This window comes from uncultured Clostridium sp., from assembly GCF_947072515.1.
Lineage (GTDB): Bacteria > Bacillota > Clostridia > Clostridiales > Clostridiaceae > Clostridium.
The window spans coordinates 57,672-115,342 of sequence record NZ_CAMTIG010000002.1 but is presented as its reverse complement, the minus strand read 5'-3'; the positions used below and the strand labels follow the sequence as shown (position 1 = coordinate 115,342).

The window sequence follows — 57,671 nt, the reverse complement described above, 5'->3', positions numbered from 1 at the left end:
TCAAATATTACAGATAATCCAATAATTAAAATCATACTTATACACAATATACCTACACAATAGTTTTTAAGCATTATTGATGTTTCCGTACATATCATCTTTCTACTAGTTTTCTCTAAAACAAACCCAATTATAGATGAAAAAGCAGTTCTTATTGTAGCTAAATTTCCATTTGCATCTAAATCTGATTTAAAAACTGATATTCCTATCATAATAAAAGCAATCCCACCTATTAAAAGTAAAAATCTTGATGTTATATAGGATTCAGAAATTAATTTTTTCAAATGTCTAATAAAATCTTTCAACCCACTTTTCATTTAGCTCACATCACTTTTATTAAGTTACTATATTCTATGTAAATTCATTTACTACTGCTACACTTAATTATTTTTTAACAATCTGTATACTTTCAAAATTTCCCCTACTATATTTCAATAACCTTTATATAATATAACTGTATCTTTACAAAATTCATATTAATACTAAGGAGATTTTTTAATGAAAACAGGTATTTTTTCGAAAAAAGAATTTATTTTAATTATTGTCCTCGGACTTATTTTAGGAATGAGACAAATTGCTGTAGGAATAGTTACTCCATTCATTGCTAGTTATACTGCAAGTTTAACTTATGGAACTTTAGCCCTCGGTGGTATTTGTCTTGGTTTAACTAGTTTAAGTAAGGGCCTTTTCCAAATTCCTTTTGGTAATTTAGGTGATAAACTAGGTAATAAGCGTGTTATTCTCATAGGTTTATCCTTATTACTTGTTGGACTATTAATTATATTATTTTCTAATAATGCTTATATGTTTATGCTTGGTCGTGCACTGCAAGGTTCTGGTGCTATTGTTGGGGCTGGTTATGCTCTTTTATCTAACTTAATTAAAGGTGAAAAACGAATAGAAGCAATAAGCTTAGTTAGCGTTATTGTTGGTATTTTTTCTGCCATCTCTTTAGGTTTTGGTCCAGTGCTAAGAGATTTTATGTCAATTAAAGAAATGTACTTACTATCAATTATTTTAGTTATCGTTGGTATAAGTTTAATAATTTTTTTAAAAGATGATAAAGAACACCTTTCTACAAAATCTAAAAAAATAGTTTTAGATAAAAATGAAAAAAAAGAATATGTACATAATTTAGTTCCTCATAAAGCTTTTATTGGTTTTTTGATTATAGCCTTCATGACACAGTTTGTTGGTGTTGCTGGATTCTTTATAGTTCCTCAATATTTAGACAAATTAATTGGTCAAGATAAAATGTGGATTGTCTTCACTCCTGCTATATTACTGTCATTAGTTATAATGAAAAAATCAAGTCGCTTTTTAAATAGTGGTCATACAAAAAGAATTACTCTTCTATCAGGTATTTGTATGCTTATTTCAATTATTATTTTATTAGATGGGAAATCATTAATAACAGTTGGTTTAGGTACTTTTTTTCTTTTCACTGCATTTAATATATTAACTACAGTTATTCCGGTAATTGCAAATAAAATTGCCAAAGATAATTTTCGTGGTCTTGTTAATGGAATTGTCAATACCTCTCTCTTTATTGGAAACTTTATCGGTGCTTCTATTTTAGGGATTTTATGGACAAACTTTAAGTCGTTAGCTTTTATTTTACTTATTATTGGATCTATTTCAATAATTATAATAGCTGCTTTATATATTGAATAATAAAAAGATGTATTCTTTTATTTAGAATACATCTTTTTATTATCTTTTTTTTACAGCTTTAGTATTATCCATTCCCATAACTATACTAATTACAAACATAATTACAAATGATGATAACGCTAAATCTCCTATTAAATTTATAATTGCTGCTATAATACTAACAAACTCATTAGTAGTATGCTGAAGTAATTTACATATAATCAATGCAACAATAAAAACAATAATTGATATAAACCACGTGATTGTAGCTCTTTTAGGACTATGCTTTTGTACTTTTGGATTACTCATATTTTTTCTCCCATCCTACATCTTATGTAAATTTATTATAGCACTATACTTCTCATACTAATTTAAATTTATTTTTAATAATCTCTAAAATTAATTTATTTTCTCATTAAAACAAACTTTCTTGATGTACCATTCACAACATCCGCATATATCTTTTTTCATTTCTTCATTTATATTTATTCTTATTTCCTTATTTAATTTTGAATAAACATATATTTTTTCTTCTATATGAAAATATTTAATAACTTTCTTATCTATCTCTTTAACTTTATCTGTTGTAATACATTCATCCTTTTCTTTTTTATTAGGACATTTATGACATATGTCATCTTCTTTAAATATAATTTTAACTTTATCTTCTACTTTTAACTTTTCTATAACTTTTTCCATATTGTAAGTAAATTCATCACTATATCCCTTACCTTTATAATTCTGTATACAAAGAATATGATGTGGTCTAAGCTCTATCATAATTTAATATCCTCTTTATTCCTTTATGCTCTTTTAATGTTTCTCCTAATACACTTACTAAAGTGCCTTTTATCAAATCAGTTACTATAAATGGTGCTACACATAATAAAATTCCTTTATAAATACTCTCCCCTGTTACTATTGAAAACTGTATTGTTCCTATAGTATAAGTAACTAAAGTACCAATAAAAAACCCTATAAAAATTAAATATCTTTTATTAGTCTTTTCAGAAACTAATCCTATTATAAATGCCATTATAGGAAAAGCTATTATAAATCCTCCTGTTGGCCCTAATACTATACCTATTCCTCCAGTAAAATTTGCAAATACAGGTATTCCTATAGTTCCCATAAGAATATATATTAAAACTGAAATGAATCCCTTTTTACTCTTTAGTATAACTCCTGCAAGTCCAACTGCTAATGTTTGCATTGTCAGTGGAACTCCTCCTGGAAGGGGTATTGATATTTGTGCTAAAACTGCTATTATTGCAGCAAAAACTGCACAAAGAATTAAATCTCTAGTTTTCATCATTTTACTCCTTTTAACTTAATTATATATTCATATTATCTTCTCCCTCTTTTATTGTCAACCTATTTTTATATAAAGGGTGACAATAAAGAATTTTATAAATAAAGACAAGACATCTTAATAAAATGTCCTGTCTTCAATCTTCTATATTATTTTTAATAATATTATTATAGATTTTATTTAAAGTATTTCTTTATATGAAACTATTCCTATATCTCTTGTCATAACTGCTGCTAATCCTATTAAATGTATTGGTTCACTTACAGATGTGCAACAATCTGCTAATATTGAAACTTTGTACTTTTCAGCTGCTTTAGAAATAGCTGTATGTGTAACACAATTTTGTGTCATCATTCCACAAACTAAAATTTCTTCTGCTCCTATTTCTGATAAAACTTTTTCTAAATCAGTTTTAAAGAAACCATCTGCAAAAGTTTTTACAACTACTTTTCCTTCAGATGCCTTTTCTAATATTCTTTGATGAATCTTAACGCCTTCAGTTCCTTCATTAAAAAATGGTGATAATCCAAGACTTGGATCTGCTACATGTTGGATATGTACAATTGTTACATCATTTTTATGTGCTAAATCTATAGCTTCTTCTATATTTTCTAAAGTTTTTTCTGTATTCCATAAAGGAAATTTTCCACCTTCAAAATAATCATTTTGTAAATCAATAATTAATAATGCTTTTTTCATCTTTATTTCCTCCGACTATCTTTTATATTTATTTTTTTCTATAATTAAATTATACTATTTTCATATTTATATTCACTTCTCTAGTGAAAAACTAAAAGATAAAATCTTTTCATATTGAAAAACTTAAAGGAGATTAAAAATGAATATTGATAAAATTGATTTAGATATAATAAAAATCTTAGAGACTAATTCTAAATTAAGCTTTAAAGAAATTGGTGAAAAAGTACATATGACAGGTCAGGCTGTTGGATTTAGAGTTAATAAATTAATTGAAGAAGGTATTATTCAAAATTTCACCATTAAAACTGATAAATCTAAACTTGGATTCTCTACAACCGCCTTTATTAAGCTTTACATGAATACTGCTGACCATTCTAATGTTTTAAGCATAATCGAGAAACATGATGAAATTGTAGAAGCTTTTAGAATTAGTTCTGATTGTTGCTACATATTAAAAATAGAATCTTTAAATACTGATTTTATAAATTCTTTAATTGAGGAAGTATCATCCTTTGCAAATTATCAAATCTCTCTTTCTTTGTCAAAAGTAAAATAGAGAAAGCAACTAAAAATTGCTTTCTCTATCTTTTTATATCATTCAAAATTTATTTTTCACCATATAATTTTGCTATATTAACTACAGTTTCTACTGCTTTTTCCATTGATTCTATTACAACATATTCAAATCTTCCGTGGAAGTTTTCTCCTCCAGTAAATATGTTAGGGCAAGGTAATCCCATAAATGAAAGTCTAGCTCCATCAGTTCCACCTCTGATTGGTCTAATTTCTGGAACTATATCTGCCATTTTCATAGCTTCTTCTGCTGTTTCAACTATATGGAATTCTGGCTCAACCATTTCCTTCATGTTTTTATATTGATCTGTTATAGTAACATCTACTCTATTACCATACTTTTCATTTAAAGCTTTTTCTGCTTTTCTGAAATCTTCTTTTCTTTTTTCATAAGATTCATCAAAGAAATCTCTTACGATAAATACCATATTAGTTTCTTCGACTTCACCATTTATACTAATTAAATGTGAGAATCCTTCATAATTATCAGTTTTTTCTGGTACTTCATTTAATGGAAGCATTGAAAGAAATTCATATGCTAACATTTGTGAGTTAACCATCTTATCTTTTGCATATCCTGGATGAACATTCTTTCCCTTTATTTTCACCTTAACACCTGCTGCATTAAAGTTTTCATATTCAAGTTCTCCAATACGTCCACCATCTATTGTATAAGCAAAATCAGCATTAAATTTTTCAACATTGAAGTAGTCTGCTCCTCTTCCTACTTCTTCATCTGGAGTAAATCCAACTTTAATATCTCCATGTTTTATTTCTGGGTGTGCTACTAAATATTCCATAGCTGTCATTATTTCAGATATTCCAGCCTTATCATCTGCTCCTAAAAGTGTCTTTCCATCAGTTGTTATTAAAGTTTTTCCTACATAACTTTTCATTTCTGGTGATTCTTTTGGGTCTAATGAAAATTTATCATTTAATTTTATTACTCCACCATCATAATTCTTTATTATCTGAGGATTTACACACTTTCCATCCATATCTGGTGCTGTATCCATATGTGATATAAATCCAACAGTTTTAACTCCCTCTTTATTTCCTTTTAATGTAGCATATATATATCCCTTTTCATCTTGTTCTACATCTACTAATCCAATTTCTTTTAATTCTTTAACTAAAACTTTCCCAAGCTCTAATTGGCCTTTTGTTGTTGGTACAGTTGAACTTTCTTCATTTGATTTAGTGTCCATTTTTATATATTCTAAAAATCTTTCATCTACTCTTTTCACTCTTATCACTCCATTTTTATTTAAATTTTCTTATATCTCTATTTTACATAATTCTTATAAATTACTAAAGAATTATTTATATTTTTCTATTTTTTCCACAATTGTCATTGCATCTTTAGTAGGTAATCCTCTAATTTTTCCTGGCATATCTTGCATATCTCTAAGATTTTCTAGAATTACCTCTAATCCATTTTCACTATTACTCATTTTATTCATATGTTCTCTAAGCTTATTTACTTCTTTTTCCTCTTCTTCACCTTTGCTTTTTAGCACATCCATTAATATCCCCATTAATGCCATATGTAAATCCCCATGTTTTTCTCTATCTTTAATATTTTCACTATAAAGTTCTTTATGATTTTCTATTCTTTTAGCTTTTATACTTCCTGTAATCTTAAGCCAATCGATTTCATTTTCATGTTTTATATTATCAAGACTTTCTAAGCATTCATTTATAATACTTAGTTTTCTTATTTCATGTTCTAAAATTCTTTTTTTCTCTTTTAATCTACCTATATTTTTATCAGAATCAGAATGGAGAATTTTTTTTATTTCCTCTATGGAAAATCCTAAAAACTTAAGCGATATAATTTTTCTTAGCTCTTTTATATCATCATTTGTATAAAATCTATAGCCTTTATCATTTTTATAGCTAGGTTTTAAAACATCTACTTTATCATAATATTGAAGAGTTCTCACAGTAATTCCTAGCATTTCTGCAATTTCTTTTGGTTTATAATATTTTTCTTCCATCACTATTCCTCCTTTGTTTATTACTCTATAGTATAACATTATACTCCTATATTCATTTATATATTTTCACAAAGAAATAAAGTTCCAATTTTATTGAAACTTTTAAATAGCTATTTTTAACTTTATTCAAGAAACTCTTCCTATATTCTGCAAAAAAATATAGCTGACCATAAATATGGCCAGCTATAAATCCTTTTATTTTTTTACATCTTCTGTTATTTTTCCATCACTTACTGTAATAACTCTATCTGCTTTTGCTGCAATTCTATTGTCATGAGTTATTATTACAAAAGTTGTTTTAAATTCTTTGTTTATTTCTCTTAAAAGATTGTAAACTTCTTCTGTTGTATTTGAATCTAAGTTACCTGTTGGTTCATCTCCTAATATTATCTTAGGATTATTTATTAAAGCTCTTGCAATAGCTCCTCTTTGCTGTTGTCCACCTGATAAATCAGTAGCTTTATTATTTTTTACACTTGTTAAATTAACTATTTCAAGAAGCTTTTCCGCTCTATCTAATACTTCTTGAGTTACTTTCTTTCCTGATATTCTATAAGGCATTAAAACATTTTCTAATACTGTGAATTCAGGTAAAAGATAGTGGAACTGAAATATAAATCCTATATCTTCATTTCTAACTCTTGCAAGTTCATTTTTACTCATTTGATCAGTTCTTTGTCCATTTATATAAACTTCACCTGATGTTGGAGTATCTAACGTTCCCATAATATTCATCATAGTAGATTTACCACTACCACTTTGTCCTATTATTGAAACAAACTCACCTTCTTCTATACTAACATTTATATCAAATAAAACTTGTGTCTTAACTTTATCACCGTAAACTCTATTTATATTTTTTAAATTTAAAACTTCCATTTTTATACCTCCTTAGTTATTTCTAATAACTTCCATTGGATCTAATTTTAATGACTTAGAAGCTGCAAATACTGCTGCTAAAATCGCTACTATTATTGCTATTATCATACTTACAAATAAGTATCCTACATATATGTGTCCTGTTACAATAGCTGCTCCTGATGGAGTTCTTATAAGATTTGAGAATGCTTCGAATAAGCCTATTCCCAATATTCCACCTACTATTGCTCCAATAACTCCTAGTATTCCACCTTGATATATGAATATTGCCGCTGCACCACTATTTCTGATACCCATTGCTTTTAATATACCAATTTGTTTTGATTTTTGCATTACTGATACCGCAAGTACTCCTGCTATACTCATTGCTACTGAAATTATTATAAATACTTGAATTGTCATACTTGATGAACTTTGTCCGCTTAAAGCTGCTAATAATTGAGGATTTGTTGATTTCCAGTTAGTAACTGTTAAATCATTATTTACATTTTTACTAATACCAGTTGCTATTGTATCAGCTTGGAATATATCTTTATTGTAAAGCTTCATTTCGATTGAATTTACTTCACCTTTTTCATTAAATAATTCTTGTGCATAATTTAAATTAGTTACAAGCCATGAATTATTTAATTGTGATACTCCAAAGTTTGCTATTCCACTAACTTCAACAGTTTTAGTTTGCATATTTGGTTCTGAGAAAGTTACTTTATCTCCAACTTTATAGTCAAATTTCTTAGCAATTCCTTCACCAATAACTACTTGACCTTCTTTAGTTGGCATATTTCCTTTAACTAAATCTTTTTGTACATCATATATGTTTTGTCCTTGTCCATAATCCATCCCTCTTACAAGAATTGAATTACTAGTTCCACCTTTTGTTATCATACCAGGTGTATCTAAAACTCCTGTTATTTCTGAAACTTGTGGATAATCAGTTTTTACATTATGTATTATAGCGTCATAATTATCAAAAATCTTACTGCTATTCTCCTTATTGTTAATTGTTATTTGAGAAGTATTCCCCACTATTTGATTTATTTGATCATTATTAAGATTTTTTATAAGTAGTCCTAAAAATATTTGTACTGTTACACCAAGTGCAATTCCTAGTGCAATTAAAATTGTCTGTGCCTTATTAGATTTTAAAAATCTACCAGCTATTTTTAAATTAATTCCCATATCTTTATCTCCTTTTCTTTCGTTCTTCTATGTTTTGAATTATAAAGTATGCCCTAAGGTTATACTCAATAGCTTTTTTCATAATTTATAATTTGTTAATAATTATTACTTATCGATTTATTTTATTTTTTAATAATTATTATCTAATTTTACTCAAAAAAGAATTTAATTTATTTTTTCTATATGTTTGTTTTCTTTTCTTTCTATTTTTTTATTATAGTAAGACTATATAAAATTCAAATAATCTAATTATAAAAAAACTATAAAATTATATAAAAAATTTAGTACAAAAATCTTTTTTGTACTAAATTTCTCATTTAATGGCTCTAATATTTCATCTGTTATTCTGCTCTTAACTCGTATACTTTCTTTATTTTTAGTAATTATATATAATATATTATATATTATTTTATAGATATTTTTAAATATCAGGAGGTGCATATTTTGCATGATGAATTAAATTACAGTTCTTTACTTGTAATTTCAATAATAGCCTTCTTTACTCCTTTTTTAGTTTCTAGACTAAAAAGATTAAAGATTCCTTATCAAGTTGGTGAAATAATTATAGGTATAGTTGTTGGAAAAACATTTTTAAATATTGTTAGACCCGATATATCAATACTTTTTTTATCTAACTTAGGTCTTGCTTATTTAATGTTTTTAAGTGGACTTGAAATTAATTTTAATGATTTAAAAGCAAATAAAGATGGTAATAGCGTAATAAAGCTCCCTATTTTAATGATGATAGTTTCATTTATAGTTGCAGTTATATTATCTTATTTTGGGCTTAAATTAATAGGTATAAATAAAGGATATTTATTATTTGCCTTTATTTTTGCAGCTTCTTCACCAGGGCTTGTAGTTCCTATTTTAAAAGGTAAAAATATAATAACTGAAGAAATAGGACAGATTATTTTAACTTTTAGTATTATTTGCGAATTTGTTGCTATCATTGGTACTACAGTTATTTTTTCAATTTCAGCAAATGGATTTACTTTAAAAAGCTTTGAGTTTGTTTTAATATTTATTTTTGCTGCAATAGTGTATCTTATTTCTAAAATCTTTATAAAACGTCATGATTTCACTATTCCATCGTTTAAAAATATTCATCTTATAGTAAGAGCTGCTTTTGCATTAATTCTTATATTAGTTGCTGTTGCTGAAAAACTTAATACCGAAATTGTTCTTGGTGCTTTTTTAGCTGGTATGATTTTTTCTATTCTTACCGGAAAAGCAAAAGAAGAAATTTCTCATCAATTAGATATAATTGGTTATGGATTTTTAATTCCAATTTTCTTTATTATGGTTGGAGTTAATGTTAATTTAAAAATTGTTTTAGAAGATCCTAGCGTACTGTTAAAAGTTCTTGTACTTTTAATAATTTTCTTCTTAGTGAAATTCATTCCTTCAATGTTACTAAAAAGGAAATTTGGTTTAAATAAAGCAATCTCGACTTCTATGCTATTAACTGCACAGTTAAGTTTAGTTATAGTTTCAGCTCAACTTGCTTTTCAATTTGGTTTTATAGGAAATACGGATTATTCTGCTTTTATAATAACAACAATAGTTTCATGTATTCTATTCCCTGTTATTTTTGAAAAGTTAACTCCTTCTTTAGAGAAATCTAAAGAATCTGTAAGTAAGGATATTATTATTCGTGAAGTTCTTTTAACTAATATTGCATTTGAAGATAAGCCTTTAAAAGATTGTAATTTTCCAAGTAGTTGTAGAATTTTTTCTTTTATTCGAAATGATGAAGAAATTGTTCCTAATGGAAATACTATTTTAAAAGATGGTGATTTATTAATTTTAGTTGGAACTCATGATCATGTAGAAGAAACAATGGAACTTTTATCTACTCACGATTCCTAACAAAAAAAAAGCAAGCTGAAACTCAGCTTGCTTTTTTATACTAATTCGCAGTTTGTGCGTTTAATTTTTCACTATTTTCCTTTGCTAATTTAGCATTTTGTTCTTTCTCCATTTTTAGCCAGTTGTAATATCCATAGAATGAACTAACTAAGAATTGTGCCCACATTACAGCTCCTGAAAGATATATTATTGAAAAATGTGGTGCATTTATTAACGCTTTTACAAATAATATAAAACCTACATTTGCAAAAATCCAGAATATCCATTGCTCTACATATCTCTTTGAAGTTAAATAGAATGCAAATGTTGTTAAAATTCCTGATATTGAATCCATAAATAATTGTGGATCCTGCTTAATTTCTGTTCCAAATATATAATGTACTCCATATGGTAAGTACTTAATAAATAACATATATAAATACCAACAAATTACTAATGCTATAATAACTTTTGGCCATTGTCCCTTTTTAAATCTTTTTACTATTACAACATCACTCTTACTTTTAGCAAGGCTTTTCTTCCATGCAATAAGTCCAAATATTTGTAATGGTAAAGTTAATAATATAGTCTTTATCGCTTGTCCATAAAGACAGCCCATTATTGAGATTATTAACATTGCTACTGTATTTACTATCCACCAAAAATATAATATTAAATTTCCTCTTACTTGATAAATAGATGTTACTACTCCTGATAGCGTTGCTACTAATCCGATTATTCCTCCTATAGTTAACACATCTGATAATCTTCCTCCACCTATAAATGCAGGTATGAAGAATGTTACGATACTTGCTATCATAAAAAATACAAAAAACACCTTTTGAAATGGTGTATATGCTTTAAAAAATTTCATTTTATTTCCTTTTCCCTTGTATTTATTTCGGAAAAATATTTTCCTGACTTATATTAGTGTTTTTAATATTTTTTTTCAATAGATTAAGTCTTTAATTGTCTTTCTAATATTTTAACGGTATTTATTTTAATACTTTTATATCTTTTGTATCTCATTTTCTTTTTTTAATAAATTCTTTTTCTCTATAACGAATTTTAATACCTTGAAAAGTAATGAATATTCGTTAACTATTTCTTTTTTATTTTTCATTTATTCATATCTGTTACTTTGCATTAAATTTCTACTTTATTATTATCTAAATTTCGCTTATTTTCTATATTATACATATATTAGTTTTATTCACATATTTGGAACATTTTGAAGCAATATATATAACTCTGCATAAATGTCTTCTATTTCATTTTTTTCTCCTATTATAGTATTTGGCTGACTTTTAATTTTCTCTTTATTTTTTTCATTTAGCTCGTATTCTGTGTATATTCCTTTTCCTAATACTATGATTATTTCATTCCACTCCAATAATCCAGTAATATCCTTTATTTTTATACACATTTTGCTGTTTGAGAAAAAAGTGTCTTTTTTATCTATTGTTAGCATATCTCCTTCAACTTTTACTACTGTACTATTTTCTAATGTTTTCTTCAAATTAATCACCTTCTATAAATCATTCTTATTACTTTTTATTCAATTTTTTTTAATTTGATACCTTTAAATTAATCTTTCCCTAAGATAATATAAAATATAACAAATAAACTTTAAGGAGAATTTTTATGATATTAAAAAAAATAGTTCTTGTAGCTCTATCTAACCCTATAACAAGTATGGCAAATGTTTCTAAGCTTTTAAATTTATTAGATTCTCTTAATCTTACTGTTATTAAGTCTAATTATTTAATTCATAATACTGACATCTTAAATAGAGATAATCAAAAAATGGCTAAAGAATTAATCCATTTTCTAAACGATACATCTATTGATGGAGTATTTGATATTTCCGGTGGAGATCTATCTAACTCTCTTTTACCTTTTATAGATTTTAGCCTTATAACTAATTCCTCTGCTAAATTCTTTGGATACAGCGATTTAACAGTTATTTTAAACGCTTTTATTAAACATACAAATATTAATATTTTTAATTATCAAATTTTAAATATAGTTAAAATGCCTATTGCTCTGGCACTTTTCAAAGATGCGTTTTTAGAGAACGGAACTTCTCTATTTAATTTAAATTGTATATCCCTTAGAAATAATTCAATTTCACCTATAACAGGTATCGCTATTGGTGGAAATATTCGTTGCTTTTTAAAATTAGCTGGAACTCCTCATATGCCCGACTTAAAAAATAAAATTCTTTTATTAGAAAGTTATAGTGGAAATCAATATAAAATGTTAACCTTTATTAATCAGCTACTTTTATTAAAAGATTTTTCTAAAATTAAGGCTATAGTTTTAGGAAACTTTACAGAAATGGATAATGAAAATTTATCTCCATCTATCGAAGAGCTTTTCTTAAAGTTAACCGATAAACCACTTTTTAGAACAGTAAATTTGGGACATAACCCAGATTCACACTGTATCAATTTAGGTGAATATTTAAATTTGTAAATGTAAATATGTGTTAACAATAAATCTTTTTTATTCCACAAAAATTTTTGTATTTTTAATTTTCTTTTTGCTTTTTTGTAACTTATTTATAATACTTTTAAGGGATAATAAAGTTAGCTTTTAAGAAGGCTATTTACGGAATTTTATAAAAATATTTTAATTTAAAGAGGTATTATACTAATGAAGAAAAAAGCAATTATAACTATTATCGTTGCCGCAGTAATTGTTATTGGTGGAGGCTTTGCTTTCAAAGCTCACGCTACTGATTCAAAAGAGCATAAAGCTGCTACTGAACAAGCTCAAAAAGTTGCACAAGCAAAAGCTGAGCAAGACCAAACTAGTGCTGCAATGAAGACATTTGAAGAAAACAAAGGTCATACAGCAAGTAATCAATATTTAGGTTACATTAATCCATACGAAAATTGGTTTAAACCACAAGAAATCGTTCCTGGACAAAATATTATAAAATCAGCTGAAAGCTATGCTGTTCCAGCAAATGAAGTAGCTCAAATGATTGCTGGTGATTATAAAGGAACTCAAAAACAAGTATTCTTAACATTTGATGATGGTCCAAGTACAGACAATACTCCTAAGATTTTAAATATCTTAAAAGAAAACGGCGTTCACGCTTCATTCTTTGTAATTGGAGATCATTTAAAGAGTTATCCAGCTATGCAACAAATTGTTAGACAAGAAATAATGGACGGTAATGCTGTAGGTGACCATACATTTACGCACGTTTATAGTGAATTATATCCTAACAATAAAATTGATGTACCTTACTTCATGAATCAAGTTTCTGAAACTCAGCAACTTTTAGGTGATTTAATGGGACCAAACTTTGCTACTCATATCGTAAGATTACCAGGTGGATACATGTCAAGAGCATTCTATCACGATCCTAACTTAGTAAGCTTTAATGCTGCTCTAGATAAAGATCATGATACAGCTTTAGATTGGACTGCTGAAACAGGTGATTCAGGTACTACTGCTGTACTTAATGTAAATCAGCTAATCAGTATTATGGATAAAGATATCCAAAGTCAATCAAATCCTAACCAAGTTATTTTATTAATGCATGATGCTGGAGCTAAGAAAGATACTGTAACTGCTCTTCCATCTGTAATTAAATACTTCAAAGATCATGGCTATGCATTTAAAGTAATTGAAAATGCACCTGCTAGTTCATTTGATGGAATTCCAACAGTAACTGATACTTATTCAAACCAAGGTGAATCATTAACAACTAAAACAGTAACTGAAAATGGTAAACAAGTAACTGAAAAAGTTTCTGATTACAAAGGTAAGGGATATCAATATAACTAATTAGGTAAAAACCAAGAAGTAATAGGGAAGAGATATTAAAAAATTTAATAGTTTTTAAAGACTAATTAGTTTTTATCCTCTTTTTTATGGATATAAATGCAGCCAATAGAATTTTCTATTGGCTGTTTTTTAATATATAAAAAAACCCTTTGTTTCAATAACAAAAGGTTTTTCTATATTACCTATTCTCTCCTCTCTATTTTAAATCCTATTCCTCATTAATTATTTCAATTACATCTAATTTTGCTGCTTTTCTTGCTGGTAATATTCCTGATATTGCTGAAACTACTACTGTAACTATAAATCCTAATGCTACATTTCCACTAGTAAGCATTATTGTTATATCTTTGCCTGTATTAGTTAAATATATATTTACAATAAATATTGCAATTATTGCTAATATACACCCTGCTATAGCTCCTAGTATTCCTATAAATATTGCTTGTGCTAAGAATATTATTTTAATATTTCCTCTTTTAGCTCCAATACTTCTCATTATTCCTATCCATTTTTTCTTTTCTCCAATGGTCATTGTCATAGTATTTATAAGCCCTACACTTGCAACTATTATTACTATAATTGCTCCTATATCTAATATTCCTCGTACAAATCCTGTAAATACACTTACTAATCCCACAACTTCACCTAAATTAAATGTTGAATATCCTAAGTTAGTATTTATGTTTTTCATTATACTATCTATATATTTATCTGAAGTCGTATTTATAGTCACCATTGAATAGTTGGGTTTTACTTTTGAGATAGTTGTTCCTGTATAATACGCTTGCATTTCATTTGTTATATTTTCAAACGTCATTATACTACCTGGATAATAAGAGTTTTTATTTTCATATACTCCTTTAATAGTTAAGTTTACTTTTTTCTCTGGCATTACCATTCCATTAATACTTGGCATTGATAATATTAAAGTTATTTTTTTCCCTATTACAGAGTTAAAATCTTTTATCCCCATATTTTCTAAATATGACTTTCTTACAAGGATTCCATTTGCATCATTACTATTTAAATCACTTCCTGCAATTATATCCCCTTGTCCTGTATATAAATATTTAGGATTGTATCCTAATACCACTGCTGAGCTTCCTTGTTTATCTGTTCCTGCTACTTCTATATTTGACGCTCTACTTGCTTCATATACGCTTAAATTCTTAACTCCCGTTATTTTGCTCATACTCTCTAATGAACTTGCTGTTATAGCTTTCTCATTATCTTGTTCTTTAGGATTAAGTTGTGTATTTTGAGTATATGGAAGAAGTTGCATTCCACTATTTGATTGTTCTTGAAATTGCATTGCAAAGTTATTATTTGCATCGTATTTTTGTGGCATCACCATAACTTGACTCATATCTCCAAAGCTTGAGATAAAGCTTGTAGCTGTTTTATTTATAGTATCTCCAATTCCTTGCATTGCTACTAAAAGCATACATCCTACCGCTATTGCTATCCCTGTTAAAATACTTCTAACTTTCCTTTTATAAAGATCTTTTATTCCTATACTTATTCCATCTGATATTTTCATCTTTCTTCCTCCTTACTCATTTAATGCTTCTATTGGATCTAATTTCGAAGCTTGACTAGAAGGATATATTCCTGCTATAACCGAAATTACTATTGAAAATATTATTGTTCCTACTATAAGCCACCAAGGTGCAAATTTCATTAACGCTACACTGTTTCCTTTTTTAGATAAAGATTCAATTATAACGCCACTAATTATTCTAAATAAGACACTACTTATTATAGCTCCTATTACTCCACCTACAAGACCTATCGCTCCTGATTGGAATATAAACATAGTTTTAATTTCACTACTACTTGCACCAACTGCTTTCATAATTCCAATGCTCTTTTTCTTTTCATGTACAGCCATAACCATAGTATTAACTATTCCTATACCTGCAACTATTATTACAATTATTCCAAGTATAGCTAAAACCATTGTTATTGTATTAAAACTGCTATTTATCTGTGCTGTTTTATCACCAGTTGATTGAGCAAAATATCCTATATTTTTAATTCCATCAACTATTCCATTTACATTGTTTAAATTTTGTCCTTCAACAACTACACCGTTATAACCATATTGTTTAAAGAAATTATTTGTATATTGCATAAACCCTGCAATCTTTTCAACATCTTTACTGTTCATTACAATTTTATTTCCATCAGGCATGTATTTACTCATAACCCCCACAACTTTAAATTGCATTTTAAATGGTGATACCGGTGTTCCATTTATATTTGTTATATCAATCGTTACATTTTGTCCTACAATATCATTCGGATTATTTATTCCTAATGATTCTAATAAACTTTGTCCTATTACTACATCATTATTTTCACCATTTTTCAAATTTTCTCCTGCAATTATAGCATTAAAGTTATTATCTTTTGAGTTAGATTTTGCATTTTCAACATCGCTATTAAAATACATATCATAATTTAAGTTATATCCTTTAATAGCAAAGTTTCCATAATAAGTTTTCCCATCTCTTATAATCTCCGCAACTTGTGCCCCTATGTACGCTTCTATTCCATCAACACCATTCAATTTTGACATTTGTTCTAAAGATTCATTATTTATTAATTTAAAATTCTTCTTCATCCAATCTGGCATATCTTGAATTGCTTCTTTTGGATTTGTTGGCATTGTTGCATCAGCTTTAACAGGATTTACTGTTATAGTTTTAGTGTTACTTCCACTATTTACAGTACTAACCATAAACTGATTTAATAAAAGCCCTAATGAAACCATTAATATTATAAGTATTGCTCCGAGAGTTATTCCAAAGGAAGTTAAAAATGTTCTCTTTTTTCTTCTTCCTAAGTCTTTAAAAGCTAATGAAATATTATCGCTAAGCTTCATTTTTAAATCCCTCATTTCTCTCATCACTTATAAGGTTTCCATCTTTTATTTGTATGACTCTCTTAGCTTTTTTAGCCTCTTCCATATTATGTGTTACCATAATTATTGTATATCCTTTATCATTTAGCTTATAAAAAAGTTCCATAATATTATTTCCTGTTTTAGAATCTAAATTTCCTGTAGGTTCATCAGCAAATATAATTTTAGGATCATTTACTAATGCCCTAGCTATAGATACTCTCTGCCTTTGTCCACCTGACATTTCACTTGGTTTATGATTAGCTAAGTGTGCAAGTTCAACTTGTTCTAAAGCTTTCATTGCTTTTTCTTTTCTTTCAGCTTTCCCCATTCCTGCAAAAATAAGTGGCATCATAACATTTTCAAGTGCTGTTTGTGTATTTTCAAGATTAAATGCTTGAAATACAAATCCAATATATGAATTCCTAAATTTAGACATTTCTTTATCTTTATATTTTGAAATATCTTTTCCATCAAATAATACTTCTCCACTCGTAGGTGTATCAAGTCCCCCTACAATATGCATTAATGTTGTTTTTCCTGAACCCGATGGTCCTACTATAGCTAAAAACTCTCCATCTTCAATATTTAAAGATACATTATCTAAAGCTATAATAATTTCTTTTCCCATTTTATATTTTCTTACTATATTTTTTATTTCTATCATAAAACAACCTCCTTTTTATTATTTAATTATATTACAAAATCAATTTTAAAAATATTATTTTATTAAATTAGATGACTATTTATTTTTTCACTTTGTATAGTTTTTATTCATCTCTCTATTCTACATTTAATCAAATTTATATTATAAAAAAAGCCAGCTTAGAAAAGCCAGCTTTTTTCTGCGATTTTTAATTTAATAATGTTAGTTTAAATTAGTATTATAATATCACAAATCAAAACTTATCCAAAATAACCCTTTTAATAATCACTCATTTTTTTCACTATTTTTTAAATACTTTTTCTATTAATTATACTATTTACCCACAATTTACAAGTAATTTTCGTCTTTTAATATTAGATTCATATCTTTATCGTTAAACTTTTAACTATTAAATAAACTAAAATACTCCCTTATATAATAGATATTTTTTTTAATATATCTACTGTATAAGGGAGTATTTAAATTCTAATTTTTTTGATATTTTACTTAAATAACTATTTTATATTCTTGCAACTCCTGTTTCTTTTGCTGCTTTTGCTACTGCATCTGCAACTTTAAGAGCTAAGCTCTTATCTAAAGAAGATGGTATAATATTTTCATCATTTAAGTCTTTTTCATCTATTGCAGTTGCTATTGCCATTGCTGCTGCTATTTTCATTTCTTCATTTATTTCTTTTGCTCTTACTGATAATGCACCTTTAAATAATCCTGGGAATACTGATACATTATTTATTTGATTAGGTAAATCTGATCTTCCTGTACCCATAACTCTTGCACCTGCTGCTTTTGCTATATCAGGCATAATTTCTGGAACTGGATTTGCCATTGCAAAAAGTATTGAATCTTTATTCATAGATTTAACCATTTCAGCAGTTACTATATTTGGAGCTGAAACTCCTATAAATATATCAGCACCTTTTAATGCATCTTTTAAAGAACCAGTAATTTTCTTTGGATTAGCTATTTTAGCAAAATCTCTTTTAGCATAATCAATTTCTTCCATATCTTCATTTATAATTCCAACTTTATCACATGGAATTATAGTTTTAACACCTGCTGACATTAAAAGTTTAGCTATAGCTGTTCCTGCAGCTCCCATTCCATTAACTACAACTCTAACGTCTTCAATTTTTTTACCAACTAATTTTAAAGCGTTCATAACACCTGCTAAAACTACAATTGCTGTTCCATGTTGATCATCGTGGAATACTGGAATATCTAACTCTTTTTTTAATTTTTCTTCTATTTCGAAACATCTTGGTGCTGAAATATCTTCTAAATTTATTCCCCCAAATCCTGGTGATATAAGTTTTACAGTGTTAACTATTGTATCTACATCATTTGAATCTATACATATTGGAAATGCATCTACTCCTCCAAATTCTTTAAATAAAATAGCCTTACCTTCCATAACTGGAAGTCCTGCTTCTGGTCCTATATTTCCAAGACCTAATACTGCTGAACCATCTGTTACTACTGCAACCATATTTCCTTTTGAAGTATATTTATATACATCTTCTTTATTTTCTTTTATCATTCTACAAGGTTCTGCAACTCCTGGTGAATAAGCAATACTTAAATCATCTCTTGTTTCTACTTTTAATTTAGAAACCACTTCAATTTTCCCTTTTTTAGCTTCATGTACTTTTAAGCTTTCTTCAAAAAAATTCATTTGAACTACCACCTTTTTTTTATAATTTATATTTAAATAATTGTTTTCTTGTTTTCTTGTTTATGATTTTATTATATTCCATTTTTTTATGTAACATAAATATAAATTTCTTATTTACTCATAAATTTTTCTTATTTATATAAAATTTAATGTAGTATAAGTCCTAATATCGCACAAATTATAACTATAAAAATCAGATTTAATTTTTTTGAGAATAGTAAAATGCCAGCTATAACAGTTATTACAATTTCTTTCCAATCTCTATATGCAGATCTTCCTAATGAAATGAATGCACTAATAATCAATGCTATTAACGCTGGTTTCATACCAACTAAAGCCGCATTCCATATTCTAGAATTTTTAACTTTTTCAAATGCAAAGTATGAAATTGTTACTATAATAATTGGTGCTGTTGCAAGTCCTATTATTCCAACAAGTCCACCTAAAAATCCTGCTAATTTAAATCCAATAAATGCTGTTAAATTACAAGATACTGCTCCTGGTGATATTTGAACAAGTCCTATATATGACGTAAATTGCCTTGCTGTTAACCAATGATGGTCATTTACTACTATCTTTTGTATATATGGAAGCATTGCATATCCACCACCAAAGGCAAGCGCTCCTATTTTTAAAAAGGCAAAATATATTTTTGCAAGTAACATCTATTTTGGCACCTCCCTTTTAAAAATTCCAAATACAACAATTCCATAAATAGCTGAAACTATTATTACAAAAGCAGGGTTTATATGAAATACTGTCAATGCTACTAGTGCTATAATTGCTACTATAATATTGTGTAAATTTTTAGGCATTTTTTTACTAAAATTAACCACAGCCATTAAGACTATCATTGGCACCAGTGCATCTATTCCATCTAATATATATTGAACATATATATTATGGTTAAAATTCATAAAAAAGCTAGCTAATATATATATCATTACAAACGGAGGAAGTAAAGCCCCTAAAAGGCATGCTGCCGCTCCAAGTGGTCCTCCTAATCTAAATCCTACAAATAATGATGAACCTATAGCTAATGGTCCTGGAAAGGTTTGACACAGCCCAATTATCTCCATATATTCTTCATCATCCATAAGTTTCTTATTATTAACTACTTCATCTTGTATAACTCCTATCATTGCATAACCCCCACCATGAGTTATCATAGATACTTTAAAGAAGATTAAAAAAAGCTGAAATATTTTTTTCATTTTATCACTTCCTAAATTTAATATGTTATTTTTTTATACTTTCGTATTCTCTACTTAGCTATTATACCCTCTATCATTACATATTAAAAATATAGTTTACTTATTCACTCATAAGTAAAATTTATGAGCATAACTAATACTATTAAGGAATATAGATATTCTTAGCTATGAAAACATAAACATTTCTTATTAACCTTCATTTATTTCTTTATTTTTTTCTTTTATAGTTTCCACTATCTTTTTTTCTATATCTATTAAATAATGTTCTTTTTTAGTTGCTATTGATATATAAAAATCTATAGGACTTCTTAAAGGAATTCTTTTTATTTCTTTCATCTCTCTTACAACCATATCTACCATAACTCCAACACCTAAATTTGCTGCTATTAATGATTTTGCTGTTTGCACTTCATTTGTATAGTATATTTCTGCTGGTTTTATTTTATCTTTGTTTAATAATGTATCAAATACAGAAGAATGTACATATCCATCTCCTAATACTATAAATTTTTCTTTTGTTAATGCTGAAAAATCTAGAATTTCATCTTCTAATAGCTTATTTTTTTCACTAATACACATAACAAACTTTTCTTTTGTTAATAAACTACTATCTATGTTTTCATCATTTAGTTCTTTTAACGAACCAACTAAAGCTATATCAATTTTCCCTTCTAATAAAAGTTCTTTTATCTTTATGGATCCTGCTTGAACAAATTCAATATGCTCAATAAGTTTTTTCTCCATAAGCTCTGGTATAAACTTTGGGAAAAAATATGCTCCTATTGTAGGTGATATTCCCAATTTAATTTTTTTACTTTCTATTTTTTCTATCTCTATCTTTACCTCACTAATTTCATGCAAAATATTATCTATTCTCTTTTTTAAAATTTCCCCACTTTGTGTAAACTTTACTTCTTTATTTGAATGATTTCTAATTACCAATTTTGTCCCTAACTCTTTTTCTAATCTATTTACAGCTAAAGTTACAGATGGTTGAGAAATAAATAATTTTTCAGCAGTTTTTGTGAAACTTTTTATTTCATAAAGACATTTAAAATACTCTAAATCTCTTATATTCATATTACTTCACCTCATATTATATTTATAAAAATTATAATGCTTCGCTACAGTTATAGTAAACATTATTTTTAGATTTTAATGCATATTAACCTTTTAATTTGTAAAAACTACTTTTAACAAAGCTTTAGGAGGTCTTTATATGAATGAAGAATTTAATGATATAAACGAAAATATTAAAAATTCAACTACAGATGCTTTTATTAAAAGTGATTCTGAACTTGCTGGAGAAGCTTCAATTTCAAATCATGATTTATACACTTATATAGGTCCAAAAAACTTAGACTATTATGCTAGAATCTTTAAAATACATCAAGGTTCTGATAATTTTGTTTCTTGGAATTGGTGTAGTTTTTTCTTTACACCATTTTGGTTACTTTATAGAAAAATGTATCTTTGGTTTTTAGTTTTCATGATAGCTGAATCTATAATTGATACGTTCTCTTTCATGTTTCCTTTTTTAGGATTTCTTTTAAAAATTGCTTTAATGGTTATTTTCGGACTTTTTGGAAATTCAATATATTTAAACAGTGCTAAATATCGTATCCGTAAAATTAATAATACATTTCAAAGTTATAAACATAAAAATCTTGTTTTAGAAAGTACAGGTGGCACTAACTTTATTGCTCCATTAATTCTTTTTGCCATCTTAGCTGTTTTCACATTAACTATCGGTGTTACTGCTGGAGCTCTTCTTTCTAATCCTTTAAACAACTTATTATCCGGATACAATATCACTATCGGTCAATAGTCTTATTTAAAAGGTAGATATCTTATCTGCCTTTTTGTTTTGCATTCTTTTTATATTTTATATACAATATTTCTGTACTCATTTATTTAGGAGGATTATTTATGATTAAAATATTAGAATGGAGTCTTTTTATGACTTTTAGTCTCGTTTGCTCTCTTATAGCATTTGGATTCTTAATTAGATTTATAGAAAATAAAAGTAATACTTATATTTATAACACTTTTGGTAAAACAGGATTGATTGGATACGGAATTTTAGGTACAACCATTCATGAATTCAGTCATTTTCTTATGGCTAAATTGTTTTTCCATAAAATTATAGACATAAAATGGTTTTCTCTCTCTATAAATAATAACGGAGAACTCGGACATGTGACTCATAGTTATAATAAAAAAAATCTTTATCAACGAATTGGCAATTTCTTTATAGGAACAGCTCCTTTACTTATAGGATCTTTAATTCTTATATTTTTTTATTGGCTTCTTTTAAGAAATAGTTTTTATACCATATTAAATCATATAAATTTAGATAATTTTCTAAATTTAGGAAGCACATTTACTTTTACTAGTTTTTTTAAGCTTCTATTAAGTAAATTTAGTTTTATTCTTCAAAACACTTTTACTTTATCAAATTTCGAAAGTTTATCTTTTTGGATTTTTTTATTTATTTCTATTTCTATCAGTACTCATATGAGTCTAAGTCGTGCTGATTTAAAAAATGCTATTGATGGAATCTTATTTATTTTTATTTTTTCTTTAATAGTCAATGGAATATTTCTTTTGCTTAGTATCTCTTTCTCTACCTTAGGCTTTTATCTAATTTCTTTTAATATATTTTTAATTTCTTTTTTATCTATCGGATTATTTTTTTCTCTTTTATCTTTAATTATTTCATTTCTTTTCTTTAGTGTTAAAAAACTTTTTTAAAATAAAGCTAGCATCAGCTAGTTTTATTTTAATTTATTTTTCTTTTCACTATACATTTTCTTTATCATTTTCATTACATATAAAAAAAAGCACTTAGATTAAATCTAAGTGCTTTGGCAGGGGCAGTAGGACTTGAACCCACAACCAATGGTTTTGGAGACCACTACTCTACCAATTGAGCCATACCCCTTCAGAACAAATATTATTATAATATGTTTTGTAAGGATAGTCAACATTTATTTGTATGCATTCTCTAAATTATTTATATTATTTTGTAATAATTCTAAATATCCCATATTTTCATTTTCTAGTTGTAATTTTATAACGGGAATTCCTTTTACCGCTTCTTTATCAGTTGAATTTTGAATTACAAAAATATTCTTTTCCTTTAAATTATTCTGTTCCATATAATCATTAAAACTAATATTTTCTGGAACTACTATATAATTTATACCTAAATCTGATAATAAATATTCAAAGTCATTATTTCTAGTTAAAAATACCGGCTTATTTTTACATTTAGATTGCACTTTATTAAACCCAGACAATGTTTCATTCATACTTTTTATCATATCATTATAATTTTCTTCATAAAAAGACCTATTTGCTGGATCTTTTTCTTGAAGTGCTGATTTAGCATTATAAAGAATAATCTGATATTCATTTGGTCCAGTCCAATAATATGGATTCCCCTTTTTATTTCCATCTATAGTATATTGTTTAGATCCAATTCCTCTTGAAAGATCTATAACTCCTACTTCATTTCTATTTAGGTTTGAAATAAATTCATTTGCCCATGGTTCATAGTTATTTCCGGCATAAAAGAAAAGATTCATATTTGAAACATTTTCTTCTGCTTCCTCTGTTGGTTTATATTCCTCATTATTCTTTTCATTACTAAACATATACTCAATATTATGCTCACCTTTTGTCAATGCATTTAACATATAGTATTCCGATTTATTCGATGCCATTATGTTTAAATATACTCCTCTTTCTGCATGATTAACATCTGTTGTATCTGCTAAAAGTGGTTTTGCTATTCCTCCAAGCCCTAGAAAAAATACTCCTGTAACTATAAGCATAATAAATGTTAATTTCTTCACCTTTTCACCTCCAAGGAGATTTTCTTATATGTATTTTCCTTTTTTTTCAATTTGTAAAAATATAGTTTATTCTCATTTTACACGGTTTATATATTTTTTTCAATATAAAACAATACATCACTTTTCAAATTTAACTTTTTTGGATAAAATAAAAGATAAAGACTAAGTTTTGAAAGGAGTAATTTAATGATTTATGAAGTTAATTCAATTGAAGAAACAAAATCAATTGGCTTTAATATAGGTGAAAATTTAAAATCTGGAAATATAATTTGTTTAACTGGTGATTTAGGAACTGGTAAAACTCATATTACAAAAGGAATTGCAGAGGGTTTAGATATTCATGAACCTATTACTAGTCCTACTTTTAATATTGTAAATGAGTATCATAGTGGTAGACTTACACTTTATCATTTTGATGTTTATCGAGTTAACGATCCTGATGAAATATATGCTATCGGTTTTGATGATTATATTTTCTCTGATGGAGTTTCAATAATCGAATGGGCAAACTATATTGAGGAAATTTTACCTAAAGACTACATACATATCTTCATAGAAAAAGATTTATCTAAAGGTGAAAACTTCCGTAAAATTCATATTAATACTTATGGAGAAGAATATAATTATATAAAGGAGATTTTTTAAATGTTAATTTTAAGTGTTGACTCATCTTCTAAATGTGCTACATGTGCTTTAGTTGATGATAATGGAATAGTATCTGAGTATACTTTAAATAATATGCGTGAGCATTCAGTTTTAATGATGCCAATGATAGAAAGAATTTTAGAAGATTCTAATAAAACTATAGATGATATAGATGGTTTTGTTGTTTCTAAAGGTCCTGGATCTTTTACTGGTCTTAGAATAGGTATGGCAACTATAAAAGGTCTAAGTTTTGGTTCAAATAAGCCTTATATAAGCATCTCATCATTAGATGGATTAGCTCTTTCAGTTGGTTCTTTTGATGGAATTATTTGTCCTATTATGGATGCTTTAAGAGACACTGTATATACAAGTTTTTATAAGTTTAATAATGGTAAACTCCAAAAACTTCTAGATTACACATCTCTTTCTTTAGAAGAACTTAAGGAAGAACTTAATTCTAGAAATGAAAAGGTAATTTTCATTGGAGATGGTGTTTTTAAACATAAGACATTCTTAGAAGAGAATATTTCAAATGCAGTATTTGCTTCTAATAGTGTAAATGTTGTTCGTGCATCAACTATTGGAGAGCTTGGTTTAGAATTATTAAAGAAAGATATTCATGATGATGAAAATTCAGCACCTCTATATCTTAAACAACCACAAGCAGTTCGTGAATTAAATCAGAGGTTACAAATGAATGGACAATAGGATTTACTTTATGGATGAAAGTCATATAGAAGGTGTTCAAAAAATAAGTGAACTTAGCATAAAAGATTATTGGAGCATTACAGAACTTAGAAAAGAGCTTACTAATAATGTAGCTAAATATCTTGTTTATATTGAAGATAATAAAGTTGTTGGGTTTATTGGTCTATGGATAGTTTGTGATGAAGGCCAAATTACAAATATAGGAGTTCATCCTGATTATAGAAAACGTGGGATTGCTACTAGCCTTCTAAATGCTACAATAGAATATTTAAAAACATTAGATTGTAATATAATAACCTTAGAAGTTAGAAAATCTAATTCAAATGCATATGACCTATATTCACAAATAGGATTTTCTGATGAAGGTGTTAGACGAAAATTCTATAAAGATGGTGAAGATGCTATCATAATGTGGTATCGCTATGAAGATTTTGAAGATTAATAAAAGCATGGACAAACGTCCATGCTATTTTTGTGTAATGAATATATTTAGAGACATTTTAAATATCTAACTAGCAAGTCTTTTCTCTTCTTTTTTTCTAGCTGCAAGCTCAACATCAGCTTTAAATATAGAAGTAGATAATTTTTTATATAGTACATAAGTTAATCCACTTACCAGACTTCCTTTTATAAGATTAAATGGAAGTAATCCAAAAATTATATATTCTCTAAGTTGTGCTCCTGACATTTGCATTTTGAATAATGGTAAAAGAATATATATATTTGCAAGTATTCCTACTATTATCATACAAACTATTCCTACTATCATTCCAATAAGTGCATTTGTTTTTGTTTTATTTCTGTGATATATAAAACTTGCTGGTAAAATTAATGATACTCCAACTATAAAATCAGCTAACTCTCCAACTCCACCTGTTGCACTTCCTGTAAAAAATCCTAATAAACATTTTACAAACTCTAATATGATTCCTGTTAATGGTCCAAATACAAAAGCACCTATTAGTATTGGTAAGTCACTTAAATCAATCTTAAGCCATGGTGCTATAGGTATAATAGGTATACTTATAAACCCTAATAAAAATGCTAGTCCTACCAAAACTGCTCCTTTTACCATTTTTTGTGTCTTGTTTTGTTTGTTTGTATTTGTCATGTCTTTTCCTCCCCAAATTTATCTTCTTTGGGTAAATTAGAATTTTTAAATGATTATTATAAAAAAAGCCCTGAAACATATAGTTTCAGGGCGCAAACATTCAATAAGAAAATTCTAATCTTACCTTCTTTCATCCAGACTATACTGTCGGCTTCGGAGTTACACCGAATCATGCTAAAAATTAGCTCGTGGGCTATACCACCGGTGGGGAATTACGCCCCGCCCTGAAGATATTAATATTTTATTTACGTTATAATTATATCAATCTTATCATTTTCTTGTCAACTGTTTTCCAAAATATCTTTTCTAATTTTTTCCAACATTTTTCATTGTAAGACTTATTCTATTTCTTTTACTATCTATTTCCATTACACTAACTTTAACTATATCTCCAACTTTAACTACATCTAATGGATGTTTTACAAATCTATTTGCAAGCTGACTTTTATGAACTAATCCATCCTGATGTACTCCTATATCAACAAATGCTCCAAAGTCTGAAACATTTCTTACCGTTCCCATAAGTTCCATTCCTGGTTTTAAATCTGATAACTCTATAACTCCAGTTTTTAATATAGGTTTTGGCATCTCATCTCTTGGATCTCTTCCTGGTTTTTGAAGTTCTTTAACTATATCTTCTAAAGTCATTTCTCCAACTTCTAAATCCTTAGATAATTTAGATAGACCTAACTCCTTAACTCTTTCATCAATATCATCTAGTTCCTTATTTTTTAAATCATCCATTTTATATCCTAGTGTTTTTATAAGTTCTTCTGCTATTTTATATGATTCTGGATGAACTGATGTATTGTCTAATGGATTTTTGCTTTCCATAACTCTTAAAAATCCTGCACATTGTTCGTATGCTTTTTGTCCTAATCTCTTTACTTTCAAAAGTTCTTTTCTAGTCTTAAATTCTCCATTTTCTTCTCTATAAGCTACTATATTTTCAGCAATACTTCCATTTACTCCTGAAATATATGTTAAAAGACTTGGTGTTGCAGTATTTAAATCTACTCCAACTTTATTAACTGCATCTTCAACTACTCCTGTTAATGATTCAGATAATTTCTTTTGAGTTACATCATGTTGATATTGACCTACTCCTATAGCTTTAGGATCAATTTTAACTAGTTCTGCTAATGGATCTTGAAGTCTTCTACCTATGGATATAGCGCCTCTTACAGTAACGTCTAAATCTGGATATTCTTTAGTTGCAAGTTTTGATGCAGAATAAACTGATGCTCCTGCTTCTGAAACTATAACATATGATATTTCTCTTCCCTCTTCATTTTTTATCTCTTTAAGCATTTCACTTATAACTTCTTCTGATTCTCTTGATGCAGTTCCATTACCCAATGAAATAACTTCTACTCCATATTTTTTAATTAAAGATTTTAAAGTTTTCTTAGCTCCCTCAATATCTTTTTTAGGTACTGTTGGATATACTGCTGTATTATCTAAAAACTTACCATTCTTATCTAAAATAGCAATTTTACATCCTGTTCTAAAACCAGGATCATATCCCATTACCACTTTACCTTTAATAGGTGCTTGAAGTAATAAAGCTTTTAAGTTTTCTTTAAATATTTTTATAGCTCCCTCTTCACCCTTTTCTGTAAGTTCACTTCTTATTTCTCTTTCAATTGATGGATATATTAATCTTTTTAGAGAATCTTTTATAGCTTCTTTTAAATATTCATCAGTACTATCATTTCCCTTTAATATATTATTTTCTAAATAAGTTATTAACTTATCTTCACCTATAATTATTTTTACTGAAAGTATCTTTTCCTTTTCTCCTCTATTAATAGCTAATATTCTATGAGGTGGAATTTTAAATACTTCCTCACTATATTCATAATACATTTCATATGGAGTTCTCTCTTCACTAGAACCTTTAGTTTCTATTTTACCGTCTCTAAAAGTAATATTTCTTATCCATTTTCTATATTTTGCTTCATCAGATATTTTTTCTGCAATTATATCTAAAGCACCTTTTATAGCATCCTCTACAGAATCTACTCCTTTTTCTTCACTTATATATATTTCAGCTTCTTTTTTTATGTCTCCCTTAAAGCTTCCATCCATTATAACTATGGCAAGTGGTTCTAATCCCTTTTCTTTTGCTATTATTGCTCTTGTTCTTTTCTTAGCTTTATATGGTCTATAAAGGTCTTCCACTTCTGTTAATGTTTCTGCTTTCTCTATATTTAATTTTAAAGCATCATCAAGCTTTCCTTGTTCATCTATAAGTCTTATAACAGCTGACTTTCTTTCCTCTAAATTTCTTAAGTAAATAAGTCTTTCTTCTAAATCTCTTAAAATCTCATCAGAAAGTCCTCCTGTTTTTTCTTTTCTATATCTTGAGATAAAAGGAACTGTATTTCCTTCATCTAACATTTCTATAACATTATTTATTACATTTAGCTTTAAATTAAGTTCTTTAGCTAGTTTTTCATTTATATTCATAACAAAACCTCCAACCTTTATTCTACTTAATTATTATACCCTTTATTCCTTCCTTATCAATATTTTTTGTATTTTTTTCATTTTTTTGTATTTTTTATATTCTATTTATTGTATAATTTAAATTGTAAATATTTGTAAATAAGGAGGCAGCTATGATTAAAATAATTCAAAAAACTTTATCACTTATACTAATAATACTTCTACTATTACTATTTTTCGATTATTTTAAAGTAATTGAATTTGACAAGATCTTAAAAAATTCATTTGCTTTCATAATAATAATTTGCTCTGTAATATCTTCAATGTTAGTTATTTTAAGTAATTCACCTGGTTTTATGAAGTTTATAAACTATGTGATAATCGGCTCCCTTGTTCTAGGTGGCATGCTTATTATAGTAAATAATAAACTTAATATTTTTGTAGCTTTATTTTTAATTTTTACTACAGCCTATTCATTAATAGATATGTTATATAAAAGCAATTAAATCTTTATACTAAAAAGAAGTCTTAGTTACTTATCATTTATTAATTCATATTAAGGAAGTTACTTTAATAAATATTAAAGTAATAATTTTTTAAGGATGATTAAAATGTAAAAAAAACTTTATAGACTTCTTTTTATTTTATCTGCAGTTATTTTTATTCTATTATCTTTCATCTACATACCTTATCGTGATTTTGATAGTTTAGAATTAAAAGAAAATATTTCATTTTTAACTTCAGATAATATAGCTGGTCGCTTACCTGGTTCAAAAGAAAATGATATTATTGCTGAGGAAATTGCAAAGAAACTAAAAGAATTAAAGCTTCTACCTCTTTCTAAAAATTATAAAGAGGGCTTTCAACTAATAGTACCTGATCAAATATCCTCTACAGCTACTTTATCCATACAAAATGGAGCAAGCTCTGTAAGAGATTTTAATTATGGTGTTGATTTTAAAGAAGATTTTTTAAACTTTAAAGCTAGCGAAATAACTTTAAACAAATCTGATAATTTTAAAGTTCATAAAAATGCACTTACATTTAAAAGAGATGATGATATATTTTTATTTTATATCTCTGATGATGAAAGCTTTCAATTTAGAAGTTCTTTTATGCATAATTCCAAAATTGCTTTCTCTGTAGCTTTAACTAAAAAAACCTATGAATCTATATTAGAAAGTATTCAAACTGGTAAAACTCTTTATTGTAAACTACCCTATTCCACTAAATTAACAGAAGTATTTAATGTAGTTGGAAAGATTAAAGGAACTGATTCCTCAAAATCACCTTTAATCCTCTCTGCACATTTTGATCATTTAGGTACAGATTGCCTAAATAATATTTATTGTGGCGCACTTGATAATGCATCTGGAGCCTGCTTTTTATTGGAACTCGCAAAAGTATTCTCCTCTATTAATCTAAAACCTGAACGTGATATTATTTTTGTCTTCTTAAATGCAGAAGAGTTTGGTCTTCTTGGTTCAGAGGAATTTTCTAAAAAATATTCAGATATAGTAGAGGGTAGTCAAATAATTAATATCGATATGATTGGGTCTCCATCAGAAACTTTATCTCTAGTTAGAAGTGAACATTTAAAAGAAGTTCCTTCTGATAATCTCAATTCTCTAATAAAACTTAATAAATCAACTCTTTCTATTAAGTATGAAAATTCAAGTGATCATACAAGCTTTAACAAGTATGGTGGTGACTCATTAACTGTAACCAATGATGATTCTAGTAGAATTCATACACCTAATGATAGAGAAGAATTTATCTCAACTAAATCCCTCGATGATGGTTTTAATCTTCTAAATAAGAAGATTATCCAATATTGTTATTCTCCTTTCAAAAGAGCAATCCTAAATAATATTTTTTATTTATTATCTTTTTCTATTTGTTTAAGTTATATTTTCTACAAGAATATTATATTTATCAAGAAAAAGAAATCTAATTTCTAAGTAATCAAAAAAGCCTATCTAAAAAGATAGGCTTTTTAAAAGAGCACTAAACTATATAAGGGGGATTAGATAGTTTTAGTTTTTATAATATATACTATTCTTTTCTATTTAATTCTGCTACTATAAATTTATCTATCTCTCCATCCATTACACTTTGAACATTTGATGTTTCTTCCCCTGTTCTATGATCTTTAACTAAACTATATGGATGGAACACATATGATCTTATTTGACTTCCCCATCCCATATCCTTGAGTTCTCCTGTTAAATCTTCAATTCTTTCTTTATGAGCTCTTTCTTTAAGTTCTATAAGCTTTGATTTAAGCATTTCCATAGCTGTATCTCTATTAGAAAATTGGCTTCTCTCATTTTGACACTGAACTACTATTCCAGTTGGCTTATGTGTTATTCTTACTGCTGATTCTGTTTTATTGACATGTTGTCCTCCAGCCCCACTGGCTCTATAAGTATCTACTTTTAAATCATCTGGTTTAATTTCAATATCTTGTTCTTTTGTAAGCTGTGGTAATACCTCTACTGATGCAAAGGATGTTTGCCTTTTACCATTTGCATTAAAAGGTGATATTCTAACTAATCTATGTATACCCTTTTCTGCTTTTAAATAACCATATGCAAATTCTCCTGAAATTTTTAATGTTACACTTTTAATTCCTGCCTCATCACCTTGAATTAAATCCACAGTTTCCACAGAAAAGCCATGTTTTTCACACCATCTTGTGTACATTCTCAGAAGCATTTCTGTCCAGTCATTTGCATCAGAACCTCCAACACCTACATGTAGCGTAAAAATAACATCATTTCTATCATATTCACCTGATAAAAGTGTTTGAATTCTATATTTTTCAACTTCATCTTCTATAAATTCTATTGAGTCTATTATTTCATTTATGGATTCATCATCATCCTCTTCCATAAACTCCTTTAATACTTCCACATCATCTAATGTTCTATAGATTTTATTAAAGTTTTCTTTTTTATCTTTTAGAAATTTACTTTTTTTAGTTACTTCTTCAGCTTTTTTTATATCATCCCAAAAGCCTGGCGTTTGCATAACTAAATCCAACTCTGCAATTTGTTTATCTAAGCCTTCATTGTCAAAGTAAATTCCCCATTTCTGTAATTTTTTCTTTTAGTGCAGGAATTTTAGATAAAGCTTTTTCTAAATCTACTCTCATAATTACACCTCTTTCTAAAAAAGATTGAACCTTTAGGTTCTTATTTTAATTTTATATATTATCAAATACTTTGAAAATAGCAGTGAGCTACTCTAACCCACTGCTATTATTTTATTTATTAAACTTCTCTTCCACAGCAATTTTTATATTTCTTACCGCTTCCACATGGACATTTATCATTTCTTCCTGTAGTTACTTCTTTTCTAACTGGTTCTTTCTTTTTAGGTTCATTTCCTTCTAAACCTCCACCACGAACTTCAGTAGTCTTTTCTACTACTCTTTCTCTTTCTGGTGCTTTTTCCATTTGAACATGGAAAAGATATTTAACTGTATCTATTTTTATAGATTGGATCATCTCTTCAAACATTTCGCTACCTTCCATTTGGTAAGCTTGAACTGGATCTATTTGTTTAAATGCTCTTAAACCAATCCCTTGTTTTAAGTGATCCATTGCATCTATATGATCCATCCATTTCATATCAACGTTTTTAAGAAGAACTACTCTTTCAATTTCTCTAATTCTTTCTTCTCCAAACTCTAATTCTTTGCCTTCATAAATTTCCATAGCCATAGCTGTTAGTTTTTCTTTTATTTCTTCTATATCAAGATTTACTAAATCATCTATAGTTATTCTATTGCTTGGAATACAAATCTCATCTAAATAAATTACAAGTTTCTTTAATGCTTCTTCATAATCCTCTTCTACACCTGCTAGATGATTTTCTACGGCTCCAGATACAACACTTTTTATCATGCTAAGAATTTCATTTTTTAAATTTTCACCTTCAAGAACTTCTCTTCTTTGTTTGTAGATAACTTCTCTTTGCATATTCATAACATCATCATATCCTAGAAGATTCTTTCTAATATCAAAGTTATGTCCTTCAACTTTCTTTTGAGCACTTTCTATAGATTTAGTAATTATTTTACTTTCTATAGCATCATCTTCTTCAAGTCCTAACTTATCAACCATTGAGTGTGTTTTTTCCGACATAAATATTCTCATTAAATCATCTTCTAAAGAAATATAGAATGTTGATTGACCTGGGTCTCCTTGTCTTCCAGCACGCCCTCTAAGCTGATTATCTATTCTTCTAGATTCATGTCTTTCAGTTCCGATAATTTTTAAACCACCAGCTTCAATAACACCTTCACCTAATTTGATGTCTGTTCCTCTTCCGGCCATATTAGTTGCAATTGTAACAGAACCTAATTCTCCAGCTCCAGTAATAATTTCTGCTTCTTGTTCATGGAATTTCGCATTTAATACTTTATGTGTAACTCCTCTTTTCTTTAAAAGACCTGCTATTATTTCTGATTTTTCAATACTTGCTGTACCAACAAGCACCGGTTGACCGTTTTTATTTGATTCAATTATTTCGTCAACGATTGCTTTATATTTGCCTTGTGCTGTTTTATAAACAACATCATGTCTATCTGCTCTTTGTATTGGTAAGTTAGTAGGTACAACTATAACATCTAAGCCATAAATTTCTCTAAACTCATTTTCTTCTGTTAACGCTGTTCCTGTCATTCCTGATAACTTATTATACATTCTAAAATAATTTTGGAATGTAATTGTTGCTAATGTTTTTGATTCTCTAGCAATCTTAACATTTTCTTTAGCTTCAATTGCTTGATGAAGACCATCTGAATATCTTCTACCTTCCATAAGTCTTCCTGTAAATTCATCAACTATAATAACTTCTCCATCTTTAACCATGTAGTCTTTATCTTTTCTCATGAAGTAGTTTGCTTTAAGTGCTTGTGTTACATAATGTTGTAATTGCATATTTTCAGCATCTGCATAGTTTTCTAAATTAAATGTTTTTTCAGCTTTCTCAACACCTTGATGAGTTAACATAACCGCATTTGCTTTTTCATCAATTGTATAATCTTCTTCTGCAATTAATTTTTTTACAAAGAAGTCAGCAACCTTATAGAATTCTGTTGATTTTTCCCCTGCTCCTGAAATTATAAGTGGTGTTCTAGCTTCATCAATTAAAATTGAGTCAACCTCATCCACTATAACAAAGTTAAGGTCTCTTTGAACCATTTCCTCTTTATATATAACCATGTTATCTCTTAAGTAATCAAATCCGAATTCATTATTTGTTCCATAAGTGATATCGCAATTATATGCTGCTCTTCTATCATCATTACTTATATCATGAACTACAACTCCTGTTGTTAGTCCTAAAAATCCGTATACTTCACCCATTTGTTCCATATCTCTTTTTGCAAGGTAGTCATTAACTGTAATTACATGAACTCCTTTTCCTGACAATGCATTAAGATATGCTGGAAGTGTTGCAACTAAAGTTTTACCTTCTCCGGTTTTCATCTCTGCAATTCTTCCTTGATGTAGAACTACTCCTCCTGCTAATTGCACCTTATAATGTTTCATTCCTAAAACTCTCCATGATGCTTCTCTCATAACAGCAAATGCTTCTACTAATATATCATCTAAAGTCTCACCCTTTGATAATCTTTCTTTAAATTCATTTGTCTTCCCTTGAAGCTCCTCATCTGATAGTCCTTCAATTGTAGGAGCTAATTTGTCTATCTTCTCAACTATTGGTTGTATTCTTTTTACTTCTCTTTCGCTATATGATCCAAATAACGCTTTAAATATTCCCATATTTTCTTCCTTTCAAAATTAAAACAAATTACTAATTTCTAAAATTAGCCAATCTTATTCGTACATTCTTAAATTATACCATTTATATGGCCATTTTTTCAACTTTTCACCTTTTTTATTTATATATTCTAAATTATACCCAAATTTTATTCTCTATACAATAAAAGCTTCATAGATAAAATTATCTATGAAGCCTTAATTTATTTTTTATTTATATTCTGGATCTAACAATCCGTAATTTCCATCTTTTCTTTTATACACTACACTAACGTTATTTGTATCAGTATCTTGATATACAAAGAAATTATGCCCTAAAAGTTCCATTTGTAATACTGCCTCGTCTGAATTCATAGGCTTAACTGCAAAACTTTTAGTTCTTACTATTTTCCCTTTAGATTCTTCTACATCTTCCATATCTGCTGCAATTTCTGCAAATCTTAAAGATTTATTATATTTTCTACTTAACTTAGTTTTTTGTTTTCTAATTTGTCTAACTAATTTTTCTTCGACTAAATCTATTGATTTATACATATCGTTAGTTGATTCTTCCGCTCTTAACATTATTCCACTGAAAGGAATTGTGACCTCTACTATGTGCGCATTTTTTTGTACTGCTATTGTAACTTTTGCTTCTACTTCTTTCTCAAAATATTTTTCAAGCTTTGCGATTTTTCTTTCTATTCCATCTCTTAGCCCTTCTGTTATTTCAATATTCTTTGATACTACTGTTACTTTCATAAAGTCCAGCCCCTTTCTCTATTAAAAGACTTATACTAAACCCTTTAGTTTATATGTGAAGCTTTTAATTACTTCTTGTCTATATTATATCATTTCCAGAAAACATTTTCAATATTGTGTTAGAATTTTCTGAAAATTAATAATTGCAAAAAAATAAGCATGGACAATAATACATTTGTATATTTCCATACTTTCTTTTTTGTAAAGTTAGCTGACCTGGTTTTTGCCCCCACACTCGCCTACTGGAACTTTCGCTACCCGGACTTAACCTCTCACTACTAATACTCTCAGATTTTCTCTGGTAGGACTTACCTCTATACCGCACCATGCTCACTAGAATCTTTGCCTAGGTTACGTGGATCGTTTTGCCTGCGACTAGCATCGACTTTCAACCACAGACCTAACTTTACATTAATATTATATATCACTTTTCCCAATAGTCAACAGTTTTATACTTCCTATTCCACCATTTTTCAAAATTTTTTCACATTCTTTTAAGGTTGCACCTGTTGTTATGACATCATCTACCAATATAAGTTTTTTATTTTTTATCTTCTCTTTATTTATAATTTTAAATATTCCTTTAACATTATTACTTCGTTCTTGTTTACTTAAAGTTTTTTGTTCTCTTACATCTTTTACTTGAATAAGTGTCTCTATTACATCAATTTTTAAAACTTTCCCTGCCTTTTTACAGAGATATTCACATTGATTAAACCCTCTTTTTTTCATTTTTCTTTTGCTTATAGGTACAAAAGTTAAAATATATTCTTCTTTCTCATCTTTTAATTTTTCTATTAAAAATGATGCTAAAACTTCTCCTGCATTAAAGTTTTTCCTAAATTTAAAAAGAAGAATTAATTCTTTTAGTTCTTCATTATAGTATGCATAACTTATATCACTTTTTTCACATTTCACTATTTTTTTAGAACATTTATTACAAATACCTTCTGCCTCTTCTTTACAAATTAGGCATTCATTTTTTTTAGGAAATATTATCTCTAAAAACCCTTGAAATATCATATCTAGTACATTGAAAATTTCTCGTCCCATAATTTTTTATTGAAATTTCTAGTTAGCTTTCTAGCTCTCTCAATTTCTTCTGTTTCATTTCTACTAACTAATATAACTTCTCCTGTTTTAGTAGTTATCTGTCCGCACATATAAATAATTTTTTTATAGTCTAATTTATTATTATCTGCAAAAAGAGCAACTATTCCATCTAATCTAGAAATATTACATAATGCCTCCATATTGTTTGTTATTATAAATATTGCCCTATCTTTAATATTTAAATCATTTTTATATTCCGTTTCTTTTATAATTTTTACATTATCCAAATTAATTTCTTTTAAATAATAATGATATAGGCTTTCTACATCATCTGCATATGGAACCCAAAATACAACCTTACTTCGTCTATTTTTAAACCATAATATATAATCATAAAGGCTATATGGTATATCTTTTTTCAAATCTATTCTAGTAGTTATTACTCGAGGCTCTAAGAAACGTTCTCTTACATTTAGACTACTCAAATCTATTCCATCTTGGTTAAATGAGCAACTTTGTATTCCATATATAATAATTTTTTTACTATGAACTTTACACTTATTATATAATCCTTCTACCGCAAATTCATTTATTTTAAAATAGGTTGAAACATCATCTATAATAATCAAATCATAGTCTCTACTTATGTTATATGTGTGTTTAAATGACATAAATACTAAATTTGCTTCACTTAACCCATTTACAGAATATGCAATCTTTCCTTTGTTTCCTATTTGCCTATATATTTCTTTGCTTAAATTTTCATATCCCCAAATATATAGAATATGACCACCTTTTTCTACTATTTTAGATATGATTTCACTAAAAATACTATTACTTTGAAATGGTCTTCCATAAAATTGAAGCAAACTTAAATCATTCTCTAAAAAGTTATTTAATTTTTTATTTATAGCTTTAATCTCATTCATATTTTCTTTCAAAGTAATCTCCTCCATATCTACTTTTCTACAAATTCATGATTTGTTATTTCCTTTATTTTATGTTCAAGTGCCGAATATCTTTCCATACTTTTTGTATTTTTAACCATATAATTTAATGCTTTTGTCATACCGACTACCACTACTAATTTCTTAGCTCTTGTAATCCCCGTATATAATAAATTTTTATTCATAAGAAGCGATGAACCCATAAACGATGGTATTATAACCACTTTAAATTCACTTCCTTGACTTTTATGAATTGTAATTGCATAAGCAAGTTCTAATTCATCTACATATACATAATCATATTTTACTTTTCTTTCATCATCAAATATTACTGTTATAATTTTTTCTTCTTCATTTATAGATTGTATAAAGCCCATGTCTCCATTAAAAACTCCATCACCTTCATACTCACCTTCTCCTGAAACACGAGTCCATTTTAAAGAGTAATTATTTTTTGTTTGCATAACCTTATCGCCTTCTCTAAAAATAATTTCTTTAATTTTCTTTTCTCTTTTACCTGGGTCCTTAGGATTCAATACTTCTTGAATTCTCTCATTCATATTTTCAACACCTAGAATCCCTTTTCTCATCGGTGTTAAAAGTTGAATATCTCGTAATTTATCCCAATCCTTATTAAACTTAGGCAGTCTTCTATTTATTAAATCTATTATAGTATTTAATATTTCTTCATTATTTTCACTTCTTATAAAATAAAAATCATTTCCTTTTTTATTTAAATGAGGCATTTCCCCATTATTTATTCTATGTGCATTTACAGTTATTAGACTTTCAGCTCCTTGTCTAAAAATTTCTTTTAAACGTACGACTTTAATAAACTCACTGTTTATTAAATCATTTAGAACATTTCCAGCCCCAACTGATGGTAGTTGATCAACATCTCCCACAATTATAAGCCTTGTTCCAAGCTTTATAGCTTTCAAAAGATTATTCATTAAATTAACATCAATCATAGAAGCTTCATCAAGTATGACAACATCTCCTTCTAATGGCTCTCCATCCCCTTTTAGGAATGTTGTTCTTTCTCCACCTTCATCTGAAACTCCCATCTCTAATAATCTATGAATAGTTTTAGCTTCTCTTCCTGTTGACTCTGACATTCTTTTAGCTGCTCTTCCTGTTGGTGCTGCTAATAAAACTTTTAATCCATTTTTTTCGTATATGTCAATAATACATTTTATTATTGTTGTTTTCCCTGTTCCTGGTCCACCAGTTATTATTTCAATTCCTTCTATAAAAGCATTTAAAATCGCTTCATTTTGCGATTTAGCAAATATGATTCCCTGACTTCTTTCGAACATTTTTATTTCATGTTCTACATCAGTATTTATAGTTTGAAAATTTTCAATTCCAAGCTCTATTATTTTTTTTGTTATCCCAATTTCACTATAATAATATGGCAATGAAAAAACAGCTTCTTGATCCTTTATTTTTTCAATTATTATTCCTTTTTCTAAATAATAATTGTATATGTTTTCCTCTATCAATTCTTTTTCAACCACTAAAGTTTCTCTTGCTTCTTCAATTAATCGCTCTTTAGGCATATATGTATTTCCATTAGCACAAAATTTATTTAACACATAGTCTATCCCACTTTTTATTCTATGAGATGATCTTGTTTCAATTCCCATGTTCATTGCTATTTTATCAGCCGTTTTAAATCCTATCCCTGATATTTCTTTACATAATCTATATGGATTTTCCTTTACTAAATCCTTTGCTCTATCCCCATATTTTTTATAAAGTTTTATACATTGATTATTTGAAAGTCCATATTGTGTAAAAAATAAAATTATATCTCTCAATCCTTTTTGTTCCTCATAAGATTCATATATAATCTTAAATTTTTTATCTCCAATTCCTTCTATTTCTTTCAATCTTTCAATATTGTTCTCTAGAACTTCTAATGTATTTTCTCCAAAATGAGCGACTATTCTTTTAGCTGTAACAGGACCAATTCCATAGATAACTCCTGCACTTAAATATCTTTCTATTCCTTCTATTGATGTTGGAAGTATTTCTTCATACATTTCTATTTTAAACTGTTTTCCAAATTGTTTATGTACAACCCATTCTCCAGTTAACTTTACATTTTGGCCTTCTTTGGCAAAAGGTACAGCTCCAGTTGCTGTAACTGTTTGATTATTAAATAACACCTTTAAAACTGTATATCCCGAATCCTCACTTTTAAATACTATACCTTCAACTAAACCAACTATACTTTCCATCTTTTCACTCCAAATCCTGCCTTGTTGTTTATATTATTGACTTTATATTATATAATTATAGCATAAGACATTTAAGTAAAATTAATTTTGTCTACTAAATTTTCTTGGAGGTGTAATATATGATAATAAAAAATTGTAAAATAATCTTTATCGATAGAATAGAAGAAGGCTCTGTTCTTATCAAAGATAATAAAATTGTAAAATTCAATCCTGAAGATTCAGAAGATTCAAATATTATAGATGCTAAAGGAATGTATCTTTCACCTGGATTTATTGATGTTCATATTCATGGTGCTGGTGGGCACGATACTATGGATGGAACTGTTGAAGCAATAAACGAAATTGCTAAAACTATTTGTAAATTTGGGACAACATCATTCACACCAACTACAATGACAGTTGCTGTTGAAGATATTCAAAAATCAATGGAAGCTATCAAATATACAAAACTTAATGGAACAGATGGTGCTAACGTTTTAGGTGCACATCTTGAAGGTCCTTTTATAAGCCCAAATGCAATTGGTGCTCAAAATCCAAACTTTGTTGAAGTTCCTTCTATAGAAACTTATGAAAGAATGGTTAAGGGATGTGAAGATGCAGTAACATCAATAACTATTGCTCCTGAAGTAGATGGTGCTAAAGAACTTATCGAATATTTAAGTAAAAAAGGTGTTGTTTGTTCAATTGGACACACTAAAGCTACTTATGCTGAAGCTATGGATGGAATACATTGTGGATGTAACCATGCAACACACTTATTTAATGCTATGACAGGATTTGCCCACAGAGAACCTGGAGTTGTAGGTGCTGTTTTCGATTCTGATATTACAACTGAGACTATTTCAGACGGTATTCATATTGCTTATCCCTCTTTAAGAGTTGCATATAAACAAAAAGGAACAGATAAAGTTCTTTTAGTAACTGATGCTATGATGGCTTGTGGAATGCCTAATGGTAAATATTCACTTGGTGGTCAAGATGTATTTGTTAAAGATGGTGCTGCAAGACTTGATGGCGGAACTTTAGCTGGTTCTATATTAACTCTTGATAAAGCTGTTAGAAATGTATATAAAAATACAAGTTATCCTTTATATGAAGTAGTAAAAATGGCTTCTCATAATGGTGCTAGACACTGTAAAGTAGAAGATAAAAAAGGACAAATCAAAGAAGGTTACGATGCAGATTTACTTCTTTTTGATGATGAGATTAACATAAACACTGTAATTGTAAACGGAAAAGTTGTTCATACAATATAATTGAAAAGAGAGATGTTTTAGATATTTATCCTGTCTACTTGACAATGAACATATCATAATAACATCTCTCTTTCTTATTATCTAACTTCTTTATTAAAAAATAATATATAAAACAAAAATAAAAAATGCAATTATTATTAATCCACCTATAAGGCAATATAATTTCATCTTTTTAATATATTCATTATAATATTCACACATTTCCTCTTCATTTTCTAATTCTATATTTTCTTTTATCTTTTTTTCACTACTTAGTCTTTCAATTTCCTCTTTTATTTTCTCTTCTATTTCATATGTTTTATTTTTTTCTTCCATATCTTTTTTTAGTTCTTTTCCATCTCTATTTTCATCAATACTATCTGTAGCCTTAACAATTGTTTTTTCTAGTTCTTTTCCACACTTAGGACATTTATTCAGTCCTTTTATCAATGCATCATTACACTTAATACAAGACATTCTATTTCCCTACCTAACAATTATTTACTACATTATATTTTTTAAAAACTTATTTGATACAAAATAATCTAGTGGCTATCGAATAATTCCCTTTATCTTTTACAAAAAAATATTTCAATTCAAGTTAATCCTATATAACTTTCCAAAAAACTCCTTATTTCATTTATAATAAACTCTTTTTTCCCAAACGTATTTATATATTTTTTTCACACATAATAATTTATATAATAAATATAAGGAAGTGATCAAATTTTATGTCAAACTCTAATTTAAAATTAATAAAATTAGCTTGTTATATGGGATACATTATTCAAGCTATTGTAATAAATTTATCACCTATCCTTTTTACTACACTTATAGATGAATTTAAATTTTCTTATTCTAATCTTTCAATTTTAATAATAACCAATTTCATTACTCAAATTTTATGTAATATTTTTTTATTTCATGCTGTAAAAAAATTTGGTTTTAAACCCTTTGCTTTAATAGCTAATATTTTTTGTTTTTTAGGATTTATTTCATTCTCTATAACTCCTTATATTTTTAGAACTTTCCCTTTTTTGATGTTTATCTTTTCAACTATTATTTTTTCTATCGGTGGTGGAATATTTCAACTTATCCTAAGCCCTATAATTCATTCTCTAGAATCTGACAATAAACATAGCTCTATGAGTTTACTTCATTCTTTTTATGCTTGGGGGCAAGTATCTATTATTCTTTTAACTACATTTTATTTTTTTATTTTTGGAAAAGAAAATTGGAGATTCATAGTTTTATTTTGGTGTATTGTCCCAATCATCAATTTCTTTATTTTTTTAAAAACTACTTTAGAGTTCAAACAAGAAGATGATGAAATACATTTCCTAAAATTAATTAAACATCCAACTTTTATAATTGCTTTAATAGCTATAGCTTCTGGTGCTGCAACTGAACTTGTTATAAATCAATGGATATCCATTTTTATAAAAAAAGGTTTAAATCTATCTATTATATTTAGTAACTTAGTTGGTATGTGTGGATTTGCACTTATGTTAGGTGCAGGTAGATTACTATTTGGACTCTTAGGAAAAAAATTAAATATTTATAATTTAATGATTTCAGGTTCAATCCTTTCAATAATTGCTTATTTAATAATAGGATTCTCATCTTCAAAATGGATATCTATAATTAGCTGTATTTTATGTGGCTTACTCACTAGCATTCTTTGGCCTGGAACCTTAACTACTACTTCTGAAAAAATTCCTAAGCATGGTATTAGCCTTTTTGCCTTTTTAGCTGCTTCTGGAGATATTGGTGCTGGTTTTGCTCCTTGGTTATTAGGATTTCTTACAACTAAATTTACCTCTAATATGTTTGATATACAATCTTCATTAAAATTTAGTTTATTAATAGTTACTATTTTTCCGATAATAACTTTGATTACTTTAATTAAACTAAAACTAAAAAAGTAAAATTTATTCTTTATAAAACAGATTATCTATCATTGATTTTTATATTTTTGCATAAAAAAAGCTACATCTATCGATGTAGCTTTTAAATTTACTATTTCATTAAAGCTTTAATAGCCTCAACTTTATTTAAGTTTTCCCATGGAAGTTCAACGTCTGTTCTTCCAAAGTGTCCGTAAGCTGCTGTTTGTTTGTATATTGGTCTTCTTAAGTCTAGTTCTTTAATTATAGCTCCTGGTCTTAAGTCAAATACTTTTTCAATTATAGCTATGATTTCTTCATCTGAAATTTTTCCAGTTTTGAATGTATCAACAACTATTGAAACTGGTTTAGCAACACCTATAGCATAAGCTAATTGCACTTCTAATTTATCTGCAACACCAGCAGCAACTAAGTTTTTAGCAACCCATCTTGCAGCATATGCAGCTGATCTATCAACTTTAGTTGAATCTTTTCCTGAGAATGCTCCACCACCGTGTCTTCCCATTCCACCATAAGTATCAACGATGATTTTTCTTCCTGTTAATCCACTATCACCTTGTGGTCCACCAACTACGAATCTTCCTGTTGGATTAATGTAATATTTAGTGTCTGCATCTAATAAATCTGCTGGAATTACAGCTTTTATTACATGTTCTTTTAAATCTTTTTGAATTTGTTCTAAAGTAACATCTTCTCCATGTTGAGTTGATATAACTATAGCATCAATTCTAACTGGTTTATCATTTTCATATTCAACAGTAACTTGAGTTTTACCATCTGGTCTTAAGTATCCTAAAGTTCCGTTTTTTCTTACTTCTGTAAGTCTTCTTGATAATCTGTGAGCCATAGCTATTGGAGCTGGCATAAATTCTTCTGTTTCATTAGTAGCAAAACCAAACATCATTCCTTGATCTCCAGCACCTACTGCTTCAACATCATCCTTTTGTCCTTCTCTTGATTCCAAAGCTTCGTCAACACCCATAGCGATGTCAGCACTTTGCTCATCTATTGTTGTCATAACTGCACATGTATCACAGTCAAATCCATATTTTGCTCTATCATATCCAATTTCTCTTATTGTTTGTCTTACAACTTTTGGAATATCAACGTAACAGTTTGTTGTTATTTCTCCCATTACCATTACCATTCCAGTAGTTACAGCTGTTTCGCAAGCTACTCTTGCCATTGGATCCTTTGCTAATATTGCGTCTAATACTGAATCAGAAATTTGATCACAGATTTTATCTGGATGCCCTTCAGTAACTGATTCTGATGTGAATAATCTTCTCATTGTATTATTCTCCTTTCAAATTTACAAATTTTTCTTTATAATAAAAAAACTCTTCAATAAGAAGAGAACTAGTTTCCTATTCTTCTCATCTCGTAGCTAAACTACAGGAATTAGCACCACACATATTAAATTTAATTAATTACTGTAGGTTGCTGGGTTTCATAGGGCCATATCCCTCCACCTCTCTTGATAAGAGTTTCGTTATTCTTTTGTCTTGATTTCTTTGCAATTGTAACATAGAGATTTTATACAGTCAATAGATTAAATTCTATCTATTTTTCTCAATTTATATATATTAACTTTTTGTTAATAGCTTTAAATATTAATACTATGCCATTATTCAAACATTTTTGCTTTATATACAATTTAAATTTAAATTTTTCTTTATTTTATTAATATTTTTGGTTTTTTATTCTATTTATTATTCAACTATTTTCTCTATTTTTTGAATATAATATAATAAAAAAAACGCTAAGTTAAACTTAGCGTTTGGTGGTGGGAGAAGGATTCGAACCTTCGAAGCAAGTTGCAACAGATTTACAGTCTGCCCCCTTTGGCCACTCGGGAACCCCACCTTATTTGGAGCTGGCAATAGGAATCGAACCTACAACCTGCTGATTACAAGTCAGCTGCTCTACCGTTGAGCCATGCCAGCGAAATTTCATTTTATTTTTTAATGGTGGTCACAATAGGGTTCGAACCTATGACCCCCTGCTTGTAAGGCAGGTGCTCTCCCAGCTGAGCTATGCGACCATACTAAATGGTGGTGGGAGAAGGATTCGAACCTTCGAAGCAAGTTGCAACAGATTTACAGTCTGCCCCCTTTGGCCACTCGGGAACCCCACCAAAAGTTATTTAGTTTTCGGCAGGCATATTGCCAACCGACAATAGTTAGTATATATTTATACACAACTTTTTTCAACTGCTTAATATAGTTATTATTCTAAATTATCTTTATATTCCTATCTTTTTCTATTTTTTTCTTTTATTTAACCCTATATTCATCATTTATATTTTTTTATTATTTCATATAAATTTTTTTCTTCTATTTGTAGTAATCTTTCATTCAATATTTTCTTTACTTCATCTATTTTTCCTTCATTAAGTTTCTCTTTAATCTTCATTAAATCAACTGTTGATAACTCATTCAAACTATTTTCTATATTTATTTTATCCTCTTTACTCATATTTTTAATCAATCTATTTATATTTTCTATATTTTTATTTTTTTCTATTGCATTTTCCTTTTCCATAGCTTCTTTCTCTTCTTGAATTCGTTTTTCTTCATTTTCATTTTTTTGATTATTTTTCTTTATTTCTGTTGAATTAACTTCTTTTATGTCTTCTACTCTATTACTATTTGGATTCCAAAAAAGAATAAAATACATTGTTATACTACTCATTATAAGTATTAATAAAATTAAACTTTTTTTCATACCACACACCTCTTATTTGAATTATTAACTATTTTTTCTTTTTTATTCCTTTTTTTGTATATCATCTTTTTTTCATGAATATATTATTTAAGGAGGTGAATTGTCCTTGAAAGAAATTATTAATATTACTTCAAAAAATCCTGATATAAAATTAGGTACATTAGTAAAAGACATTATAAAGGAAGACTTAATTATAGTATGTATTGGTACTGATAAATTTATTGGTGATGCTTTAGGTCCTATTGTAGGATCAATTTTAACTGAATATAAATTCCCTTTTCCTGTGTATGGGACTATTCACGATCCTATACACGCATTAAATTTAGATACCAAAATTAATGAAATAAAAAAGAAACATAAATCTAGTTTTATTGTTGCCATTGATGCTTGCTTAGGTACTAAAAGCGAAGTTGGTGATATTTATCTTAGAGATACCCCCATTTCTCCCGGTCGTGGAGTTGGAAAACTTCTAACAGAAGTTGGTGATATTTCTATTGTCGGTATAATAGCTAAAAGTGCTTCTGAGGATTTTCTTTATTCTAATAATATTCGTCTTTCATTAGTTTATGATATTGCAAATATCATTTCTAAAGGTCTAATCAACGCTTATAATCAATGGCTTTTTAGATATATAGATTCTAATATGCATTAAAAAATTAATTTATAAAAAATAATGCTGTCCACGGACAGCATTATTTTAACTAATTAATATTAACTCTTTACTTCTAGCAGATGAATCTATTTTGTTTATGTATTGCAAAACCATTCCTGTTCCTTCTGCTACTGCCTCAATTGAATTTTTTGCTATTTCAACCTCTAATCCAGTTTCAATACTTATTAATTTATCTAGTCCATGAATTAATGCACCACCACCTGTTAATATAATTCCATTTTCTATAATATCTGAAATTAATTCCGGTGGAGTTTTTTCTAGTGTACTTTTTACCCCTTCTACTATCATGTTAACTGTTTCTTTTAAGGCGTCTCTAATCTCTTGTGAACTTATTTTTAAGTCATCTGGTAGTCCCGTTAACATATTTCTGCCTCTAATTATTGCTGTAGAATCGTATTCATCTTCAAATACTGATCCGATGGCTATCTTAATTTCTTCTGCTGTTTTTTCTCCAATCATTAATTTATATGTATTTCTTACATATCTAATAATTGCCTCATCAAATTTATCTCCGGCTGCTTTTATTGAAACTCTTTCTACTATTCCGCCTAATGAAATAACTGCTATATCGCAAGTTCCTCCTCCAATATCTACAATCATACATCCATTAGGTCTCGTTATATCTAATCCCGCTCCTATTGCAGCAGCTAATGGTTCTTCTATAAGATGTACATCTTTTGCTCCTGAATTTTTTGCTGCATCTATTACAGCTCTTTTCTCTACTTCTGTAGCCATAGATGGAATACAAACAATTACATTTGGAGTTATAATTTTTTTATTACCACAAACTTTACCTATAATCTCCTGTAACATTTTTTCAGTTACATCATAATTCGATATTACACCATCCTTTAAAGGCCTTACTGCTATTATATTTCCTGGAGTTCTTCCAATCATTTTCCTAGCTTCTTCTCCCACTGCTAATACTTTACCAGTATTTTTATTTATAGCTACTACTGAAGGTTCTTTTAGTACTATTCCTTTCCCCTTCATGTACACCAAAATAGTTGCAGTACCCAAATCTATTCCTAAGTCTGAACCCTTTTCCCAAAACCACATATCTACTCCACCTTTTTTTGAAAAATATTACTTTTTTTCTATATTATATATGGAATGGTCATTTGTTTCAATATTTATTCAGCAGTTTTATATTTCATCTTAGTGGCTTTTCCACCTCGTATATGTCTTTCTGATTTATTTAATTCTAAAACTATATGTGTTTGTTCTGCTATAGTTGGATTAATCTTTGGTAATCTTTCAGTCATATCTTTGTGTATTGTACTTTTACTTACGCCAAAAACTTTTGCAGTTTTTCTAATCGTGGCTTTTGAATCTATAATATATTGTGCTACTTCTAATACTCTTTCTTCAATATAATCCTTCATTAACTCTACCTCCTTAAAAATTCATTAGTATTATTAGTATTTAAAGTAATCAGCCATTTTATTCAAATGACTGATTATTTCATTACTTTTTATATGAAAAATATTTTCCTGGATCTATTTCTTTATATGATTTATCATTTAATGTATATACTCTTATGTGTAAAAACTCACTTTTTAATGCTGCTGTTAAGCTTTGTGCTGTTTTTCCTACTGTTCCTATAACTTGACCTTTTTTAACTGTGTCACCTTTTTTAATTTTTAAATTTTGATTCAAATTACAATATTCTGATTTAATCCCATTTGCATGCTTCACTGTTACTGTTGTTCCAAAAGCAATATCATTATTCTTAATCTCATCTATAACTCCAGCTTCACCAGCTTTAACTTCTGTTCCAATTTTAGATACTATAGAAATACCACCAAACATTTCACTCTTTAAACCATCTTCTGAAATTATTGCATCATCGTGACCTTTAAGTAATTTTCCTTCTATTGGATTTACAAATTCCAATTTTGGTGTACTAGATACTTTTGCTGTTTCTTCCTTCTTCTTCTTTTCAACTCTTTCTGAATTTTCCATTGCTTCTGTATTAGTTGGTACCTCTGGTACCAGTGCAATTTCCTTTTCAGTTGGCTCACTTACCTTATTTGTTTTATTCGTATTAATATTTTTTAATACTATTACACCTGAAATAAGTGTTATACATATGAATGCAAAAACCCCAATGTATACTCCCTCTTTTTTTGTTAACTTCTTATCAGTAAAGTAGTTTTTTATCTTTCTTCCAAATATTTTTATTTTTTCCATAAAATAAACACCTCCTAGTTTCAATTATGTCCATATATATTTTTTTTAATCACCTTAATTTGCCAACTAAAAAAAGATGATATTTGAGTAATATCCCAAATATCATCTTTCTATTCAATCTTTATATTTTATTTTTTTTATTTCTACTCCTGTATAATAATGTGTCAATATTTCATCATAATTCGCACCATTTTGCGCCATTACATTTGCTCCCCATTGACTCATACCAACACCATGTCCAAACCCTTTTGTAATTATTTTTACTTTATCTTTAAAATATTCTATAGTGAAGTTTGCTGAATTTATCTCATACGCCTGTCTAAATTCCTTTCCCTTTACTACCGTTCCACCTATTTTCAACTCTGCTACAGAACCTCCATTTGTTCTATTTAATATTTCAATTTTTGTATTTATCTTATCTGTTGTAATATTACTATTTAATTTATTATTTGCTATTGCAACAAACTCAGAATTAGCAAATATTTTTTCTTCTGTAAATCTTGGTGAAACTTCTTCTCCTGGACTTTTTATTGATTTTAAATATGGTACTGCTGCTGAAAAAACCTCTTCTGAATTTTCAGTTTTTCCCCAACTTGTTGAAAAAAATTGAGGATACTTTATTATCTCATTACTATGAGTAATTACCAAACCTTTTGTGTTATTTACCAACTTCTCTATTTTACTATAATTTTTATTTGCATACTTTTTATCCCACGCATTTAATCTTTCCTTTTTATCCATATAAACTTGACAATGTATTGTATCACATATATCTGCACCTTTTGCTTGTTCGCACTTTGCTTCTCTTTTTGAAAAATAATATGTTCTCGCTGCAATAGCTTGTGATTTTATTGCCTCCTCACTAAAATTCACTGGCATTTCACCTGAAACCACTCCTATTACATAATCCTCTAAATTTACTTTATCAGTTTTCCCTGTTTTAGCTCTATATACTGTAACTTTTTCATTTCCAGCAACATTTATAGTATCTGTATTTTTTTTATTTTTTTCTTCACTGACTTCTTTACTTTCTCCTATATTTATACTATCTCCTAATATTAACTTAGGGATCATTATTAAGCATAAAACTATTGCAATCGTAACTATTCCCATTGTAATAACATTTTCTTTCATCTGCCTATTATTCAAGTTCTCTCCCCCTTTCCCCTATATATATGTTTTAAGTTTTTTCATTATTCTAGTAATATTTTTTTATATAAAGTCTTAACTTTTAATTAATATTTTATTATCGTAAAAAAGCTTAGTACAGCTAAAAGCTGTACTAAGCTCATATATTTATTCTTTCTATCTCTGCTCCAAGTTGTCTAAACTTCTTTTCAATATTTTTATATCCTCTATCTATATTATAAATTCCATCAACTTGTGTTTCTCCCTCAGCTACTAAACCGGCTATTATAAGTGCTGCTCCAGCTCTTAAATCTGTAGATTTAACTGCGCATCCAGTTAATCTATCACTACCTTTTATATATGCCGTTCTTCCTTCAATTTTTATATTTGCACCCATTCGACGTAATTCATCAACATGCATAAATCTATTTTCAAAAACAGTTTCTGTAATCATACTGGTTCCTTTTATAGTAGATAATAATGTCATCATTTGAGGTTGCATATCTGTTGGGAATCCTGGATGAGGCAATGTTTTTATATCAGCTCCACATTTATCATATCTACCATCTACTATTATCCCATTTTCTTCCTCAGTTATTACTACTCCACACTCTTTCAATTTTTCTATAATGGGCATTAGATATTCTTCATTTACATCATTTATTTTTATCATACTATTTGTAATAGCTGCTGCAACCATAAATGTTCCTGCCTCAATTCTATCATAAATAGGTCTATGAATAACTCCTCTAAGTCTATCAACACCTCTTATTATTATTTTTCGAGCTCCTGCACCATATATGCTTGCACCCATTTTATTTAAAAATCTAACCAAATCCCATATTTCTGGCTCATCTGCTGCATTTTCTATTACTGTTGTTCCTTTTGCCAAAACAGCTGCCATAATTATATTTTCAGTTGCTCCTACTGATGGAAAATCAAGATATATTCTATTTCCAATAAATTTTTTTACACTTGCTTCTATATAACCATGTCCCTGCTTTATATTAGCTCCTAATGCTTTAAATCCCTTTAGATGTAGCTCTATAGGTCGACTCCCTATATTGCATCCTCCAGGTAATGATATTTTACATTTCCCAAATCTAGCAAGCATCGGTCCCATCACTAAAAAAGATGCTCTCATTTTTCTTACTAACTCATTTGTATTTTCTAGAGGATTAATTTTATTTGAATCTAAAATTAAATCTTCTGTTATCTCTGAATATTCAACTTCTCCATTTAATTCTCTCATTAAACTTGTTATAACTTGAACGTCTTCAAGCATTTTTATATTTTTTAAAATTACTTTCTCCGGACATAAAATACTTGCTGCTATTATAGGCAATACAGAATTTTTCGCTGTACTTATATCAACTTCACCTGTTAATCCTTTGGTTTCTTTTACAATTATCTTTTCCATATTTTCCTCCATAATAAAATTTTTAGTATGTTGTAAATATTATTGGAGTTCCAATTATTAAATTCAATCCAGTATCATAATTGATTAAACCAACATTCACATTATCTTTTCCTAATTTTATTTTCCCTGTATATCCATTTTCAATTTCTATCATCTCAAAATCTTTTCCGAGATTTTTTGTATACTCTTCTTGTAAATTTTTATTTATCTTACCTTTATGATATTGAAAATATTTAACCTCATTAGAATTTTCATCTGTGAATTTTTTTAATTTATTTTTTATTTCATTAGTATCCATTTCTTTATTTTTATTTATGATTTGAATATTTGCATAGCTCCTATTCTTTTCTTTCCATACGTTAAAATCTATTTTATTCTCTTTTTCTTCACTCGAAAAATTTTCTTTTATTATTTTTTCTATTCTTTTTCTTTCACTCTCACTGTCATTCCCTGTATTAAATTCAATTTTAACTCCATTCTCTACAAACTCTGTTTCCAGCCTCACCTTTTCCTCTAAATTTCTATAAGAGTTAATGTTATATCCATTAAAAGTACTTAAATTAAGAGCAAAAAGGAGTAAAATGCATAACCTATTAATCACTTATACCCCACCTTTCCTCTTAATTATGGACATATCTATATTTTTTATACACCCATTTTCCTACTCTTCCATAATTTAATATATCCGTTTATAGCATTTTTGGTTACTACTTATATTTTTTTATACCTTTCTATCATAATTTCATACTTTTTATTTTAATTTGTTTTATTTTAAACTAATTAACTATCTAATTTTCAAACTTTAGCTCTTTATTTCGCTAAAATTTTATATAAAAAAAAGGATGTACTTTCGTACATCCTATATATTATATATTTCAATTATTATCTTTCAACGATTACTGCAGTTCCAAGTCCACCACCTATACATAAAGTAGCTAGACCTTTCTTAGAATCTCTTTTTTCCATTTCATGTAGTAAAGTTACAAGAATTCTAGCTCCTGAAGCCCCTACTGGGTGTCCTAAAGCTATAGCTCCACCATTTACATTTACTTTGCTCATATCGAATTTCAAATCTCTAGCAACTGCTAAACTTTGAGCAGCGAAAGCTTCATTAGCTTCGATTAAGTCTAAGTCTTTTACTTCTAATCCTGCTTTTTCTAAAGCAACTTTAGTAGCATGGAATGGTCCGTATCCCATTATAGCTGGATCTAATCCTTTTGATCCGTATGAAGTAATTTTAGCCATTACTTTTAATCCTAGTTCTTCAGCTTTTTCAGCACTCATTACTACGAATGCAGCAGCTCCATCATTAATTCCTGAAGCATTACCAGCAGTTACAGTACCATCTTTTTTGAAAGCTGGTCTTAACTTAGCTAAAGCTTCAGCAGTAGCTCCAAATCTTGGGAATTCATCTGTATCAAATACTTTTGGTTCACCTTTTCTTTGAGGTATAACAACTGGTACTATTTCATCTTTGAATCTTCCAGATTTTATAGCTGCTTCTGCTTTATTTTGTGAATTAGCAGCAAATGCATCTTGTTCTTCTCTAGTTAAGTTCCATCTTTCAGCTATATTTTCAGCTGTAATTCCCATATGGTAATGATTAAATGCATCTGTTAACGCATCATTTATCATTGAGTCAACCATTTGACCGTCACCCATTCTTTGACCCCATCTTGAAGTTCTTAAAAGATATGGTGCTTGTGACATGCTTTCCATACCACCTGCTACTACGATTTCTGAATCTCCAGCTTTAATCATTTGAGCTGCTAAACTAACTGCTCTTAATCCTGATCCACAAACTTTATTGATTGTCATAGCTGAAACTTCAAATGGTAATCCTGCTTTTAAAGTCGCTTGTCTAGCAGTATTTTGTCCAAGTCCTGCTTGAATAACGTTACCCATTATTACTTCTTCAACTTGTTCTGGTTTTATTCCTGCTTTATCTACAGCTTCCTTTATTACAAGTGCTCCTAAATCAACTGCTGAAACATCTTTCAATGCTCCTCCAAAGCTTCCTAAGGCTGTTCTTACAGCACTAACTATTACTACATCTCTCATCGTCAAAAACCTCCATCTTATATATAATTAAAATACTTTTATTTTTCTCACCTTTGTTAAACTCTTAACATACTTTAATTATACCACGCTTACCATAATAATCAAGAGTTTTTTGTTAAATTTTAAACAAACTTATTCCATATATTCTGAAACTTCCTTTTCACTCATTCCAAAATATAACTCTATAGCATCACAAATTCTCTTAGATGCTAAGCCATCACCATAAGGATTTACAGCTTTACTCATTTCTTCATAAGCTTTTTCATCTCTTATTAATCTATTAGCTTCACTTGTTATTTTAGTAACATCAGTTCCTACTAATTTTACTGTTCCATAAGAAACGGCCTCTGGTCTTTCTGTTACATCTCTTAAAACTAATACTGGTTTACCTAAATGAGGTGCTTCTTCTTGTAATCCACCTGAATCTGTCATAACCATAAAGCACTTATTCATAAGGTTATGAGTTTCTTTAGTATCTAGCGGACTTAATAAGTGTATTCTTGCTTTATTTCCTAATTTCTCATGAACAACATCTTTAACAATAGGATTTAAATGTACAAGATATACTAATTCTACATTTTCATTTTCTTCAACTATTTTATTTAACGCCTCACAAATATTTTCTATACCTTCACCCCAGTTTTCTCTTCTATGGGCTGTTATCATTACTACTTTTTTATTTTTGAAATCAATGTTATTTAACTCTTCAGTTTCAAAAGAATATTCTTCTCTAACCGTATGCTCCATAGCATCTATAACTGTATTTCCTGTTATAAAGATATCTTTTTCATTAACCCCTTCTCTTAGAAGATTATTTTTTGAACCTTTTGTCGGTGCAAAGTGTATATCTGCTAATGCCCCTGTAAGTTTTCTATTCATTTCTTCTGGGAATGGAAAATATTTATCAAATGTTCTAAGTCCAGCTTCTACATGCCCAACTCTAATTTGTTGATAAAATGCTGCAAGTCCTCCTGCGAAAGTTGTTGTAGTATCACCATGAACTAATATCATATCTGGTTTTTCTTTTATAAAAACTTCCTCTAAGCCTTCTAGAACCCTATTAGTTATTCCAGTTAAAGTTTGTTTGCTCTTCATAATGTTTAAATCATAATCTGGTTTTATTTCAAAATGCTCTAAAACTTGATCTAACATTTCTCTATGTTGTGCCGTTACGCAAACTAATGATTGAATTTCCTCCCTTCTTTCTAACTCTTTTACCAATGGTGCCATTTTTATAGCTTCTGGTCTTGTTCCAAATATAGTTATTATTTTTTTCAATTTGATTTCCTCCTATTTATCCATGGTTACTTTATATTTATTTTATAAAATTTATATATCGTATTTCATTTTTCTTCTATTTTATTATAATGTACTTATAAACTAAAAACAATTAAACCCATACTATTAAGGAGTGATTTTTATGAAAAGACTAGATTTTATCTCTTGGGATGAATATTTTATGGGCTTAGCTCTTTTATCCGCTAAAAGAAGTAAAGATCCAAGTACTCAAGTTGGTGCTTGTATTGTTAGCCAAACAAATAGAGTTTTATCTGTTGGATATAATGGACTTGCCTTTGGATGTTCTGATGATGAATTTTCTTGGGAACGTGAAGGTGATTTTTTAGAAACTAAATATCCATATGTCGTTCACGCTGAATTAAATGCGATTTTAAATAATAGAGGTGTCTCTTTAGAAGGTGCTAAATTATATGTTGCATTATTCCCTTGTAATGAGTGTGCAAAAGCAATAATTCAAAGTGGAATAAAGCAAGTTATATATTTAAGTGATAAATATTCTGATACTGATATAGTTAAGGCCTCAAAAAGAATGTTTACTGCCGCAGGTGTTAGATTAACTCAATTAAAGCCATCTGTAAAAAAAATCGAATTATCATTTGATATAGATGATATTTAAAAAAACTCGCAATGCGAGTTTTTTTTATTTTATTCATATAGGTGACAAGCTACAAAATGCTTTTCTTTTACCTCTTTTAATTTCGGCATCTCATTTAAACATTTATCCATGCAATGTTTGCATCTATTAGAAAATTTACAACCTTTATATTCTTCCATAGGATTTCCTACTTCGCCCTCAACCTTAATCTTACCTTTTTTCTCTTCTTCCATTGATGGAATTGCTGACAATAATAGTTCTGAGTATGGATGTAATGGCTCTGTATATAAGGACTCACTTGGTGCTAGTTCTACAAGATTTCCTAAATACATAACTCCTACTCTATCTGAAATATGTCTTACCATTGATAAATCATGTGCTATAAATAAATATGTTAGTCCTAACCTCTGTTGCAAACTGACTAATAAATTTACTACCTGAGCTTGTATAGATACATCTAATGCTGATATTGGTTCATCACAAACTATAAACTCAGGCTCTACAGCTAATGCTCTTGCAATTCCTATTCTTTGTCTTTGCCCACCTGAAAACTCATGTGGAAATCTTGATGCATGACTTTTATTTAATCCAACCAAACTTAAAAGTTCATATACTCTTTCTTCTCTTTGCTTTCCTTTATACAGTTTATGAATATCAATACCTTCAGCAATTATATCTCCAACTGTCATTCTAGTATTTAAAGATGCATATGGATCTTGAAATATCATCTGTGCTATTTTAGCTTTTTCTTTTCTCTCCTTTAGTGTTTTATTTTTTAAGACTTTTCCTTTTAAGAAAATTTCTCCATCAGTTTTTTCATATAATCCAATAACAGTTCTTCCACAAGTAGTTTTTCCACATCCTGATTCTCCTACAAGTCCTAAAGTTTCTCCTTTTTCTATAGAGAAGCTTATGTCATCTACTGCTTTTAAAGTTTTATTTTTTCCAACATTAAAGTATTTCTTTAAATTTTTTACTTCTAATATTTTCTCTGCCATTATTCTTCCCCCTTGTTATACCTCTTCTGCATATTCATGAGTTAACCAACAATGTGTAAAATGTGTTTTAGATAAATCTGTTCTCTCTGGCATTTCCTCTCTGCAAATTTCCATTGCATACTCACATCGTGCACAAAATGGACACCCTATTGGAGGATCTAATAAATCCGGTGGTGTTCCTCCTAATGCATATAATTCACTCTTTATATCACTATCTAAAGCTGGCATTGATTTTAATAATGCCCATGTATATGGATGTTTAGAATTTTTAAATACTTCTTCTACTGTTCCACCTTCAATTATTTTTCCAGCATACATAACATTTATTCTATCTGCAAATTCTCTAACAACTCCTAAATCATGAGTTATTAATATTATTGCAGTTTCCATCTCTTCCTTTAATTCATGAATAAGCTCCATTATTTGAGCTTGAATTGTAACATCTAATGCTGTTGTTGGCTCATCTGCAATTATTACTTTGGGATTACATGCAATTGCCATAGCTATTATAACTCTCTGTCTCATTCCACCTGATAACTCAAATGGATATTGATTTATTCTTTGCTCTGGATTAGTCATATGAACTGCTTTAAAAATCTTTATAGCCTCTTCCTTTGCTTCTGCACTACTCATATTTCTATGTAACTTTAATACTTCACTAATCTGTTTTCCAAGTTTCATTGTTGGATTTAAAGAAGTCATTGGATCTTGAAATACCATACTAATTTCTTTTCCACGAATCTTTCTTAATTCCCTATTAGATAACTCTAAAATATTTCTTCCTTCAAAAAGAATTTGAGATTTTTTATCTATATCCGCAACTTTTTCTGGTAAAAGGCTCATTAATGATTTTGCTGTTACACTTTTTCCTGAGCCTGATTCTCCAACTATTGCAAGCATTTCTCCTTTTTCCAATTCAAAATTTACATTTCTTACTGCTTTTACAACACCTGCATAGGTATTAAAGTTTATATTTAAATTATTTACCTCTAATAATTTACTCATTCTAAATTCCCCCTATCTTCTTAATCTTGGATCTAAAGCATCTCTTAATCCATCACCAAAAAGATTAAAAGTAAGCATTGTTAATGCTATTGCTAATGCTGGAAATATAAGTTGACTTGGATAAAATAACATTACTTGTTGCCCTGCTGATGCCATAGCCCCCCAGCTTGTATCTGGTGGCTGAATTCCAAGTCCTATAAAACTTAAAAATGCTTCTGCAAATATATAACTTGGAATGTCAAAAGTAATATAAACTATTATTATTCCTATAGTATTAGGTAACATATGTTTTAAAATAATTCTAAATGAACTAGCTCCTAATGCTACTGATGCCATTACATATTCTGAATTTTTAAGCTTCATTACTTCTCCACGAACCATTCTTGCAATTCCTGTCCATCCTGTTAGCACTAAAGCTATAATTAATGGAACTATTCCATTTCCAAGTCTTACTGCAATCAAGAT

Annotated in this window: 57 protein-coding genes, 5 tRNA genes and 2 riboswitches (2 of these 64 cut by a window edge); of the genes, 16 read left to right on the top strand and 46 right to left on the bottom strand. The window is 28.3% G+C overall.

The annotated features are described in order from the left end of the window. Positions 1-317: the 5' portion of a hypothetical protein gene (locus Q0W06_RS01475; protein ID WP_297630370.1), read on the bottom strand. 100 nt of this gene lie to the left of the window's left edge; 317 of the gene's 417 nt are visible here — the first part of the coding sequence; the start codon lies at positions 315-317; its stop codon lies off the left edge, out of view. Between the two features lie 181 nt (positions 318-498). Here Q0W06_RS01475 and Q0W06_RS01470 point away from each other — a divergent pair, with 181 nt between their 5' ends. Continuing rightward, positions 499-1,674, top strand: a complete 1,176-nt coding sequence (locus tag Q0W06_RS01470) for an MFS transporter (protein WP_297630367.1) — start codon at positions 499-501, stop codon at positions 1,672-1,674. A gap of 39 nt (positions 1,675-1,713) precedes the next feature. On the opposite strand, the gene Q0W06_RS01465 is transcribed toward Q0W06_RS01470, so the two are convergent. The 4 genes from Q0W06_RS01465 to Q0W06_RS01450 all read right to left on the bottom strand — a co-directional run bounded on the left by Q0W06_RS01465 (position 1,714) and on the right by Q0W06_RS01450 (position 3,664). Then, positions 1,714-1,962 (bottom strand): hypothetical protein, encoded by a 249-nt coding sequence (locus Q0W06_RS01465; RefSeq protein ID WP_297630364.1) that lies wholly within the window; start codon positions 1,960-1,962, stop codon positions 1,714-1,716. 90 nt (positions 1,963-2,052) lie between these two features. After that, positions 2,053-2,433, bottom strand: coding sequence for a DUF1284 domain-containing protein (locus Q0W06_RS01460; protein WP_297630362.1), 381 nt, complete (start codon positions 2,431-2,433; stop codon positions 2,053-2,055). Further along, positions 2,420-2,965: a biotin transporter BioY gene (locus tag Q0W06_RS01455; RefSeq protein WP_297630359.1), complete on the bottom strand. Its 546-nt coding sequence runs from the start codon at positions 2,963-2,965 to the stop codon at positions 2,420-2,422. The genes Q0W06_RS01460 and Q0W06_RS01455 overlap by 14 nt, the downstream gene beginning before the upstream one ends. 180 nt (positions 2,966-3,145) lie before the next feature. After that, positions 3,146-3,664 (bottom strand): cysteine hydrolase family protein, encoded by a 519-nt coding sequence (locus Q0W06_RS01450; protein ID WP_297630356.1) that lies wholly within the window; start codon positions 3,662-3,664, stop codon positions 3,146-3,148. A 139-nt stretch (positions 3,665-3,803) separates the two neighbouring features. Here Q0W06_RS01450 and Q0W06_RS01445 point away from each other — a divergent pair, with 139 nt between their 5' ends. After that, positions 3,804-4,220 carry an Lrp/AsnC family transcriptional regulator gene (locus Q0W06_RS01445; protein WP_297630353.1) on the top strand — a complete coding sequence of 139 codons (417 nt, stop codon included), beginning with the start codon at positions 3,804-3,806 and terminating at the stop codon, positions 4,218-4,220. A gap of 49 nt (positions 4,221-4,269) precedes the next feature. On the opposite strand, the gene pepT is transcribed toward Q0W06_RS01445, so the two are convergent. The 4 genes from pepT to Q0W06_RS01425 form a co-directional block, all read right to left on the bottom strand. After that, positions 4,270-5,484 (bottom strand): peptidase T, encoded by a 1,215-nt coding sequence (pepT, locus tag Q0W06_RS01440; RefSeq protein WP_297630350.1) that lies wholly within the window; start codon positions 5,482-5,484, stop codon positions 4,270-4,272. A 72-nt stretch (positions 5,485-5,556) separates the two neighbouring features. Further along, complete coding sequence (locus Q0W06_RS01435) at positions 5,557-6,237, bottom strand: MerR family transcriptional regulator (protein ID WP_297630347.1); 681 nt, start codon at positions 6,235-6,237, stop codon at positions 5,557-5,559. A gap of 195 nt (positions 6,238-6,432) precedes the next feature. Further along, the gene (locus tag Q0W06_RS01430; RefSeq protein WP_297630344.1) at positions 6,433-7,116 is read right to left on the bottom strand and encodes an ABC transporter ATP-binding protein; all 684 of its coding nucleotides are present in this window, start codon (positions 7,114-7,116) and stop codon (positions 6,433-6,435) included. A 12-nt stretch (positions 7,117-7,128) separates the two neighbouring features. Continuing rightward, positions 7,129-8,295 (bottom strand): ABC transporter permease, encoded by a 1,167-nt coding sequence (locus tag Q0W06_RS01425; RefSeq protein ID WP_297630341.1) that lies wholly within the window; start codon positions 8,293-8,295, stop codon positions 7,129-7,131. Positions 8,296-8,739: 444 nt separating this feature from the next. On the opposite strand from Q0W06_RS01425, the gene Q0W06_RS01420 reads away from it, so the two are divergent. Further along, on the top strand, positions 8,740-10,167 hold the full coding sequence (locus Q0W06_RS01420) for a cation:proton antiporter (protein ID WP_297630338.1): 1,428 nt from the start codon (positions 8,740-8,742) through the stop codon (positions 10,165-10,167). Between the two features lie 40 nt (positions 10,168-10,207). Here the strand turns inward: Q0W06_RS01420 and pnuC are convergent, their stop codons facing one another. Together pnuC and Q0W06_RS01410 are read right to left on the bottom strand one after the other, a co-directional pair. Continuing rightward, entirely contained in the window at positions 10,208-11,020 is an 813-nt protein-coding gene (gene pnuC, locus Q0W06_RS01415; protein WP_297630335.1) for a nicotinamide riboside transporter PnuC, read from the bottom strand. A 339-nt stretch (positions 11,021-11,359) separates the two neighbouring features. Further along, positions 11,360-11,665 (bottom strand): hypothetical protein, encoded by a 306-nt coding sequence (locus Q0W06_RS01410; protein ID WP_297630333.1) that lies wholly within the window; start codon positions 11,663-11,665, stop codon positions 11,360-11,362. A gap of 125 nt (positions 11,666-11,790) precedes the next feature. Between Q0W06_RS01410 and Q0W06_RS01405 the strand changes: the two genes are divergently transcribed. Continuing rightward, a complete protein-coding gene (locus Q0W06_RS01405; RefSeq protein WP_297630331.1) occupies positions 11,791-12,624 on the top strand; it encodes an LD-carboxypeptidase in 834 nt (277 codons plus the stop codon). Positions 12,625-12,804: 180 nt separating this feature from the next. Continuing rightward, a complete protein-coding gene (locus tag Q0W06_RS01400) occupies positions 12,805-13,950 on the top strand; it encodes a polysaccharide deacetylase family protein (protein WP_297630328.1) in 1,146 nt (381 codons plus the stop codon). Positions 13,951-14,158: 208 nt separating this feature from the next. Here the strand turns inward: Q0W06_RS01400 and Q0W06_RS01395 are convergent, their stop codons facing one another. The 7 genes from Q0W06_RS01395 to Q0W06_RS01365 form a co-directional block, all read right to left on the bottom strand. Next, positions 14,159-15,490, bottom strand: coding sequence for an FtsX-like permease family protein (locus Q0W06_RS01395; protein ID WP_297630326.1), 1,332 nt, complete (start codon positions 15,488-15,490; stop codon positions 14,159-14,161). 12 nt (positions 15,491-15,502) lie between these two features. Further along, entirely contained in the window at positions 15,503-16,837 is a 1,335-nt protein-coding gene (locus tag Q0W06_RS01390; RefSeq protein WP_297630323.1) for an FtsX-like permease family protein, read from the bottom strand. Beyond that, positions 16,827-17,522, bottom strand: coding sequence for an ABC transporter ATP-binding protein (locus Q0W06_RS01385; protein ID WP_297630320.1), 696 nt, complete (start codon positions 17,520-17,522; stop codon positions 16,827-16,829). The genes Q0W06_RS01390 and Q0W06_RS01385 overlap by 11 nt, the downstream gene beginning before the upstream one ends. Before the next feature lie 499 nt (positions 17,523-18,021). Continuing rightward, positions 18,022-19,194, bottom strand: coding sequence for an NADP-dependent malic enzyme (locus tag Q0W06_RS01380; RefSeq protein ID WP_297630317.1), 1,173 nt, complete (start codon positions 19,192-19,194; stop codon positions 18,022-18,024). A 146-nt stretch (positions 19,195-19,340) separates the two neighbouring features. Continuing rightward, on the bottom strand, positions 19,341-19,859 hold the full coding sequence (locus Q0W06_RS01375; RefSeq protein ID WP_297630315.1) for a chromate transporter: 519 nt from the start codon (positions 19,857-19,859) through the stop codon (positions 19,341-19,343). Then, positions 19,860-20,408: a chromate transporter gene (locus Q0W06_RS01370; protein WP_297630312.1), complete on the bottom strand. Its 549-nt coding sequence runs from the start codon at positions 20,406-20,408 to the stop codon at positions 19,860-19,862. 189 nt (positions 20,409-20,597) lie between these two features. Next, positions 20,598-21,488, bottom strand: a complete 891-nt coding sequence (locus tag Q0W06_RS01365) for a LysR family transcriptional regulator (RefSeq protein WP_297630310.1) — start codon at positions 21,486-21,488, stop codon at positions 20,598-20,600. A 139-nt stretch (positions 21,489-21,627) separates the two neighbouring features. Between Q0W06_RS01365 and Q0W06_RS01360 the strand changes: the two genes are divergently transcribed. Both Q0W06_RS01360 and Q0W06_RS01355 read left to right on the top strand, forming a co-directional pair. Continuing rightward, positions 21,628-22,236 (top strand): DUF2628 domain-containing protein, encoded by a 609-nt coding sequence (locus Q0W06_RS01360; RefSeq protein ID WP_297630307.1) that lies wholly within the window; start codon positions 21,628-21,630, stop codon positions 22,234-22,236. 101 nt (positions 22,237-22,337) lie between these two features. Then, complete coding sequence (locus tag Q0W06_RS01355; protein WP_297630304.1) at positions 22,338-23,162, top strand: hypothetical protein; 825 nt, start codon at positions 22,338-22,340, stop codon at positions 23,160-23,162. 114 nt (positions 23,163-23,276) lie between these two features. Here Q0W06_RS01355 and Q0W06_RS01350 read toward each other — a convergent pair. Next, positions 23,277-23,352: transfer RNA gene (locus Q0W06_RS01350), tRNA-Trp, on the bottom strand. Between the two features lie 46 nt (positions 23,353-23,398). Next, a complete protein-coding gene (locus Q0W06_RS01345) occupies positions 23,399-24,268 on the bottom strand; it encodes a zinc ABC transporter substrate-binding protein (RefSeq protein ID WP_297630301.1) in 870 nt (289 codons plus the stop codon). A gap of 186 nt (positions 24,269-24,454) precedes the next feature. Between Q0W06_RS01345 and tsaE the strand changes: the two genes are divergently transcribed. The 3 genes from tsaE to rimI are packed head-to-tail and all read left to right on the top strand — an operon-like array spanning position 24,455 to position 26,063. Next, on the top strand, positions 24,455-24,913 hold the full coding sequence (tsaE, locus tag Q0W06_RS01340) for a tRNA (adenosine(37)-N6)-threonylcarbamoyltransferase complex ATPase subunit type 1 TsaE (protein ID WP_297630298.1): 459 nt from the start codon (positions 24,455-24,457) through the stop codon (positions 24,911-24,913). Next, positions 24,914-25,621, top strand: a complete 708-nt coding sequence (gene tsaB / locus Q0W06_RS01335) for a tRNA (adenosine(37)-N6)-threonylcarbamoyltransferase complex dimerization subunit type 1 TsaB (RefSeq protein ID WP_297630295.1) — start codon at positions 24,914-24,916, stop codon at positions 25,619-25,621. Beyond that, complete coding sequence (gene rimI, locus Q0W06_RS01330) at positions 25,611-26,063, top strand: ribosomal protein S18-alanine N-acetyltransferase (protein WP_297630293.1); 453 nt, start codon at positions 25,611-25,613, stop codon at positions 26,061-26,063. Before tsaB ends, rimI begins: the two co-directional genes overlap by 11 nt. Positions 26,064-26,129: 66 nt before the next feature. Here the strand turns inward: rimI and Q0W06_RS01325 are convergent, their stop codons facing one another. Both Q0W06_RS01325 and Q0W06_RS01320 read right to left on the bottom strand, forming a co-directional pair. Then, positions 26,130-26,732 carry an ECF transporter S component gene (locus tag Q0W06_RS01325; RefSeq protein WP_297630290.1) on the bottom strand — a complete coding sequence of 201 codons (603 nt, stop codon included), beginning with the start codon at positions 26,730-26,732 and terminating at the stop codon, positions 26,130-26,132. A 118-nt stretch (positions 26,733-26,850) separates the two neighbouring features. Further along, a riboswitch (FMN riboswitch) is annotated at positions 26,851-26,968 on the bottom strand. A gap of 70 nt (positions 26,969-27,038) precedes the next feature. Continuing rightward, on the bottom strand, positions 27,039-29,204 hold the full coding sequence (locus tag Q0W06_RS01320) for a Tex family protein (RefSeq protein WP_297630288.1): 2,166 nt from the start codon (positions 29,202-29,204) through the stop codon (positions 27,039-27,041). 152 nt (positions 29,205-29,356) lie between these two features. Between Q0W06_RS01320 and Q0W06_RS01315 the strand changes: the two genes are divergently transcribed. After that, positions 29,357-29,689, top strand: coding sequence for a hypothetical protein (locus tag Q0W06_RS01315; RefSeq protein WP_297630286.1), 333 nt, complete (start codon positions 29,357-29,359; stop codon positions 29,687-29,689). Between the two features lie 609 nt (positions 29,690-30,298). Further along, entirely contained in the window at positions 30,299-31,144 is an 846-nt protein-coding gene (locus tag Q0W06_RS01310; RefSeq protein WP_297630284.1) for a M28 family metallopeptidase, read from the top strand. Positions 31,145-31,238: 94 nt separating this feature from the next. Here Q0W06_RS01310 and prfB read toward each other — a convergent pair. The 6 genes from prfB to Q0W06_RS01280 form a co-directional block, all read right to left on the bottom strand. After that, positions 31,239-32,340, bottom strand: a protein-coding gene (gene prfB, locus Q0W06_RS01305; RefSeq protein WP_297630281.1) for a peptide chain release factor 2 whose coding sequence is annotated in 2 segments (ribosomal slippage) — positions 31,239-32,261 and positions 32,263-32,340 — 1,101 coding nt in all. Because the reading frame shifts where the segments join, the coding sequence is not laid out codon by codon here. Positions 32,341-32,458: 118 nt separating this feature from the next. Beyond that, on the bottom strand, positions 32,459-34,981 hold the full coding sequence (secA, locus tag Q0W06_RS01300; protein ID WP_297630278.1) for a preprotein translocase subunit SecA: 2,523 nt from the start codon (positions 34,979-34,981) through the stop codon (positions 32,459-32,461). A 207-nt stretch (positions 34,982-35,188) separates the two neighbouring features. Next, a complete protein-coding gene (gene raiA / locus Q0W06_RS01295) occupies positions 35,189-35,719 on the bottom strand; it encodes a ribosome-associated translation inhibitor RaiA (protein WP_297630275.1) in 531 nt (176 codons plus the stop codon). Between the two features lie 417 nt (positions 35,720-36,136). Next, positions 36,137-36,772, bottom strand: coding sequence for a phosphoribosyltransferase family protein (locus tag Q0W06_RS01290; protein ID WP_297630272.1), 636 nt, complete (start codon positions 36,770-36,772; stop codon positions 36,137-36,139). Beyond that, the gene (locus tag Q0W06_RS01285) at positions 36,745-37,713 is read right to left on the bottom strand and encodes a hypothetical protein (protein WP_297630269.1); all 969 of its coding nucleotides are present in this window, start codon (positions 37,711-37,713) and stop codon (positions 36,745-36,747) included. The genes Q0W06_RS01290 and Q0W06_RS01285 overlap by 28 nt, the downstream gene beginning before the upstream one ends. 17 nt (positions 37,714-37,730) lie before the next feature. Continuing rightward, a complete protein-coding gene (locus Q0W06_RS01280) occupies positions 37,731-39,965 on the bottom strand; it encodes an ATP-dependent RecD-like DNA helicase (protein ID WP_297630266.1) in 2,235 nt (744 codons plus the stop codon). Between the two features lie 119 nt (positions 39,966-40,084). Between Q0W06_RS01280 and nagA the strand changes: the two genes are divergently transcribed. Further along, entirely contained in the window at positions 40,085-41,221 is a 1,137-nt protein-coding gene (nagA, locus tag Q0W06_RS01275; RefSeq protein WP_297630263.1) for an N-acetylglucosamine-6-phosphate deacetylase, read from the top strand. A 93-nt stretch (positions 41,222-41,314) separates the two neighbouring features. On the opposite strand, the gene Q0W06_RS01270 is transcribed toward nagA, so the two are convergent. Continuing rightward, entirely contained in the window at positions 41,315-41,677 is a 363-nt protein-coding gene (locus Q0W06_RS01270; RefSeq protein WP_297630260.1) for a hypothetical protein, read from the bottom strand. 254 nt (positions 41,678-41,931) lie between these two features. Here Q0W06_RS01270 and Q0W06_RS01265 point away from each other — a divergent pair, with 254 nt between their 5' ends. Continuing rightward, positions 41,932-43,128: an MFS transporter gene (locus Q0W06_RS01265; protein WP_297630258.1), complete on the top strand. Its 1,197-nt coding sequence runs from the start codon at positions 41,932-41,934 to the stop codon at positions 43,126-43,128. A gap of 91 nt (positions 43,129-43,219) precedes the next feature. Here Q0W06_RS01265 and metK read toward each other — a convergent pair whose 3' ends face one another. The 6 genes from metK to Q0W06_RS01235 all read right to left on the bottom strand — a co-directional run bounded on the left by metK (position 43,220) and on the right by Q0W06_RS01235 (position 45,834). Continuing rightward, entirely contained in the window at positions 43,220-44,398 is a 1,179-nt protein-coding gene (gene metK, locus Q0W06_RS01260; protein ID WP_297630255.1) for a methionine adenosyltransferase, read from the bottom strand. An 82-nt stretch (positions 44,399-44,480) separates the two neighbouring features. Next, positions 44,481-44,594: riboswitch (SAM riboswitch) on the bottom strand. 294 nt (positions 44,595-44,888) lie between these two features. Continuing rightward, positions 44,889-44,973, bottom strand: a tRNA-Tyr gene (locus tag Q0W06_RS01255). A gap of 5 nt (positions 44,974-44,978) precedes the next feature. Continuing rightward, positions 44,979-45,053 (bottom strand) — tRNA-Thr (locus Q0W06_RS01250). 22 nt (positions 45,054-45,075) lie between these two features. Then, positions 45,076-45,151: transfer RNA gene (locus Q0W06_RS01245), tRNA-Val, on the bottom strand. 8 nt (positions 45,152-45,159) lie between these two features. Next, a tRNA-Tyr gene (locus Q0W06_RS01240) sits at positions 45,160-45,244 on the bottom strand. A gap of 158 nt (positions 45,245-45,402) precedes the next feature. Further along, positions 45,403-45,834, bottom strand: a complete 432-nt coding sequence (locus Q0W06_RS01235; RefSeq protein WP_297630253.1) for a hypothetical protein — start codon at positions 45,832-45,834, stop codon at positions 45,403-45,405. Between the two features lie 106 nt (positions 45,835-45,940). Here Q0W06_RS01235 and yyaC point away from each other — a divergent pair, with 106 nt between their 5' ends. Next, a complete protein-coding gene (yyaC, locus tag Q0W06_RS01230; RefSeq protein WP_297630251.1) occupies positions 45,941-46,486 on the top strand; it encodes a spore protease YyaC in 546 nt (181 codons plus the stop codon). A gap of 45 nt (positions 46,487-46,531) precedes the next feature. Here yyaC and mreB read toward each other — a convergent pair whose 3' ends face one another. The 8 genes from mreB to wecB form a co-directional block, all read right to left on the bottom strand. Then, entirely contained in the window at positions 46,532-47,566 is a 1,035-nt protein-coding gene (gene mreB / locus Q0W06_RS01225) for a rod shape-determining protein MreB (protein WP_297630248.1), read from the bottom strand. 74 nt (positions 47,567-47,640) lie between these two features. Continuing rightward, entirely contained in the window at positions 47,641-47,892 is a 252-nt protein-coding gene (gene spoIIID, locus Q0W06_RS01220) for a sporulation transcriptional regulator SpoIIID (RefSeq protein WP_297630246.1), read from the bottom strand. 82 nt (positions 47,893-47,974) lie between these two features. Beyond that, positions 47,975-48,700, bottom strand: coding sequence for a M23 family metallopeptidase (locus tag Q0W06_RS01215; protein ID WP_297630243.1), 726 nt, complete (start codon positions 48,698-48,700; stop codon positions 47,975-47,977). 114 nt (positions 48,701-48,814) lie between these two features. Continuing rightward, positions 48,815-49,849 (bottom strand): stage II sporulation protein D, encoded by a 1,035-nt coding sequence (spoIID, locus tag Q0W06_RS01210; RefSeq protein WP_297630240.1) that lies wholly within the window; start codon positions 49,847-49,849, stop codon positions 48,815-48,817. A 139-nt stretch (positions 49,850-49,988) separates the two neighbouring features. After that, complete coding sequence (gene murA, locus Q0W06_RS01205; RefSeq protein WP_297630236.1) at positions 49,989-51,248, bottom strand: UDP-N-acetylglucosamine 1-carboxyvinyltransferase; 1,260 nt, start codon at positions 51,246-51,248, stop codon at positions 49,989-49,991. Positions 51,249-51,270: 22 nt separating this feature from the next. After that, a complete protein-coding gene (locus Q0W06_RS01200; protein WP_297630234.1) occupies positions 51,271-51,849 on the bottom strand; it encodes a hypothetical protein in 579 nt (192 codons plus the stop codon). A 281-nt stretch (positions 51,850-52,130) separates the two neighbouring features. Then, complete coding sequence (locus Q0W06_RS01195; protein ID WP_297630231.1) at positions 52,131-53,309, bottom strand: acetyl-CoA C-acetyltransferase; 1,179 nt, start codon at positions 53,307-53,309, stop codon at positions 52,131-52,133. A gap of 132 nt (positions 53,310-53,441) precedes the next feature. Further along, on the bottom strand, positions 53,442-54,593 hold the full coding sequence (wecB, locus tag Q0W06_RS01190; protein ID WP_297630502.1) for a UDP-N-acetylglucosamine 2-epimerase (non-hydrolyzing): 1,152 nt from the start codon (positions 54,591-54,593) through the stop codon (positions 53,442-53,444). A 136-nt stretch (positions 54,594-54,729) separates the two neighbouring features. Here wecB and Q0W06_RS01185 point away from each other — a divergent pair, with 136 nt between their 5' ends. After that, positions 54,730-55,224 (top strand): dCMP deaminase family protein, encoded by a 495-nt coding sequence (locus Q0W06_RS01185; RefSeq protein WP_297630228.1) that lies wholly within the window; start codon positions 54,730-54,732, stop codon positions 55,222-55,224. A 29-nt stretch (positions 55,225-55,253) separates the two neighbouring features. Here Q0W06_RS01185 and Q0W06_RS01180 read toward each other — a convergent pair whose 3' ends face one another. The 3 genes in view from Q0W06_RS01180 to Q0W06_RS01170 are tightly spaced (at most 12 nt apart) and all read right to left on the bottom strand, a layout consistent with a single transcriptional unit that may run on beyond the window. After that, positions 55,254-56,204, bottom strand: coding sequence for an oligopeptide/dipeptide ABC transporter ATP-binding protein (locus tag Q0W06_RS01180; protein WP_297630499.1), 951 nt, complete (start codon positions 56,202-56,204; stop codon positions 55,254-55,256). A gap of 12 nt (positions 56,205-56,216) precedes the next feature. Beyond that, positions 56,217-57,206 (bottom strand): ABC transporter ATP-binding protein, encoded by a 990-nt coding sequence (locus Q0W06_RS01175; protein ID WP_297630225.1) that lies wholly within the window; start codon positions 57,204-57,206, stop codon positions 56,217-56,219. A 12-nt stretch (positions 57,207-57,218) separates the two neighbouring features. Continuing rightward, on the bottom strand, positions 57,219-57,671 hold the 3' portion of the coding sequence (locus Q0W06_RS01170; protein ID WP_297630222.1) for an ABC transporter permease. The gene runs 465 nt beyond the window's last position; the window shows 453 of its 918 coding nt (coding positions 466-918); its start codon lies off the right edge, out of view; the stop codon is at positions 57,219-57,221.

Excerpts from the sequence above, each read along its gene's own strand:
- Q0W06_RS01470 (WP_297630367.1), top strand. The coding sequence starts at position 499 with ATGAAAACAGGTATTTTTTCGAAAAAAGAATTTATTTTAATTATTGTC.
- Q0W06_RS01465 (WP_297630364.1), bottom strand. The coding sequence starts at position 1,962 with ATGAGTAATCCAAAAGTACAAAAGCATAGTCCTAAAAGAGCTACAATC.
- Q0W06_RS01460 (WP_297630362.1), bottom strand. The coding sequence starts at position 2,433 with ATGATAGAGCTTAGACCACATCATATTCTTTGTATACAGAATTATAAA.
- Q0W06_RS01455 (WP_297630359.1), bottom strand. The coding sequence starts at position 2,965 with ATGAAAACTAGAGATTTAATTCTTTGTGCAGTTTTTGCTGCAATAATA.
- Q0W06_RS01450 (WP_297630356.1), bottom strand. The coding sequence starts at position 3,664 with ATGAAAAAAGCATTATTAATTATTGATTTACAAAATGATTATTTTGAA.
- Q0W06_RS01445 (WP_297630353.1), top strand. The coding sequence starts at position 3,804 with ATGAATATTGATAAAATTGATTTAGATATAATAAAAATCTTAGAGACT.
- Q0W06_RS01435 (WP_297630347.1), bottom strand. The coding sequence starts at position 6,237 with ATGGAAGAAAAATATTATAAACCAAAAGAAATTGCAGAAATGCTAGGA.
- Q0W06_RS01430 (WP_297630344.1), bottom strand. The coding sequence starts at position 7,116 with ATGGAAGTTTTAAATTTAAAAAATATAAATAGAGTTTACGGTGATAAA.
- Q0W06_RS01425 (WP_297630341.1), bottom strand. The coding sequence starts at position 8,295 with ATGGGAATTAATTTAAAAATAGCTGGTAGATTTTTAAAATCTAATAAG.
- pnuC (WP_297630335.1), bottom strand. The coding sequence starts at position 11,020 with ATGAAATTTTTTAAAGCATATACACCATTTCAAAAGGTGTTTTTTGTA.
- Q0W06_RS01405 (WP_297630331.1), top strand. The coding sequence starts at position 11,791 with ATGATATTAAAAAAAATAGTTCTTGTAGCTCTATCTAACCCTATAACA.
- Q0W06_RS01400 (WP_297630328.1), top strand. The coding sequence starts at position 12,805 with ATGAAGAAAAAAGCAATTATAACTATTATCGTTGCCGCAGTAATTGTT.
- Q0W06_RS01395 (WP_297630326.1), bottom strand. The coding sequence starts at position 15,490 with ATGAAAATATCAGATGGAATAAGTATAGGAATAAAAGATCTTTATAAA.
- Q0W06_RS01390 (WP_297630323.1), bottom strand. The coding sequence starts at position 16,837 with ATGAAGCTTAGCGATAATATTTCATTAGCTTTTAAAGACTTAGGAAGA.
- Q0W06_RS01385 (WP_297630320.1), bottom strand. The coding sequence starts at position 17,522 with ATGATAGAAATAAAAAATATAGTAAGAAAATATAAAATGGGAAAAGAA.
- Q0W06_RS01380 (WP_297630317.1), bottom strand. The coding sequence starts at position 19,194 with ATGAATTTTTTTGAAGAAAGCTTAAAAGTACATGAAGCTAAAAAAGGG.
- Q0W06_RS01375 (WP_297630315.1), bottom strand. The coding sequence starts at position 19,859 with ATGTTACTTGCAAAAATATATTTTGCCTTTTTAAAAATAGGAGCGCTT.
- Q0W06_RS01370 (WP_297630312.1), bottom strand. The coding sequence starts at position 20,408 with ATGAAAAAAATATTTCAGCTTTTTTTAATCTTCTTTAAAGTATCTATG.
- Q0W06_RS01365 (WP_297630310.1), bottom strand. The coding sequence starts at position 21,488 with ATGAATATAAGAGATTTAGAGTATTTTAAATGTCTTTATGAAATAAAA.
- Q0W06_RS01360 (WP_297630307.1), top strand. The coding sequence starts at position 21,628 with ATGAATGAAGAATTTAATGATATAAACGAAAATATTAAAAATTCAACT.
- Q0W06_RS01355 (WP_297630304.1), top strand. The coding sequence starts at position 22,338 with ATGATTAAAATATTAGAATGGAGTCTTTTTATGACTTTTAGTCTCGTT.
- tsaE (WP_297630298.1), top strand. The coding sequence starts at position 24,455 with ATGATTTATGAAGTTAATTCAATTGAAGAAACAAAATCAATTGGCTTT.
- tsaB (WP_297630295.1), top strand. The coding sequence starts at position 24,914 with ATGTTAATTTTAAGTGTTGACTCATCTTCTAAATGTGCTACATGTGCT.
- rimI (WP_297630293.1), top strand. The coding sequence starts at position 25,611 with ATGGACAATAGGATTTACTTTATGGATGAAAGTCATATAGAAGGTGTT.
- Q0W06_RS01325 (WP_297630290.1), bottom strand. The coding sequence starts at position 26,732 with ATGACAAATACAAACAAACAAAACAAGACACAAAAAATGGTAAAAGGA.
- Q0W06_RS01320 (WP_297630288.1), bottom strand. The coding sequence starts at position 29,204 with ATGAATATAAATGAAAAACTAGCTAAAGAACTTAATTTAAAGCTAAAT.
- Q0W06_RS01315 (WP_297630286.1), top strand. The coding sequence starts at position 29,357 with ATGATTAAAATAATTCAAAAAACTTTATCACTTATACTAATAATACTT.
- Q0W06_RS01310 (WP_297630284.1), top strand. The coding sequence starts at position 30,299 with ATGCATAATTCCAAAATTGCTTTCTCTGTAGCTTTAACTAAAAAAACC.
- secA (WP_297630278.1), bottom strand. The coding sequence starts at position 34,981 with ATGGGAATATTTAAAGCGTTATTTGGATCATATAGCGAAAGAGAAGTA.
- raiA (WP_297630275.1), bottom strand. The coding sequence starts at position 35,719 with ATGAAAGTAACAGTAGTATCAAAGAATATTGAAATAACAGAAGGGCTA.
- Q0W06_RS01290 (WP_297630272.1), bottom strand. The coding sequence starts at position 36,772 with ATGGGACGAGAAATTTTCAATGTACTAGATATGATATTTCAAGGGTTT.
- Q0W06_RS01280 (WP_297630266.1), bottom strand. The coding sequence starts at position 39,965 with ATGGAAAGTATAGTTGGTTTAGTTGAAGGTATAGTATTTAAAAGTGAG.
- nagA (WP_297630263.1), top strand. The coding sequence starts at position 40,085 with ATGATAATAAAAAATTGTAAAATAATCTTTATCGATAGAATAGAAGAA.
- Q0W06_RS01270 (WP_297630260.1), bottom strand. The coding sequence starts at position 41,677 with ATGTCTTGTATTAAGTGTAATGATGCATTGATAAAAGGACTGAATAAA.
- Q0W06_RS01265 (WP_297630258.1), top strand. The coding sequence starts at position 41,932 with ATGTCAAACTCTAATTTAAAATTAATAAAATTAGCTTGTTATATGGGA.
- metK (WP_297630255.1), bottom strand. The coding sequence starts at position 44,398 with ATGAGAAGATTATTCACATCAGAATCAGTTACTGAAGGGCATCCAGAT.
- Q0W06_RS01235 (WP_297630253.1), bottom strand. The coding sequence starts at position 45,834 with ATGAAAAAAAGTTTAATTTTATTAATACTTATAATGAGTAGTATAACA.
- mreB (WP_297630248.1), bottom strand. The coding sequence starts at position 47,566 with ATGTGGTTTTGGGAAAAGGGTTCAGACTTAGGAATAGATTTGGGTACT.
- spoIIID (WP_297630246.1), bottom strand. The coding sequence starts at position 47,892 with ATGAAGGATTATATTGAAGAAAGAGTATTAGAAGTAGCACAATATATT.
- Q0W06_RS01215 (WP_297630243.1), bottom strand. The coding sequence starts at position 48,700 with ATGGAAAAAATAAAAATATTTGGAAGAAAGATAAAAAACTACTTTACT.
- murA (WP_297630236.1), bottom strand. The coding sequence starts at position 51,248 with ATGGAAAAGATAATTGTAAAAGAAACCAAAGGATTAACAGGTGAAGTT.
- Q0W06_RS01195 (WP_297630231.1), bottom strand. The coding sequence starts at position 53,309 with ATGAGAGATGTAGTAATAGTTAGTGCTGTAAGAACAGCCTTAGGAAGC.
- Q0W06_RS01185 (WP_297630228.1), top strand. The coding sequence starts at position 54,730 with ATGAAAAGACTAGATTTTATCTCTTGGGATGAATATTTTATGGGCTTA.
- Q0W06_RS01175 (WP_297630225.1), bottom strand. The coding sequence starts at position 57,206 with ATGAGTAAATTATTAGAGGTAAATAATTTAAATATAAACTTTAATACC.